Origin of the sequence: Micromonospora sp. NPDC023888, from assembly GCF_040639415.1 — a bacterium.
Taxonomy (GTDB): Bacteria; Actinomycetota; Actinomycetes; order Mycobacteriales; family Micromonosporaceae; genus Micromonospora.
The window spans coordinates 1-55,744 of record NZ_JBEZZW010000047.1; the positions used below are offsets into that span (position 1 = coordinate 1).

52 protein-coding genes and 1 pseudogene (1 of these 53 cut by a window edge) are annotated in these 55,744 nt (G+C 69.7%); 22 read left to right on the forward strand and 31 right to left on the reverse strand.

Annotation, left to right across the window (positions count from 1 at the left end; genetic code table 11):
• The first annotated feature begins 284 nt into the window (after window positions 1-284).
• Window positions 285-644, forward strand: coding sequence for a VOC family protein (locus AB0F61_RS29860; RefSeq protein ID WP_357816434.1), 360 nt, complete (start codon window positions 285-287; stop codon window positions 642-644).
• Window positions 645-895: 251 nt separating this feature from the next.
• Here AB0F61_RS29860 and AB0F61_RS29865 read toward each other — a convergent pair whose 3' ends face one another.
• A complete protein-coding gene (locus tag AB0F61_RS29865; RefSeq protein ID WP_357816436.1) occupies window positions 896-1,336 on the reverse strand; it encodes a hypothetical protein in 441 nt (146 codons plus the stop codon).
• Window positions 1,337-1,879: 543 nt separating this feature from the next.
• Between AB0F61_RS29865 and AB0F61_RS29870 the strand changes: the two genes are divergently transcribed.
• Window positions 1,880-2,212, forward strand: a complete 333-nt coding sequence (locus AB0F61_RS29870; RefSeq protein ID WP_357816439.1) for a hypothetical protein — start codon at window positions 1,880-1,882, stop codon at window positions 2,210-2,212.
• Between the two features lie 1,136 nt (window positions 2,213-3,348).
• On the opposite strand, the gene AB0F61_RS29875 is transcribed toward AB0F61_RS29870, so the two are convergent.
• The gene (locus AB0F61_RS29875) at window positions 3,349-3,810 is read right to left on the reverse strand and encodes a nitroreductase/quinone reductase family protein (RefSeq protein ID WP_357816442.1); all 462 of its coding nucleotides are present in this window, start codon (window positions 3,808-3,810) and stop codon (window positions 3,349-3,351) included.
• The gene (locus tag AB0F61_RS29880; RefSeq protein WP_357816445.1) at window positions 3,807-4,586 is read right to left on the reverse strand and encodes an SDR family oxidoreductase; all 780 of its coding nucleotides are present in this window, start codon (window positions 4,584-4,586) and stop codon (window positions 3,807-3,809) included. Before AB0F61_RS29880 ends, AB0F61_RS29875 begins: the two co-directional genes overlap by 4 nt.
• Before the next feature lie 128 nt (window positions 4,587-4,714).
• On the opposite strand from AB0F61_RS29880, the gene AB0F61_RS29885 reads away from it, so the two are divergent.
• On the forward strand, window positions 4,715-5,353 hold the full coding sequence (locus AB0F61_RS29885) for a TetR/AcrR family transcriptional regulator (protein WP_357816448.1): 639 nt from the start codon (window positions 4,715-4,717) through the stop codon (window positions 5,351-5,353).
• 1,366 nt (window positions 5,354-6,719) lie between these two features.
• On the forward strand, window positions 6,720-7,169 hold the full coding sequence (locus AB0F61_RS29890) for a hypothetical protein (RefSeq protein WP_357816451.1): 450 nt from the start codon (window positions 6,720-6,722) through the stop codon (window positions 7,167-7,169).
• 85 nt (window positions 7,170-7,254) lie between these two features.
• On the opposite strand, the gene AB0F61_RS29895 is transcribed toward AB0F61_RS29890, so the two are convergent.
• Window positions 7,255-8,613: a helix-turn-helix domain-containing protein gene (locus AB0F61_RS29895; protein ID WP_357816454.1), complete on the reverse strand. Its 1,359-nt coding sequence runs from the start codon at window positions 8,611-8,613 to the stop codon at window positions 7,255-7,257.
• A gap of 548 nt (window positions 8,614-9,161) precedes the next feature.
• Between AB0F61_RS29895 and AB0F61_RS29900 the strand changes: the two genes are divergently transcribed.
• A complete protein-coding gene (locus AB0F61_RS29900; RefSeq protein ID WP_357816456.1) occupies window positions 9,162-9,698 on the forward strand; it encodes a GNAT family N-acetyltransferase in 537 nt (178 codons plus the stop codon).
• On the opposite strand, the gene AB0F61_RS29905 is transcribed toward AB0F61_RS29900, so the two are convergent.
• From AB0F61_RS29905 to AB0F61_RS29920, 4 genes are all read right to left on the reverse strand, one after another.
• Complete coding sequence (locus tag AB0F61_RS29905) at window positions 9,680-10,129, reverse strand: hypothetical protein (protein ID WP_357816459.1); 450 nt, start codon at window positions 10,127-10,129, stop codon at window positions 9,680-9,682. The two genes, AB0F61_RS29900 and AB0F61_RS29905, sit on opposite strands and share 19 nt — an antisense overlap.
• A gap of 218 nt (window positions 10,130-10,347) precedes the next feature.
• A complete protein-coding gene (locus AB0F61_RS29910) occupies window positions 10,348-11,304 on the reverse strand; it encodes a hypothetical protein (protein WP_357816462.1) in 957 nt (318 codons plus the stop codon).
• 394 nt (window positions 11,305-11,698) lie between these two features.
• Entirely contained in the window at window positions 11,699-11,941 is a 243-nt protein-coding gene (locus AB0F61_RS29915) for a hypothetical protein (protein ID WP_357816465.1), read from the reverse strand.
• Between the two features lie 293 nt (window positions 11,942-12,234).
• Complete coding sequence (locus tag AB0F61_RS29920; protein ID WP_357816468.1) at window positions 12,235-13,359, reverse strand: epoxide hydrolase family protein; 1,125 nt, start codon at window positions 13,357-13,359, stop codon at window positions 12,235-12,237.
• Between the two features lie 113 nt (window positions 13,360-13,472).
• Between AB0F61_RS29920 and AB0F61_RS29925 the strand changes: the two are divergent.
• Window positions 13,473-13,637 (forward strand): annotated as a pseudogene (locus tag AB0F61_RS29925) (IS701 family transposase); the annotation flags it as partial.
• Entirely contained in the window at window positions 13,588-14,001 is a 414-nt protein-coding gene (locus AB0F61_RS29930; RefSeq protein WP_357816469.1) for a hypothetical protein, read from the forward strand. The pseudogene AB0F61_RS29925 and the gene AB0F61_RS29930, both read left to right, overlap by 50 nt.
• On the opposite strand, the gene AB0F61_RS29935 is transcribed toward AB0F61_RS29930, so the two are convergent.
• The 3 genes from AB0F61_RS29935 to AB0F61_RS29945 form a co-directional block, all read right to left on the reverse strand.
• On the reverse strand, window positions 13,950-14,333 hold the full coding sequence (locus AB0F61_RS29935) for a hypothetical protein (RefSeq protein WP_357816471.1): 384 nt from the start codon (window positions 14,331-14,333) through the stop codon (window positions 13,950-13,952). The genes AB0F61_RS29930 and AB0F61_RS29935 overlap by 52 nt on opposite strands.
• 3 nt (window positions 14,334-14,336) lie before the next feature.
• Window positions 14,337-14,606, reverse strand: a complete 270-nt coding sequence (locus AB0F61_RS29940; RefSeq protein ID WP_357816474.1) for a hypothetical protein — start codon at window positions 14,604-14,606, stop codon at window positions 14,337-14,339.
• A gap of 183 nt (window positions 14,607-14,789) precedes the next feature.
• Window positions 14,790-15,695 carry a LysR family transcriptional regulator gene (locus tag AB0F61_RS29945; RefSeq protein WP_357816477.1) on the reverse strand — a complete coding sequence of 302 codons (906 nt, stop codon included), beginning with the start codon at window positions 15,693-15,695 and terminating at the stop codon, window positions 14,790-14,792.
• A 79-nt stretch (window positions 15,696-15,774) separates the two neighbouring features.
• Between AB0F61_RS29945 and AB0F61_RS29950 the strand changes: the two genes are divergently transcribed.
• Window positions 15,775-16,731 carry an EamA family transporter gene (locus tag AB0F61_RS29950; RefSeq protein ID WP_357816479.1) on the forward strand — a complete coding sequence of 319 codons (957 nt, stop codon included), beginning with the start codon at window positions 15,775-15,777 and terminating at the stop codon, window positions 16,729-16,731.
• A complete protein-coding gene (locus AB0F61_RS29955; protein WP_357816482.1) occupies window positions 16,728-17,357 on the forward strand; it encodes an NAD(P)H-binding protein in 630 nt (209 codons plus the stop codon). The genes AB0F61_RS29950 and AB0F61_RS29955 overlap by 4 nt, the downstream gene beginning before the upstream one ends.
• 81 nt (window positions 17,358-17,438) lie before the next feature.
• On the opposite strand, the gene AB0F61_RS29960 is transcribed toward AB0F61_RS29955, so the two are convergent.
• The 3 genes from AB0F61_RS29960 to AB0F61_RS29970 form a co-directional block, all read right to left on the reverse strand.
• Window positions 17,439-19,253, reverse strand: a complete 1,815-nt coding sequence (locus AB0F61_RS29960; RefSeq protein ID WP_357816485.1) for a glycoside hydrolase family 15 protein — start codon at window positions 19,251-19,253, stop codon at window positions 17,439-17,441.
• Window positions 19,254-19,323: 70 nt separating this feature from the next.
• Window positions 19,324-19,800 carry a hypothetical protein gene (locus tag AB0F61_RS29965; RefSeq protein ID WP_357816487.1) on the reverse strand — a complete coding sequence of 159 codons (477 nt, stop codon included), beginning with the start codon at window positions 19,798-19,800 and terminating at the stop codon, window positions 19,324-19,326.
• 331 nt (window positions 19,801-20,131) lie between these two features.
• Window positions 20,132-21,031: an alpha/beta hydrolase gene (locus AB0F61_RS29970; protein ID WP_357816490.1), complete on the reverse strand. Its 900-nt coding sequence runs from the start codon at window positions 21,029-21,031 to the stop codon at window positions 20,132-20,134.
• A 35-nt stretch (window positions 21,032-21,066) separates the two neighbouring features.
• Between AB0F61_RS29970 and AB0F61_RS29975 the strand changes: the two genes are divergently transcribed.
• On the forward strand, window positions 21,067-21,564 hold the full coding sequence (locus AB0F61_RS29975; protein ID WP_357816492.1) for a MarR family transcriptional regulator: 498 nt from the start codon (window positions 21,067-21,069) through the stop codon (window positions 21,562-21,564).
• A gap of 118 nt (window positions 21,565-21,682) precedes the next feature.
• Here the strand turns inward: AB0F61_RS29975 and AB0F61_RS29980 are convergent, their stop codons facing one another.
• Genes AB0F61_RS29980 through AB0F61_RS29995 form a run of 4 tightly spaced genes read right to left on the reverse strand, consistent with a single transcriptional unit; the run spans window position 21,683 to window position 28,959 of the window.
• Complete coding sequence (locus AB0F61_RS29980) at window positions 21,683-24,220, reverse strand: DUF6493 family protein (RefSeq protein WP_357816494.1); 2,538 nt, start codon at window positions 24,218-24,220, stop codon at window positions 21,683-21,685.
• Window positions 24,217-25,551, reverse strand: coding sequence for an SWIM zinc finger family protein (locus tag AB0F61_RS29985; RefSeq protein ID WP_357816497.1), 1,335 nt, complete (start codon window positions 25,549-25,551; stop codon window positions 24,217-24,219). Before AB0F61_RS29985 ends, AB0F61_RS29980 begins: the two co-directional genes overlap by 4 nt.
• 43 nt (window positions 25,552-25,594) lie before the next feature.
• Window positions 25,595-28,459, reverse strand: a complete 2,865-nt coding sequence (locus AB0F61_RS29990) for a M48 family metalloprotease (protein ID WP_357816500.1) — start codon at window positions 28,457-28,459, stop codon at window positions 25,595-25,597.
• Window positions 28,456-28,959, reverse strand: coding sequence for a hypothetical protein (locus tag AB0F61_RS29995; RefSeq protein WP_357816502.1), 504 nt, complete (start codon window positions 28,957-28,959; stop codon window positions 28,456-28,458). Before AB0F61_RS29995 ends, AB0F61_RS29990 begins: the two co-directional genes overlap by 4 nt.
• Window positions 28,960-29,372: 413 nt before the next feature.
• Here AB0F61_RS29995 and AB0F61_RS30000 point away from each other — a divergent pair, with 413 nt between their 5' ends.
• The gene (locus AB0F61_RS30000; RefSeq protein WP_357816504.1) at window positions 29,373-30,083 is read left to right on the forward strand and encodes an OBAP family protein; all 711 of its coding nucleotides are present in this window, start codon (window positions 29,373-29,375) and stop codon (window positions 30,081-30,083) included.
• 146 nt (window positions 30,084-30,229) lie between these two features.
• Window positions 30,230-30,526, forward strand: coding sequence for a low temperature requirement protein A (locus AB0F61_RS30005; RefSeq protein ID WP_357816507.1), 297 nt, complete (start codon window positions 30,230-30,232; stop codon window positions 30,524-30,526).
• Window positions 30,527-30,695: 169 nt separating this feature from the next.
• Here AB0F61_RS30005 and iolB read toward each other — a convergent pair whose 3' ends face one another.
• The 7 genes from iolB to AB0F61_RS30040 all read right to left on the reverse strand — a co-directional run bounded on the left by iolB (window position 30,696) and on the right by AB0F61_RS30040 (window position 38,740).
• Window positions 30,696-31,520, reverse strand: coding sequence for a 5-deoxy-glucuronate isomerase (iolB, locus tag AB0F61_RS30010; protein ID WP_357816576.1), 825 nt, complete (start codon window positions 31,518-31,520; stop codon window positions 30,696-30,698).
• A gap of 43 nt (window positions 31,521-31,563) precedes the next feature.
• Entirely contained in the window at window positions 31,564-32,748 is a 1,185-nt protein-coding gene (locus AB0F61_RS30015) for a glycoside hydrolase family 88 protein (protein ID WP_357816509.1), read from the reverse strand.
• Between the two features lie 81 nt (window positions 32,749-32,829).
• Complete coding sequence (locus tag AB0F61_RS30020) at window positions 32,830-33,507, reverse strand: hypothetical protein (RefSeq protein ID WP_357816512.1); 678 nt, start codon at window positions 33,505-33,507, stop codon at window positions 32,830-32,832.
• A gap of 5 nt (window positions 33,508-33,512) precedes the next feature.
• On the reverse strand, window positions 33,513-34,409 hold the full coding sequence (locus AB0F61_RS30025; protein WP_357816515.1) for a carbohydrate ABC transporter permease: 897 nt from the start codon (window positions 34,407-34,409) through the stop codon (window positions 33,513-33,515).
• Complete coding sequence (locus AB0F61_RS30030; protein ID WP_357816517.1) at window positions 34,409-35,272, reverse strand: sugar ABC transporter permease; 864 nt, start codon at window positions 35,270-35,272, stop codon at window positions 34,409-34,411. The genes AB0F61_RS30025 and AB0F61_RS30030 overlap by 1 nt, the downstream gene beginning before the upstream one ends.
• A 116-nt stretch (window positions 35,273-35,388) precedes the next feature.
• Entirely contained in the window at window positions 35,389-36,693 is a 1,305-nt protein-coding gene (locus tag AB0F61_RS30035) for an extracellular solute-binding protein (protein ID WP_357816520.1), read from the reverse strand.
• 43 nt (window positions 36,694-36,736) lie between these two features.
• Complete coding sequence (locus AB0F61_RS30040; RefSeq protein ID WP_357816523.1) at window positions 36,737-38,740, reverse strand: DUF2264 domain-containing protein; 2,004 nt, start codon at window positions 38,738-38,740, stop codon at window positions 36,737-36,739.
• 329 nt (window positions 38,741-39,069) lie between these two features.
• On the opposite strand from AB0F61_RS30040, the gene AB0F61_RS30045 reads away from it, so the two are divergent.
• From AB0F61_RS30045 to AB0F61_RS30055, 3 genes are all read left to right on the forward strand, one after another.
• The gene (locus AB0F61_RS30045; RefSeq protein ID WP_357816526.1) at window positions 39,070-40,209 is read left to right on the forward strand and encodes a substrate-binding domain-containing protein; all 1,140 of its coding nucleotides are present in this window, start codon (window positions 39,070-39,072) and stop codon (window positions 40,207-40,209) included.
• Window positions 40,210-40,301: 92 nt separating this feature from the next.
• Window positions 40,302-41,591 carry a serine/threonine-protein kinase gene (locus AB0F61_RS30050; RefSeq protein ID WP_357816529.1) on the forward strand — a complete coding sequence of 430 codons (1,290 nt, stop codon included), beginning with the start codon at window positions 40,302-40,304 and terminating at the stop codon, window positions 41,589-41,591.
• A gap of 83 nt (window positions 41,592-41,674) precedes the next feature.
• Window positions 41,675-43,444, forward strand: a complete 1,770-nt coding sequence (locus AB0F61_RS30055; protein ID WP_357816532.1) for an extracellular solute-binding protein — start codon at window positions 41,675-41,677, stop codon at window positions 43,442-43,444.
• A 114-nt stretch (window positions 43,445-43,558) separates the two neighbouring features.
• On the opposite strand, the gene AB0F61_RS30060 is transcribed toward AB0F61_RS30055, so the two are convergent.
• Entirely contained in the window at window positions 43,559-44,644 is a 1,086-nt protein-coding gene (locus AB0F61_RS30060) for a hypothetical protein (RefSeq protein WP_357816534.1), read from the reverse strand.
• A gap of 491 nt (window positions 44,645-45,135) precedes the next feature.
• On the opposite strand from AB0F61_RS30060, the gene AB0F61_RS30065 reads away from it, so the two are divergent.
• Window positions 45,136-45,714: a hypothetical protein gene (locus AB0F61_RS30065; protein WP_357816537.1), complete on the forward strand. Its 579-nt coding sequence runs from the start codon at window positions 45,136-45,138 to the stop codon at window positions 45,712-45,714.
• Window positions 45,715-46,062: 348 nt separating this feature from the next.
• Entirely contained in the window at window positions 46,063-46,677 is a 615-nt protein-coding gene (locus AB0F61_RS30070) for a lytic polysaccharide monooxygenase (RefSeq protein WP_357816539.1), read from the forward strand.
• 88 nt (window positions 46,678-46,765) lie between these two features.
• On the opposite strand, the gene AB0F61_RS30075 is transcribed toward AB0F61_RS30070, so the two are convergent.
• The 3 genes from AB0F61_RS30075 to AB0F61_RS30085 form a co-directional block, all read right to left on the reverse strand.
• The gene (locus AB0F61_RS30075; RefSeq protein ID WP_357816542.1) at window positions 46,766-46,900 is read right to left on the reverse strand and encodes a hypothetical protein; all 135 of its coding nucleotides are present in this window, start codon (window positions 46,898-46,900) and stop codon (window positions 46,766-46,768) included.
• 144 nt (window positions 46,901-47,044) lie between these two features.
• Window positions 47,045-47,350, reverse strand: a complete 306-nt coding sequence (locus AB0F61_RS30080) for a hypothetical protein (RefSeq protein ID WP_357816544.1) — start codon at window positions 47,348-47,350, stop codon at window positions 47,045-47,047.
• A gap of 235 nt (window positions 47,351-47,585) precedes the next feature.
• Window positions 47,586-48,830 carry a PQQ-dependent sugar dehydrogenase gene (locus AB0F61_RS30085; protein ID WP_357816547.1) on the reverse strand — a complete coding sequence of 415 codons (1,245 nt, stop codon included), beginning with the start codon at window positions 48,828-48,830 and terminating at the stop codon, window positions 47,586-47,588.
• 349 nt (window positions 48,831-49,179) lie between these two features.
• Here AB0F61_RS30085 and AB0F61_RS30090 point away from each other — a divergent pair, with 349 nt between their 5' ends.
• From AB0F61_RS30090 to AB0F61_RS30100, 3 genes are all read left to right on the forward strand, one after another.
• Window positions 49,180-49,449: a hypothetical protein gene (locus AB0F61_RS30090; protein WP_357816550.1), complete on the forward strand. Its 270-nt coding sequence runs from the start codon at window positions 49,180-49,182 to the stop codon at window positions 49,447-49,449.
• A 111-nt stretch (window positions 49,450-49,560) separates the two neighbouring features.
• Window positions 49,561-50,049, forward strand: coding sequence for a hypothetical protein (locus AB0F61_RS30095; protein ID WP_357816553.1), 489 nt, complete (start codon window positions 49,561-49,563; stop codon window positions 50,047-50,049).
• Window positions 50,050-50,053: 4 nt separating this feature from the next.
• Window positions 50,054-52,126 (forward strand): hypothetical protein, encoded by a 2,073-nt coding sequence (locus AB0F61_RS30100; protein ID WP_357816557.1) that lies wholly within the window; start codon window positions 50,054-50,056, stop codon window positions 52,124-52,126.
• A 29-nt stretch (window positions 52,127-52,155) separates the two neighbouring features.
• On the opposite strand, the gene AB0F61_RS30105 is transcribed toward AB0F61_RS30100, so the two are convergent.
• Window positions 52,156-52,911: an SUMF1/EgtB/PvdO family nonheme iron enzyme gene (locus tag AB0F61_RS30105; protein ID WP_357816560.1), complete on the reverse strand. Its 756-nt coding sequence runs from the start codon at window positions 52,909-52,911 to the stop codon at window positions 52,156-52,158.
• 104 nt (window positions 52,912-53,015) lie between these two features.
• Window positions 53,016-53,570 carry a hypothetical protein gene (locus AB0F61_RS30110; protein WP_357816563.1) on the reverse strand — a complete coding sequence of 185 codons (555 nt, stop codon included), beginning with the start codon at window positions 53,568-53,570 and terminating at the stop codon, window positions 53,016-53,018.
• A 256-nt stretch (window positions 53,571-53,826) separates the two neighbouring features.
• On the opposite strand from AB0F61_RS30110, the gene AB0F61_RS30115 reads away from it, so the two are divergent.
• Window positions 53,827-54,579, forward strand: coding sequence for an MBL fold metallo-hydrolase (locus tag AB0F61_RS30115; protein ID WP_357816566.1), 753 nt, complete (start codon window positions 53,827-53,829; stop codon window positions 54,577-54,579).
• Window positions 54,580-54,847: 268 nt separating this feature from the next.
• On the forward strand, window positions 54,848-55,744 hold the 5' portion of the coding sequence (locus tag AB0F61_RS30120) for a cyclase family protein (protein WP_357816569.1). It continues 42 nt past the right edge of the window; 897 of the gene's 939 nt are visible here — the first part of the coding sequence; it begins with the start codon at window positions 54,848-54,850; its stop codon lies off the right edge, out of view.

Below are 55,744 nucleotides of genomic sequence, written 5' to 3' on the forward strand. Positions count from 1 at the left end.
GCCGCCACCTCGGTTGCCTGGACCAGTGAGCCGACGGGGACCGACGTGCGCAACGCGCCTAGCAAGTACCGCCATCCCTGGTCGCTGATCGCGTCCGAGGCCGCCCGCCGACTCGGTGTCTGTCCCATGTAGGCATCCTCACATGCGCCCGTCCTGAGTCCCGCAACGCTGACAGCTTCCTAAAACACGGCCCGGAGGTCGTCGGTTCGGCGCCACGATTCGTGGGGTACCTGCCAGAGTGGTTCATGCCCTTGAGCGCGTACCACCTCAGAACCTCGGTCGCCGTGTCCGACATTCAGAAGGCCGTGGCCTTTTACGAAGGCGCGCTGGGCCTGCGGGCGTTGCGGTCCGGCCCCAGCGCCACCATCGCCGACGGCAGCCGCGTCTATGGCTCCGGAGGCGGACCGGCGTTGAACGTGTACCAGTCGGTCACTGCCGGGAAGACCCCGGCGACGCTGGCGACGTGGTACGTCGACGACATCGACCAGATTGTCGAGGAGCTCTCCTCGTCCGGCGTCGAGTTCGTTCGCTACGAGCAGCTCGAGCACGACGCCAAGGGGATCACCGCGCGGGCCGGAGGTGGACGTATCGCCTGGTTCCAGGACCCGGACGGCAACACCTTCGCTCTCGAAGCCGACGTGTGACCTCCTGGCTCGCGATCTGGTCCGTCACCACAGGCCGTCATTTCCGCTCAGGATCGCGGTGACCGGCGGATGCCGCCTCGCGGTGCTGATCGTGCGCCGCCGGATCGCCGTGACCACGGTCGCCGGGGCCCGCAGCCGGTGGGCGCCTGCCCGCTTTGAGCGCTGAGTAGCGCCGTGAGTCAGCGTCCCGGTGGGTGTTGCCGCACTCACGGGGACAGGCACGCCCGATCGTGAAGTGTCGGCCCGGCGGCTCAGGCCGGGCTGAACTGGATGAGGACCGACGCGGTCGGCAGCTCGTCCGGAGCGGGTGGCGCCTCGGTGCGCCAGGCCAGCCGTACGCGCCATCGGCGGCCCGGCGGTAGGCGGTAGGCGGCGGTGATGCCGCCGGCCGTGCCGCTGGAGAACCCGAGGATGCCCGACTCGAAGACCACCTCGAGGACGTCGCTGCGGTCCCAGCCGGCCGGATCGAAGTCGGCCGGCCCGTCCCAGGTTTCCAGCCGGGTGTCGCTACCCAGCACCACGGCGTCGTCGATGTTCTCGACCACCACGTAGCCTGGCGTCGAGCTGACCCATTGATCGAGCTCGTGCGGCGGGGGCGGTACGTTGCGCCGGTCGTTGCTGTCGTCGATCATCGCGAACAGTCGATAGTCGACATCGACGTACAGCTCGGTGTGTTCGACCAGCGCCGCCATGCTGACCCCTTCCCCGCTCCGTCGACTGCGAGGGTAGCGATTTCCCGCCGACCGTGAGTGTCCGCTTACTTAGTCACCCCTGCATCGACATATGGCGTTGGCTGAACTACTCCTGCCGCCACCTATCCAAAGGGGGAGTTGCGCTGACGTGACGATGGTTCCTGCCTGTCACAATCCTGATGTCGATGCTCGTGGGCCTGATCCCGAATTCTCCGGCCCGCGCCGAGCCGAGCCCGGACCAGACGACCCGCAAGCTCGTTCCGTACGTCATCTCCGACCCGGATGGGTTGGCGACCGCCGCGCCTGGCCGGGGGAGACCGACACCGAGGCTTGGTTGACGTTCTCGGCAGGCACAGCCGGTGCAGCACTCGCTTGCGCGGCCGGTGCATCATTGAGAGACGCCGATGAGCCCGCCCAGAGGCTGTTAACTCGACGTCAACTATGCCGTAGGAGTGTCGTATGGACCCGGAAAGGCGATCCCCTGAGCCGCCCCCGAACGAAGCAGCTTCAAGGGTGTGGAGTCACCTTTTGCATGAGGACAACATGTTCATGCAGCGCGGCAACTTCTTCATCGTGGCGCAATCGATGTTGATTGTCGCTTACTCGGCGCTGGTGGTGCAGATGCCCATTGCGTCGCCCTCTGGGCACGCAGTGGCCGCCTTCGGGGTACTGCTTGCGATCGTCTGGCTCTATGTTGGACACCGCCACCGCCGCTATCTTCAGCACGTGGACCGGCGGGCACGGCACTACCTGAGCGAATATGCCGCTACTCAAGGTGACCGCCCAAGGGGTCCGTTGTCTACCACGGCACTTCTCGCATACATGCTTCCGTCCTTGACTGTCCTTGTGTGGGTTACGTTATTGAGTATGGGCTAGTGCGACTGCGCGGGTTCGTCGCCAGCGGCCTGGCGTCGGAGGCGTTGGCTCGACTGTTTGGCTGGACGGTTGAGCCACCCCGGAAACTGCGGGTGTCTTGATACCTGTCTGTAGTCGCTAGTGCGCTTCGGTGCCCCGGTCTCGGTCTACCAGATGTTGGCCTCGCTCTGCTCGCTGGAGGCATGCCGAAGCGGAGCTCCAAGGCGCTTGGGCGACGCCAGGGTCACGGGCTCGGGATTGGGGGAGCATGGTGGGAGCAGCCGGGTGTCCTGAACGGCGTTGAACTGCATCCAATAGCGCAAAACGACGCTCAACCGCACCTGCCCCCACCTGCGGCTTCTCGTTTCTGCAGGTCATAGGGGGCGTGGCGTCCTGTTTCACCGCGGAGTGCTCCGCGGTTCTGCGCAGCGGTCGACAGTGCTCTATGTCTCCTGGCAGGGGAGTGTGCGTAGGTCAAGGCGGTGAGGAGCCGTTGGTTGGCCGGGCCTTGCATTTGGGAGCAGATTGGGTGCAGGTTGGCGAAGTGGTCTCCGCGGCCGAAGTGCTCACCGATGCCGGGCGGAGACGAGGGGCTTTGACCTGCGGTGATGGAGGTCGAGCGGTGCGGCGTGACCTCCCAGTGGATGCCGAAGTAGTCAGGCGTGTTGCTCGCAGCATGGCTTGTGTCCCCGGGTGACAGGTCGTGGCCGTCGCGGCGACAGGTCTGCACATGGTCGACGCCGATCGTACCGCCGGCGTCGGACCCCATCGTCGGTCCCGTTAGCTGAGACGCCGATCCGATGCGGGAGCCGGTGACCAGCGCATTCTCTGTGGTGACCTCTTCGAGAAGATCGAAGAGGTCAACCTTCGCTCCTCCCCACCTGGCGGTGCCGGCTGTTGGCGTGGAGCCCTCAGAGGCCCATTGAAGAGAGTCGGTCCCATCGACGTACCGCTCTGGGCCGTCTGTGCTGCTGTCGGTATGCATCCTGGGAGCTGAGACTCAAATCCCACAGCAACCTTCCGACCAGGGCTTCTTGCTGGGAGACCTCTTCGGCGAGCCCGAAGGCGTCAGCGTTGGTGCTCCCGCGGAGGCGGTAGGGCGGCGTCCACTCATAGCCGATGACAGTGCGGCGCCGCCTCACAGCATGCGAGGCGGCTCAGTCGAAGTCGATTCGCATCAGCCTGCTGGCGGCCCAGTCCTCCAATCGGGTCGGCCTGATGGTGCCAGGGTCGTGGGGCTGGTTGAGGTCGTCGACGATGGCTGCGATGACTGCGGCCCGTTCCGTGGGATCGGTGACCGTTGTCGCGTGCGCCGGCAGGTCTGCGCTGATGCCGTTCTTGAGGTGGAAGGTGAAAGCGGGGTTCGCTCGTAGGTTCGCGTACCAACCGGTCGCGCCTCCGCCCGCTCCGCTGCAAAGATAGGTTGCGCCGTTGGCGCGATAGAAGAAGATTTCAATGCGGTGGGATCGTCCGGTACGACGCCCGGTGGTGGTGATGTCCACGATTCGTTCGCGGGTTCCGGCCGCAGGTGTGATTTCGATGGAGCGCCTGATCTCGTGCGGCAGGTGCGCAAGTGGATCAGACGCGCTGCGCTCACCATGCTGGTCTGCGGGGTTCATGCGACTTCCTTCTGTAAAGCGGGGCCGAGGAGCAGTCCGCCGTCGATGACATACTCGGCGCCGGTGACGAAGGCCGCGTGCGGCGAAATGAGGAACAACAGCAGCGCAGTGATGTCGGCGGGCTGCCCGAGTCGCGGGACGGCGAACGGCTCGGGCGAGTAGAAGTCGGCGATCGGGGCGGCGCTGCCGGCCGCCGGCTCGGTGATGAACGGGGTGGCGACAACGCCGGGGTGGATGGCATTGACGCGGATGTTGTCGCGGCCCAACTCAAGGGCAGCGGTCTGAGTGAGCCCTCGGACCGCCCACTTGCTGGCGACATAGGGCGCGTAGAAGGCAGTACCGCCGATGCCCATGGTGGAGGCGATGTTGACGATTGCTCCTCCCCCTGCGCGCCGCAGCGCCGGTGCGGCCGCCTTGATGCCGAGGAAGGTGCCGGTGAGATTGATGTCGAGGATGCGAGCCCACGTAGCCCGCTGGGTGGACTCGATGAGGGCCGGCGGGTTCTGCACCCCGGCGTTGTTGACCAGGACAGTGAGCGCACCGAAGGCCTTCTCGGTCTCCGCGATGGCGGCGGCCCATGACTCTTCCTGGGAGACGTCGAGGTGGACGAAACGCGCCCCGCCTCCCAGCTCGGCGGCGAGGCCGGCGCCGCGCTCGGCATTGATGGCGCCGATGACGACGTTGGCGCCTTCGGCGTGCAAGGCGCGAACGTGGCTGGCTCCCTGCCCACCGGTGCCGCCGGTCACGAGAACGGTCTGATTGGCGAAGCGGGGCATCTGATCCTCCGAGTACGAGCGAGAGACGACAACCCGTAGAACCGGGTGGTGAGTCGTGCGACTCACCACGCCGAAGCTACGCCGCCGGGAGTGGTGAGTCAACCCACTCACCTCGCTATCATGGGCGCATGACCCCAGCGCCGTCGGCTTATCACCAGCGCGTGGCGCAGGAGAAGCGCGCGCTCATCGTGCAAGCCGCTACTAAGCTTTTCCTCGAGTTGGGCTACGACCGGGCATCACTAGCGCGTGTTGCCGAGAGCGCCGGGGTGTCGAAAGCGACGCTGTTCAAGCAGTTCCCGACTAAGGCGGCACTGTTCGATGCCATCGTCATCGACTCGTGGGCCGAGAACGACGTCGCAGACGTGCCGCCCGCCGGTGACCTGACGGCCGGCCTGACGGTGCTCGGCCGGCGCTACGCGACGCTGTTGAGCCAGCCGGAGATGACGGACCTGTTCCGCATCGTCATCGCCGAACTGCCACGCTTTCCCGAACTGGCCAAGGCGCATTTCTCACGCGGCAAACTGCCATACTTCGAGTCCGTCCGGATCTACCTCTTGACCGAGCGCGACGCGGGGGCCGCGGACATCGCTGATCCGGAGATGGCCGCTACGCAGTTCCTCGGGATGATCTCCAACCACCTGTTCTGGCCGAGTCTGGTGCTCCCGGATTGGACGGTGACCCCTGCCCGCACGACCGCGGTTGTGGACGAAGCCGTCCGCACCATGGTTGCGCGGTATGGCACCGAGGTTGACCGCCCGGGCCCGTGAGTTCGTTACCGCATCTGCCGCCGACCGTGCGCGCTGCGCCTCGGCGCCCCGGTCGCGTTGACTAAAAGTCGGCCTCGCGCTGCTCGATGAAGACGTGCCGAAGCGGAGCCCCAAGGCGCCTGGGCGACGCCAGGGCCACCGGCCCGGGATCGGGGGAGCAGGGTGGGAGCAACAGGGTGTCCTGAACGGCGTTGAACTGCGTCCAACGGCATCGAACGGGGCCCAACTGCACCCACCCCTATCTGCGGCTTTACGTTTCCCCAGGTCAGAGTGGGTGCGGCGTCCTGTTTCCCCCGGAGTGCTCCGCGGTTCTGCACAGCGGTCGACAAGGCTCCATGTCGCCTGGTAGGGGACTGTGCGCAGGTCACTGTGGTAACGAGCCGGTGGTTGCCCCGGCCTTGCAACTGGGAGCAGATTGGGTGCAGGTTGGCGAAGTGGTCTCCGCGACCGAAGTGTTCACCGATGCCGGACCGAGACGAAGGGCCTTGACCTGCGGTGATGGAGGTCGAGCGGTGCGGCGTGACCTCCCAGTAGAGGTCGAAGTGGTCAGGCGTTGCTGCTCCCGGGATGGCTGGCGCCGGTCGACATCTCGGTTCGCCTGAGGGCACGTCTGTAGGCTTGCGGCAGATCGATGTGGAGCATTGCGGGTGAGCTTGCTGGAGTCCGCCGCGATTCCGTCATTCGAGACACCGATCCCACGGGTACGTCCTGCGCAGGCCCTTCAGGCTGGAGACCTCTTCGGCGAGCCCGAAGGCGCCATCAACGCTTTGACTCGGGCTCCAGCTGCGCAAGATCCGGCCACCGAGCCGCACGCTTTCGTGCAGGTCCAGGCGCCTTCGTCGGCGGGTCGGCGGATATGGCCAGACCAGCCCAATCCGATCGGTATGCGGCTGTCTAGCGGTGTAGTGTCGTTGCTCGATGAAGCGAAGAGCGGGTCGCCCGGACAGCGAGGTCCGTTCCTTGCTGGTCAGTGTGTTCTTCGGGCTCGGGATCAACATGCTGACCGCTGAAACGGCGAGTTGGTGGGGTCCGCTGCAGCCGCTAACGCGGTACCCGTACGTGTGGGTTCCGATGTCTCTAGTGGCGTGGGTGGGCTGGCTGCTGTGGCGCGGCCACCTGCAGCGGGCGACCTGGACGAGCAGGGAGAACCCGTACCCCGTGGCCCGCTTTACCGGGAGTTGCGCCTGACCACCGCCTTCCCCGGCGCGACCCGTCTGGCCCGGCGCGGCGACGCGGTACGCGGTTGTTCGGCGTTGTGCGAGATTGATTGATTGGCGCCACCATCAGCGGCGATCAACTTCGCTGTTCCGTAGAAGTGGACGGCGGGACGACTCTCAACCAACCCCGTCCCTGAGGAGTGGAAGTCATGATGCTGCGCAAGGCGTTCGGAGCGCTGCTGGCGATGCTGACCTTCGGCACGGTGCTGGTCGTCACGGCGGCCCCGTCGCAGGCGGCGGTGGCCTGCTCGGGCACGGTCACCTACAGCTACGCGTACCCGCCGAGCAAGCCCGTTGCCGAGCTGGTCATCTACTACAACAGCACCAACGGCGGCACGAACAGCGCCTGCATGTACCACCGCGGCGCGGCGTACGGCTCCTCGGCGCGGACCTCCGTGCAGATCGCCCGGTGCGCGGAGACCTCCGGCACCGGCTCGTGCACCGCCACCGCGGTCTCCACCAAGGACAACGCCGACTACCTGTACTACGCCGGGCCGCGCGGTGTGACCGGCACGGCGAACAACTGCGTCGACGCGTACGGCGAGATGGACTGGGCCGGCACCACCTACTGGATCCACTCCGGTCGCCAGGGCTGTTGAGTTCGGTGCGCCTGACCGGTGGCCCGGTGGGATCCGTCCCGCCGGGCCACCGGTGGTGGCCGTCCGCCGTCCGCGTACGCCCCCATCAGGGGTAGAGGCAGGCGGTACGGCGGGCCGCGAGCCGCTGGTCGGCGGCGAGCGGCAGGGCCTCGGCGGTGCTGGAGCCGTCGGGGCGGGCCGCCCGCACGTCGAGTACGTCGGTCGGCGCGCCACCGCCGAGACAGGCGACCGCGGCCACCGGGATCTCGGCAGTGGGTCCGGGTTGCACGGACAGGCGGTCGATCTTCCAGACGAGGTCGAACGGCGGGGCGGCCGTGCCGGTCATTCCGATCTGGTGCCAGCGGCGCTCCGCCGGCAGCGCGGGGTCGTCCGCGTAGTAGGCGGCAAAGCCGACGATCTCCACGTGCGTGCCGGTCGCGCTCAGCCGCCACCCACCCGGGCCGGTCATATCGGGGGCGATCGCGAGGGCGATCGCGGCCGGCCCGGGTCGGTCGCCCTGGCAGCGGGACGGTTCCAGGCCCGTGGGCGGGTTGCCGTGCACCACCCCGGAGGCGATCAGCCCACCGTCGGCGAGGGTGAACCAGCGGATGTCGGGGGTCTGGGAGGTCGAGTCGGTGATCCGCTCACCCAGGCAGTAGCCGGTGAGCCCGACCACGCAGCCGGGCGGAATGGTGTAGAGGATGCCCTGGTCGCGGCGGGGCTCGCTCCGGACGTGCACGCCACCGCCGTACGTGACGGCGGTGAAGGCGGCGTCCGTGGTGGTCGCCGGGCAGGCTGTGGTTGTCGTCGTGCCACCGGCCGACGTCGCCCCCTTGGCCGCCCACCTCGGCTGGGTCATCGGCACCACGGCGGCCGTACCGGCGAGACCGGCGACCGCCACCGCCGCCAGCGCCAGTCGCCGTCGGAGTTTCCGGTGCCGCGGGGGGCTCGCGGGCCGGTCGTGGGTCGGTCCGGCTGCGCCGCTGGTGCCGGTTGGCTCACCCGTAGCCGGGGCGGGTGGATCCCCCGCAGTCACAGTGGACGGTGACTCTGCAAGGGGCGTGGCGATCGGTTCGGCCGGCGTCGGGTCGGGTGTTTCTGCCCTCGCCGGGTCGGCTGGTGCGCTGGCCGAACTGGCGGGCCGCAGTTCCTCGTTCAGTTCGAACCAACGCTGCCTCCACTGGGCGGTGTCCCCGCCGCAGGCCCCGACGTACGCGAGCAGCACGTCGAGGCTGGGTTGCCGGATTCCGCTGGCAGCGGCGGAGAGGGTCGAGGCGCTGTAGCCGGCGACTTCGGCCAATCGCCGGTAGGTGGGGTTTCCCGCTTCGACACGTAACTTTCGTAGCTCATGGGCGAAGGACGACAACGGCCCAGCCGTTGGATCTACGGGCCGCTCGTGCCGAGCCATGCCGCTCCCTTGTCCCGGTAGCGCCCTGGAGCGGGGGTGCCGCAGCACAGGGCTCATGTTCCTTGGTAAGTCCTCCAAAGTGGGGGAATCATATTGAATTCCTCGACCGGCGGACGACGGCTACCAGTGTCCGGGGGTGGCGTGGGACCGGCAGTGCGCGCTCAGCCGTTGAACGTCGCCGGGTGCGGCCCGACACGCAGGTCCCGCTCCAGCGAGCTGATCGCATCGACCTCCGCGGCGTTCAGTTGTGGTCGGTCTTGCCGAACCCGAACACCAATCGCGCCGGCGTTGCTGCTCCCGGGATGGCTGGCGCCGGCCGGCGTCTCGGTTCGCCTAAGGCGACGTCTGCTGGCCTGTTGCAAATCGATGTGGAGCGTTGCGGGTGAGCCTGATGGAGTCCGCTGCGCTTCCGTCATTCGAGACACCGGTCCCACGGGCAACGTCCTGAGCAGGCCCTTCGGGCTGGAGACCTCTTCGGTGGGCCCGAAGGCGTCAGCATTGGCGCCCCTGCGCCCCTTCAGACTAGTTCGGCTGACCGGCAGCTTCGCGGCTGGATAATCCATCGCCCCGATAGCGCCCGAATGCTACGAAGGGACGTGCCTGACATGAACAGTTCCCTTGATGCCACGTCCCTGGAAACTCCGCGGCTGCTGTTGCGCCGCTGGCAAAGCAACGATCTGGACGGCTTCGCTGCGGTAAACGCACAGCCTGAGGTGATGCGCTACATCCATGACGGTGGCACCTTGGACCGGGCCGCGACCGCGGAGCGCCTGGCCACCTATCAGCGGCACTGGGATGAGCACGGCTTCGGCCTGTACGCGGTGGAGATCAAGGAGACCGGCGAGCTGGCCGGTTTCACCGGGCTGGCGGTGCCAACCTTCCTGCCCGAGATCATGCCGGCGGTGGAGATCGGCTGGCGGCTCGGCCGCGCGCACTGGGGGCGGGGCTTGGCCACCGAGGCGGCCCGGTCCGTGGTGGCCCACGCTCGTGCCGAGTTCGGACTGCGGCGGCTGGTCAGCATCCACGTTGTCGGCAACGAGGCGTCGGCGCGAGTGATGGTCAAGCTGGGCATGACGCTCGAACGCGAGACCGTGCAGCCGGACACCGGCCGCCAGGTCCGGGTCTACGCGATGGATCTGTAAGCGGTCCACCCATCGACCGTCCCGACAGCTCCCGCCCGGCATCCGGATTTGCCGCCACCCGTGCCTTGCATCCTCCGAGCCATCACCCCTCGTGGGTACGCCCAGGCGGCCTCGGTCCAGATCCCGCATCGGACACCGACGCCTTTATCTCCCCGCTGCGAACCAGTTCTCGGATCGCTCATGGCCGACACGCCCGGTTCCGGCACGATCAGCTGGTCGACGGCCCAGAAGTAACTGCCGTTCGCGACTTCGCCGGTCTTCTTGTAACTCGCAAGCAGGCGGCGGACCTCGTCGACGGCGAAGATCGTCAGTGCCCAACTGGAGCCGTCAGGCAGATCGACGAATGCATCCGCGTTGGCTAGAGACTCCTCGGTGTCCGTGTGGCGATTGAGAAGGATCCGTGCCACGAAGGTCGGTTCCGTGATGGTCACGTACGGACCCCGGGCCGGGGAGCAGATTGGGAGCAACAGGGTGCCCTGAGCGGCGTTGAACTGCGCCCAACGACGTTGAACGTCGCAAAGGCTGCGCCCGTTGGTTCCGATGAGCCAGCGGGCGCAGCCTTGCTGATTGAGCAGGGAAGCGACACATCGCTATTCCGATGCGCGGCCTCACCCATTCGATGTGGCTAAATAGTTTATTCGCTCGGTGATCAGCCCGTGCAGTTGGGTACCGCCGGTGCGCTGCCCACGCAATTGTTCGGCGTGTTGGCGCTGATCGGGGAGTTCGTGGTGGTCATGGTGCCGCCCTGGCGATACACGCCACCGGCGGTCAGGAGCTCGTGGTTGGCCGTGACCGCGGTCTGGGTCAGCGTGGTCGCGGTGGAATTGAGCGCGGCGATTCCGCCACCGCCCAGCGTTGCGCTGTTTCCGGTGATGAGCATCAAGCTACCGGAGACACCAGTGGTAGTCAGGGTGCCTCTGCGACCGTTGTAGATTCCGCCACCACTCAGCAGCGCGCTGTTGTTGACGACCGGGCTTCGGGTGAACGTCGCGGCCGGCGCCGTGCCGGTGCTGGTGTCGACGTTGGACAGGCCGCCACCGTTGAGTGTGGCCGTGTTGCCGCGCAGGCTGCTCTTGGTCAGAGTGACGGCACCGCGGTTCAGGATGCCGCCGCCGCTACCGACGACACTTCCATTGGAGAACGTGATTTCGGTGGTGAGGGTCAGCTTGCCAGTGACGCTGACCTCCGCGATCCGGAAGGGCAGCAGCGAAGAGCGCGTGATCGTCGCCGGGCCGATCATCTCGATGGGCGTGGTGATGACCGGCAGCGCGTTGCTGAGCCCTCCGTACGGGAGGGTCATCTGGTAGGTGCAGCCCGAGGCGAGGACAAGGGTGTCGCTGGTCGCGGTGGAGTTGGCCTGGGTGACCGCCGCGACGAGAGCGCCTGGGCTGCACGCCACGGGAATGCTGATGGCCGACGCCGCAGGAGCGAAAATGACCACGCCTCCGGCCACGACAGTGACGCCGATCAGGGACTGGATGCTGGTACGGATGCGTCGGATGACGCCTACTTCCCTGAAACACAGTAGAGAGGATTCCGCGCGGCATGGCGTGCCGCAAGTGGAGTAAAACACCTGGCGCATACCACGCTGCGGAATTTTGCGCATCTCAACGAACGGCGCTCGGTGTCTCAATCCCGGTGGACGTTCCGTGCCGATTCGTTGACTGAGATGACCAGTACGACTCTACTGTCGATTGAACTATAACGTCAAGTTATCATTTCGGGGCTACTTGGAAAATTATTCGAGTTGGCTCTCCAGGGTCTGGCCAGCGAGAATGGTGTTTTCGGCCGTTGGGTATGGACTGGTTTCCGACTCTCTATCGATGGCAGAACTTGAAATGAATTTCTGACCCCTCCCGGTCGTCACGACCGAGTGCGCCGCTTGCTTTGAGCGGTGTAGCCGGCGTCAGGGTGCCGATTCAGAGCCGTGGGCGTAAGGTGAACGGAAAGAATTTCGTGGACCGGAGTTGCCCCGGTTGCTGCACGCTGCCCATCAGCAGCTACAAGGACCTATCGTCGGAACGCTCGGGAGTCATGCTCCACACCCCGAGCCGGTCGATGTCATCATCGCCGAGACTCTCCGGCTGCGGGAAGCGATCGAGCAGTGCGTCATAGAACCGCCCCACCGCGGGATGCGCGGCGAACACTTCCTGTGCGCCGTCGCCCCAGCGCTCCAGCTTTGCTCGCGCCTCGGCCGCAGTGACCGGTTGGTCCTCGTGCCAGACGTACAGGTCAAAACTCACCGCAACCCCAAGTGCCTCAGCCAGACCGGCGACGACGGCCTAGGTCCCGCGAACGTGCGCGAGAACCCGTGCACGGTCTGCCGCGGACCGTGATCGCAACGGACAGCGTGGGCAGCAGTACCGACACCTCCTTGAGTTCGACGAGATGTCGCAATCCGGTGTTGGTGAGGCTTCAGCGGTGCGGCGATGGCATCCATCGGGTGAGTTATACCGACGAGTTCCTCCTCGGCGGAGGCCCTCACCATCTGGTCAGCGTTGGACATCAGTTGATGTCAGAGCGCTGCGCGAACGGGTCACACTGGCGCGCGCAGCGGGCGGAAGAACGCTCGCAGCTCCTCGGCGAGCAGCCGCGGCTCCTCGATGGCCGGGAAATGTCCGCCGCGCGGCAGCTCGGTCCAGCGTTCGACCTGGTAGAAGCGCTCGGCCAGCTCACGCGGCGGCTTAGGCAGCGGTACGAACTCGTTGGGGAAGAGCGCGAAGCCGGCCGGCACCGGGATTCGCTCGGTCACCGGCGTGGGTTGCCGGCGGTGCTCGTAGTACATCCGGATCGACGGCGTAATGGTGCCCGTGACCCAGTAGAGCGTGAGCGTCGCGAGGAGGTGCGCACGGCCGATCCGTGCGTCGACGTCGCCGTGACTGTCCGACCAGTCGCGGTACTTCTCGACGATCCAGCCGGCCAGCCCGGCGGGGGAGTCGGTCAATCCGTACCCCAAGGTCTGGGGTTTCGTCGCGTGTTGATGTGCATAAGCGCCCTCGGCGGTTTGCCACTCGTCCATCCATGCGAGGTACCGCTGCTCCGCGTCGCTCCACGGCTGCTGCGGCCGCGGCATCGCCGTGGCGCTCAGGAGGATGCCGGTGACACTCCTCGGATGCAGCTTGGCGAGCTGCGTGGTGACGCCCGCGCCGAGGTCGCTGCCGTGGGCGGCGAACGTGCGGTAGCCGAGCCCCTCGGTCATCAGCCGATGCCAGCGGTCCGCGACGACGGCGTTGACCACGCCCGGGGATGTCGGCCAGTCGGAGAACCCGAACCCCGGCAGCGACGGCACCACCACGTCGAAGGCGTCGGCCGGGTCGTCGGGCTCGGTGAGCAGCGGGATGAGGTCGCGGTATTCCAGGAAACTGCCGGGCCAGCCGTGGGTGAGCACGATAGGTAGCGGGTCTGGCCCCCGGCCGCGGGCGTGGACGAAATGCGTACCCTCGAACCGGTAGTGCGGCAGCTCGTTGAGCGTCTTCTCGAAGGCCGGCCAATCGAAATCCTGCCACTGGCTCAGCAGCTCGCGCAGGTAACCCGGCTCGGTGCCGGACTCCCATCCCGGCTCCAGCGGTGCCTGCGGCCAGCGCGTGCGGCCGATGCGCTCACGCAGGTCAACAAGCACTTCGGGCTCGACGGAGATGCGATACGGCTCGATCGTCGACACCCGCGAACGATAGCCGATGCACGGCAGGCGACCGCCTTCGTTCGCTCGGGCACCCCTTGGTCGACGTCGCTCAAGCCTGGACCGAGGACCCTGACCGACGGGCTGAGGCCGGGGTGCCGGACAGCGTCGTCTTCGCGACGAAACCGCAGCTGGCACGCTGCCTCATCGAAACAGCCGTGGTCGGCGGGTTGCCCTGCCGGTGGGGCGCCGGCGACGAGGCATACGGCGGTGACCCGCAGCTGGCCGCGGCCTTGCGAGGCCAATCTGGGTTACGTCCTCGCGGTCGCCTGCTCGTACCGCGTGCCGACCGACCTCGGTATCCAACGGGCCGACCGAATCGCCGCCGAGCTACCGAAACGGGCGTGGCAGCGGATCTCCGCCGGCGACGAGGTGAAAGGACACCGCTACTACGACTGGGCGTTCATCACCCTGCCGCAGGCCACCGACCGGCACGACGGTCATCACTGGCTGCTGATCCGCCGCAACCGCACCACCGCCGAGCTGGCGTTCTACCGCTGCTGGTCACCCGAACTCGTCCCGCTACACCACCTGGTCGGCGTCGCCGGCAAGCGGTGGACGGCGGTGAACGGTCAGCAGGAGTGCGTCTGCCAACTCACCTTCGTGGCGAACATGGGCACATAGAGGTCCCCGCCCGAACCGGGGCGGGCGCACAGCACGCCAGACAGCTGCGACCCGAGGTAGTTGTAGGACCAGGTGATCTCGGCGTTCCGGGATGTGTAGTTGTAGAAGTTGAAGGCCGGGACGTTGCCGGACCACTCGCCGCTGGTCACCAGAGACGGAGTCGCCGTCGGGCCCTCCGGCGGGTGATCCCAGTTGGGCCAGATGCAGAACGTGCCCTGTGGGCAGTTGCCGGCTGACCAGTTCGACGGTTGAAAGGTTGCCGCCGAGGCGGCGGGGGCGGTGGCCAGCACGCCCGCGACGGACGCGGCGACGGCGATGGATTTCAACAGCATCGTTCACCCACTTTGATAGACGTCAATGGATTGTTTTACGCTACCCTGGGAAAGTTGAACGGGCAAGCAGTTGAGGGTGCGCGTCATGGTGGGTGAGAAGCGCGCGAGACTGACGGCTTGACGGAGGACAGGTACGGACACGTCGAGACCGATGCCGCTGCCGTGCGACTCATGCTCGGCGCCGGCGAGGATCCCGAGACGGTAACCAACGTCGATGCGTTCATCCACCTTGCGAACGGCATCGTGGTGGAGTACGAACTGGTCGGCACTCACACAGCGACCGGAACAACCGCCTCGACGAGCGGGACCGGTCGGTAGCCTGAGCGCTGCTGCGCCCGGGATGCCTGTGGTCGGCCATGATGCTTTCCGGTCCCCAATCGGGCGACGTCCGCTCATGCCGTAAACAGTGCGCGACCATCCGCCAGTCACTCCGCGAGGCCGCAGGCAGTGCTCGGCTCACCGGCCGGGTCGCTGCCGCTCCGGGGACGACCCGGCCGGAATCTTCAGAACAGCGAGGAAGGCGTTTACCGCGGGGGTCCGGCCCAGGCGGCTCCAGACGAGATGCTCGACCCGGGCCGGCGCATCGGCGACCGCAATGGCGGTCACGCCGGTGAGCCGCGGCACGTAGGTGGAGGCGAGCATGGCGACGCCGAGACCCGCAGCGACGAGGTCAGCCATCAGGTCGGCGGCGGTCACCTCGAACGCGACGTCGCGGGTCAGGCCGGCGGCGGAGAATGCCTGATCGGTCTGGGCGCGTCCGGCGCTTCCCACCGGAAAGTCCACGAAGACCTCGGCAGCGAGCCGGTCGAGGTCGACTGCCGTTTCCCGCGCGAGCGGATGATCCGGGGCGACCAGGGCGACGAGCCTGTCCCGGGCGAGTTCGTGCGCGTCGACGCCCTTCGGGTGGACCTTTTCCGGCAGCCCCAGGAACGCCACGTCCATGACGCCCTCCTTGACCTGCTCCACGAGTTCGTCGCTCCCGCCGACGCGCAGGCCGACGCGCACGTACGGGTACCGCTCCCGGAACACGCGAAGCGTGGCCGGAATGTCGACGGCCGCAACCGTGGGGATCAGACCCACCGTCAGTCGTCCCCGTACCTCTCCGACCGCCGCCGCGACCTCCGCGGCCGCGCGTTCGGCGGCGTCCAGACACTGGCGGGCGGCGGGGAGGAACGCCGCACCCGCCGGGGTCAGCCGCACCCGGCGGCTGGTCCGCTCGAAGAGCCTCGCGCCGAGTTCCCGTTCCAGGCGCGCAATCTGGTGGCTCAACGCGGACTGGACGACCAGGCACCGTTCGGCGGCCCGGGTGAAACTGCTCGTCTCGGCGACCGCGAGGACGTAGCGCAGTTGGTGAAGCTCCATCGATCCATCTTCTCTGTAGATCGATCGGATGACAAACATGCGTTGGACTCATCGATGGGTAGGCGACGAGACTTCCGATATGACAAGTTCCAGAGCGGAGACACTCCTCCGCGCGACCGGCGGCGGCACGTTCCGCAGCGGCCTGCCACGCACTGCCCTGACCGCGCTCGCCCCGCTGGCGTGGGGCACCACCTACGTCGTCACCACCGAGCTTCTTCCGCCGGGTCACCCGCTGTTCGCAGGACTCCTGCGCGCGTTGCCCGCCGGTCTGGTGGCGCTGGCGGTCTCCCGTACCCTGCCGAGAGGGGCGTGGTGGGGAAAAGCGGCAGCGCTCGGCGTACTGAACATCGGGCTCTTCTTCCCGCTGCTCTTCGTCGCGGCCGAGCGGCTGCCGGGAGGTGTCGCGGCAACCCTGGGCGCGGTGCAGCCGCTCGTCGTCGCTGTCATGGCCGCGTCGCTCCTGCGGGAGAGACTCACCGTCTGGCGCGCCGTCTGGGGCGTGACCGGTGTGGTGGGCGTGGGCCTGATGGTGATCGGGCCGGATGCCGCGCTCGACGTGGTGGGGATCGGGGCCGGCCTCGCCGGCGCGGTCACGATGGCGCTCGGGGTGACCCTCACCAAGCGCTGGGGACGTCCCGCCGGGGTGACCCCCATGGCCTTCGCCGGGTGGCAGCTCAGCGCGGGCGGTCTCTTCCTGGTGCCCATCACCTTCCTCGTCGAGGGCCCCCCACCGGTGATCGACCCGCGCGCTGCTCTCGGCTACCTCTGGCTGGGCCTGGTCGGCGGGCTGGCCGCGTACGTCCTGTGGTTCCGCGGCGTCGTCGCGCTGCCCGTGACCTCCGTCGCGATTCTCGGTCTGCTCTCGCCGCTTGTCGCCGCGCTGCTCGGCGCCATCCTGCTCGATCAGACGCTCGGCCCCATCGAGCTTCTCGGGCTCGGGCTCTCGCTGGCCGCCATCGCCGCGGGACAACTTCCCGCGCCAACCCGCCCACGTCGCACGGGCGCGCCGCTCGTACCGGAAGGGGTAACTCGATGAAGATCGCCGTAGTCGGAGCCGCGGGAATGGTCGGTTCGCGCGTCGTCGTGGAGGCCGCGGACAGGGGACACGAGCCGATCGCCATCTTTCGGAGGCGGAGACCGGCCGCACTGCCCCACGGCGTGACCGCCGCCGTGGGCGACGCGGACGATCCCGGGCGGCTCAGCCGACTCTTCGACGGCATCGATGCGGTCGTGGCGGCGACCCGTCCCGCCCCCGGGTACGAACACACCGTCTCCGCGACGACCACGGCGCTGCTCGACGCGGCCGACGCGGCCCGGACGCGCATCGTCGTCGTCGGCGGCGCCGCCCCGCTGCGGATCCCCGGTCACCCGGACCGGCTCGTCCTCGACAGCCCGGAGTACGTGCCGGAGGCCTGGCGCACCATCGCCGCCGCCAGCGTCGCGCAACTCGACGCCTGCCGGGCGCACCGGGCCGACTGGGTCTACCTCAGCCCGCCCGCCATCCTCGAACCCGGAACCCGCACCGGGACGTACCAACGGGGCACCACGACGCTCATCACCGGTGCCGACGGCGCGTCCCGAATCTCCGCGGAGGACTTGGCCGTCGCCGTCCTCGACGAACTGGAGAGCCCGGGCGGGGACAGACACTTCACCGTGGGATGAGATCCCGCACGTGTGGGCCGCGTCCGTGCCGGTGCTCCCACGATCACCGGCACCGGGACGCGTCGGTCGGCGGATGCGGGATCAGACGGGCGGGGCGTCTCGGATGGCGAGTGCGGCCTGGATGAGCGCGGCGTGGGTCAGCGTCTGCGGGTAGTTGCCGAGGTGCGCCCCCGTCGCGGGGTTCAACTCTTCGGCGTAGAGGCCGAGTGGGCTGGCGTAGTCGAGCATGGCCTGGAACAGCTCGACGGCCTCCATGCGGCGCCCGGTGCGTGCGAGGCCCTGAACGAGCCAGAATGAGCAGGGCAGGAACGCGCCCTCGGTGCCGGGAAGGCCGTCCCGTCCCGGCGGATAGCGGTAGAGGAGCGGATCGCCTGCGGAGAGCCTGTCCCGAATGGCGTCGATGGTGCCGCGTACCCGGGGCGACCGGATGTCGTCGATGCCGAGCAACGGCAGGACGAGCAGGGCCGCGTCGAGATCTTGGGAGCCGTAGCTGCGGACGTAGCTGACCGCCGTCGGGTCGAAGCCGCGCGTGCGAACCTCGGCGGCGATGGCGTCACGGGTTTCTTGCCAGCGCCGACGCTGCCGGTCCGGCAGGGGGTGAGTGTCGGCGATGGACAGGGCCCGGTCCAGGGCGAGCCAGCCCATGAGCTTGGAATGGACGTGTTGGGTGGGTTCGCGGATTTCCCAGACACCAGCGTCGGGCTCCTGCCAACAGCGGGCGACGACGTCGGCGAAACCGCGCACCGTGCGCCACGTCTCGGAGTAGAGGCGGTGTCCGGCCTGAGCGAACGCCCAGGCGGCGTCGATCACCCAGCCGTAGCCGTCGAGCTGGTGTTGGCTGGCGGCGCCGTTGCCGACCCGTACCGGAGGGCTGTCGAGATAACCGGGCCAGTTGGCTACTTCCCGCTCCACGGGAACGCGGCGGCCCTGAAGGGTGAGCAGTGCCGGCAGGTGTGGCCGCTGCAACCGGCTGGCGTGCAACAGCCACGCGAGGAACCCGCGGGCCTCGTCGGTCTTGCCGACGCTGAGGAACGCGCTGACGCCGATGCTGGCGTCCCGGGGCCAGACGTAGCGGTAGTCCCAGTTCCGTACCCCGCCGAGAGTCTCGGGCAGTGACGTGGTGGGTGCTGCCACCGGGGCTCGCGACGGGGAGTAGGTCAGCAGCCGCAAGGTGAGCAGGCTTCGTACGACGTGTTCGCGGAAGGGTAGCGACTCGTCGATGTCGGCGACCCACGCCCGCCATCGGTCCTCGTCCTCGTCGAGCAGGTCCCAGGCGGCCGTCGGCTCGACGTGGATCAGCGGTTCGCGGTAGGCCACGGCCAGAACGAGGGTGACGGGACGGTCTGGCCTGACCGTGACCGAGGTGGGCCGACCCGGTTCGATGCTGAGTACGGGCGTGCTGCCCAGCGAGACCGCGAGCGGCCCCCACTCACACACGAGGCCCTGGCGTCGGTGATGGACTCGGGGCCGGCGGTGCCGTGCGCCGAGACGAGGGTCGAACTCCACGACGACGTCGGCCGCCGCGTGTTCGGCCGACAGCCGCCGCACGATCAGTGTCGTGGGTAGCAGACGGCCGCTGACCTCGGCCACCATGGCCTCGGTGAGGCTGAGCCGGCTGCTGCCCACCGCCCAGGTGGTCTCCAGTGTGGCGGTGTGCTGCCGGTAACGTCGTTCGACGACCGTAGCCGGCCGGGCCGGTCCGACCCGGAACGTTCCCGCGTCCGGGCCTCCGACCAGCCTTCCGAACAGGGGCTCGCCGTCGAACCGGGGCACGCAGAGCCAGTCCATCGCGCCGTCACTGGCGACCAGGGCAGCGGTGCGTGTGTCAGACAGCAGGCCGTAGTCACTGATCGGCGCCGAGGACCGGGGGCACGTCGTGTCCGGCCCATTAGTCATGGAGATCGCCTCCCAAGGAGTCGCGCTGGCGAACACGGCGCATCCGGCGGGGACACCAGCGGGGTGCGGGTCACGTGCCGTGGAGGAGCAGCCCGAGAACGACCCCGTAGATGACGTGGACGACAACCGCGACCACGGGGGTCTGGACGCCGTAGTTGAGAGCGAACAGGCCGGGCGGCTCCAACACGGCAGTGCTGGCCGGCCCCGCCCGATGTGAGGCCATCCGCGGGTGGACACCTGGAAGCAGCGGCAGAATCACCGTCAGCGCGATCCCGACGTGCAGCATCCCGAACAGCGCCCCGATCCACCAGGTGGCGCGGTGCAACAGGGTGAACGCGACCGCGTAACCGAGGGCGAAACCCTGACCGGCGCAGAGGTGGAGGAAGAACCCGACGACTCGGGCCCGATCGGGATCCTCGGTGACGAGGGCCCCGAGCACCAGGGGAAGGTCGAGCCGAGTGAGGCCGGCCAGTTGAGCGGTGATCATCGCCGCGGTGAGCGCCGCGGTCGCCACCAACCCGAACAACGCCCATCCGGCCCAGTCCATCTCAGCAGTGGTCGACGTCGTGGGCGTTCGCAGTCGGCACGGCGGTGTGGGCGGCGCAACCGCAGAGGACGCCAGGTCCTGCGACGTCGGCCTCGGTGAGCCGCGCAAATGGGCTGGTATCAACCGCCGACCAGCGGCTCCCAGCCGTCGACACCGGGCACGCCGAGGTGCTCGCGGTCATCGGTCCACCCTCCGACTGGAAAACGTGAGAACCCTACGGTCCCGGACCGGACGCCGGTCTCGCACAACAGGCGACGGCCGTGCCACCCGGTTTTTCACCATAAGCCACCGGACCTGTCGCACTGGCCCGATCACCACCGGGACCCTGCGCTCAGAGGGTTTCCAGTCGCTGCGTGATGAACAGGGCGGCCCGGTCCAGGGCCTGGTCGGCTTCGTCGAGCTGGCCGATGAAGGACTGGAAGACGTGCGGTACGCCCGCGGTGATGTCGAGGATGACGTCGACCTCGGCGTCGCGGGCGCGTTGCGCCAGCCGGACCGAGTCGTCCAGCAGCAGTTCGTTCGTGCCGACCTGTAGCAGGATCGGCGGGAACCCGGTCAGGTCGGCGAACACGGCGGGCGCCGCGAGCTCCTGGTTCGGGTCCTGGCCGTTGAGATAGAGCCCGGCCGTGTGGGCCATGCCCTGCGGGGTGAAGAACGGGTCGACACCCGCTTTGGTGTCCATCGACTCGCCCGTGCGGGTGTGGTCCAGGCCGGGCGAGAACGCGACAAGCGCGCCTGGCAGAGGCAGCCCGGCGTTTCGGGCGGCGAGGGTAGCGGTCACCGTGAGGCCACCACCGGCGGAATCGCCAGCGAACGCGATCGACTCGGCGGCGACGCCGGTGTCGAGCAGGGACTGATACGCGGCGAGGCAGTCCTCGATCGCGGCCGGGAACGGGTTTTCCGGGGCCAGCCGGTAGTCGAGGGAGAAGGCCCGCACTCCTGTCCGGGTGACCAGACCCGCGGTCAGACCCATCGCGGTCTGCGGAGATCCGAGCGCGAACGAGCCGCCGTGGAAGTACAGGATCGTGCCCGGGTGGGTCTCGCCCTCCGGTTCGACAAGCACCGCCGGTCGGCCGCCCAGGGTCAGGTCCGAGGTGCGCACCGGAGGAACCGGGAACTGCGCCATGAGCGCGGCGAAGTTTTTCCGCATCGTCTCGACCGGCTCCGGCGTGAAGCCCGTCGGCCCGTTACCCAGGCTGGCACCGATTGCCGCGCGCTGTGCCCTGCTCATGTCCGACGCCTCCCGCAGACGATAAAATATATGCCGTGGAAGCTAATATACCTGCCGCGGCATCTTTTTCCGATGCCGGGTCCGTCACACTCGCTCAGGTCTTCAGCGACCTGGTCCGCTGTGAGACCCGGCTCTACAACGCTTTGAACGAGACGCTGCGTCGGAAGCACGGCATTGTGGCGTCGCAGTTCGAGTTTCTTCTCTACCTACGCGACCATCCTGGTTCGCGGGTCGCCGATCTCGCCGAGTTTTTCGCGATCGGGGTCGGGGCGACCAGCAAGGGCGTGGGCCGGATCGAGGACCAGGCCTGGGTCCGGCGAGTGCCGAACCCCGCCGACGGCCGGTCGCTGCTGCTGGAGTTGACCCCGCAGGGCGCGGAACTCGTTGACGACGCCGAAGGTACCTTTCAGGAACACCTGGCCACGCACCTCGGCCGGTCGATCACCCCGGCCCAGATCGCGGAACTCGGTCACACGCTGGCACGGCTGCGCGCCATCCTGGAGCACGGCGGTGTCGGCACACCTGTCGGCTGACCTTTTCGTGCGACCTCCTCCGTCAAAGCCGCGAGCGCCGCTATTTCCCAGGTCAGGTAGGCGGCGAGGATGTGGTTGGAGTGCAGGCTGACGCGGGGGCGAGCAACCGGAGATGGCCTCACCTGCCGAGCGCGTCGGCCAGGCGCCGCGCCTCGGTGACCAGCCGGCTCGACCCGCCACGCGCGGCGACCTCGGCCAGCCCGGGCACGTCGGTGCGGGCGCCGGTCGCGCCCGCCGTCTCCGCCGCCAGGGTCAACAGGTCCGGGGTGCCACGCGGGGTCTTCGGCGCCGCGAGCAGCGCGGGCAACGCGGCGGCGAGCAGGTGCCAGATGCTGAGCGGGGCACCGGCGGCGGTCGCGTCGCGCAGTGGCTGCAGGGTGCGGGTCAGCGTGAGGTCACCGACGGCGGCGAGGGTGCCGAGGTGGGCTCCGACCGTGGGAGCGTCCAGGTCGCCGGAGGCGGCCAGCATCAGCAGGGCGTCGACGGCGGCGACCCGGTCGGACTCGTGCCGGGCACCCAGGCCGTACGCGAGGGCAAGGTCGACGGCGGGACCGCCGTCGCCGCCGCACTCGGCGAGCAGCGGCAGGATCGCCGCACCGCCGGACAGGTCCTGGTCGGCGCCGCTGGCGACGTCGGGCAGCGCGTACGCCGCGACCAGTCCCCGGTAACCGGGCAGCGCGGCCGGCCAGAGCAGGGCCGCGCCGCCGACGTAGCTGTCGACGGATCCGGCCGGCACGGTGAGCAGGCCGAACGGGTCGTCGACGCCCTCCGGCGGGCTGACCAGCACGTGCGTCCGTTGCTGGGGCTGATGCTCGTACCCGTAGTAGTAGCTTTGTCGGCGCTCCCGGCGGGGCAGCGTGACCACCCGCTGGTCCGGGGTTGGCAGGCCGCCGGCGCGCAGCCATCCGGCGAGCCGGTTACCGGCGGGCGTGCCGAGCGCCGCCGCCCTGGCCGCGAGGGGCTCGTCGACACGCGCGGGAAGCCGCAGCAGGGCCTGCGTCAGGTCCACCTCCCACGCATCGCGCTCACCGAGCAGGGTCAGGCGGTCGTACAGCACCTCCGGGTCGAGGGCACCGTTTGCCGTGGTCGGTGCCGCGAGCAGACCGGGGTGCCGGGGCGCGCCGACGCGGTCACCGATCTCGGCCAGCCGGGCGCGCAGCAGCCGGTGCGGCGGGGGTACCCGTGGATCGAGGGACGGCCCGCCCGGCGTGCGGCGCCGCATCGCCGCCAGCATCGCGTTCCACCGTCCCCGCCGGACGCGTCCCTCGACCGGGTCGGCCGCCGCGTGCAGCACCCCGCCGAGGAGACCGCAGAGGCAGTACGGATCCCACGGGTGCTCCTCCGCGTCGGCGCGGTGTCGCCGCAGCACCGGAATCACTGCGTCTTTCAGCCGGGCCCGGTCACCACCGGCGAGCCGGACCACCGCGTCGAGAACCCGTTCCAGACCGGACGCCGTCGTGGGGCCACCGAGCAGGGAGGCGGCCTCCTCCGCCAACTCGTCCGGGTCGGTGATGGCCGGGGGCGCCGGCAGCGGGCCGGCCGGTGGCGGCAGGTCGTCGCCCACCGCGCCGACCACGACCCGCGCGGCGATCACGTGACCGTGCCGGGCGGCCAGGGTGCCGGCCCGGTCGCGGACGTCCGCCGCCTGGTGGTCGACCGCTGTCGCGATGACCTCGGCGATCTCCGCGGCCCGCTCGGGGTGCCGGCGGGCGAGCTGGTCCAGCCAGCCGAGCTGCGCGCGGACCAGCGCCTTGTCGGGCCGGACGAGGACGGCCCGGGACGCGTCGAGCAGCCCTTCGACCTCCACGCTGTCGAGAGCCCGCAGCGTCTTCTGCGCCATCGACGCCACGGACCCGGGGGCGTCGGCGAGCAGGCGCAGGTAGTCTCCGCGACGCCGGTCGACCTCGTCGGCGGTGGGCTCCAGCAGGGCGTGCAGGGTGACGAACGCGCGCAACGCGGCCGGCCGGTCGCCGCGCAACAGCCGGCTCACGCACCCGTTGAGCAGCATCCTCCGGTCCAGGCGGCCCTCGCCGGCCAGTCGCGTCAGCGCGCGCGGCAGGGCGAACGTCTCGTCGGTCATGAACTCGTCGAAGGACATCCGCGTCCCGGCGCCATCGACCTGAAACAGGCGCGGCACCAGGGCGTCGAGGAAAACGTCCGCCCGGAGCCGGTCCACCAGCGGGATCGGTCGCTGCTCCTCCGGCGGCCACGCCATCAGGGCGAGCCACCCCTGGACGAACTGGTCACCGGTGGGTGCCTCCGCCTTCTCGGCGGTGAGCAGCTCGGCGACGAAGCCCCAGCCGTCCGTCGGGTCATCGCGGCGCAGCCGGTCCGCCAGCCGGTATGCCAGCTCGCCCAGCCAGGGCACCCCGCGGGTCCGCGCGACCTGGACCACCAGCGCGGCGTCGGCGCCCCGCAGCGACACGTTCCGCCGGCCGAGCAGCTCGGCCGCCGCGGCGGCGGTGGGCAGGCACCCGACGGCGGCCACCGCCAGAGCCGCCGCCTGGTTGTTCCACCACCAGTTGTCGCGCCGCCGGCGCACGTGGACCACCAAACCGTCGGCGAACGACCGCCGACCCTGGTCGTCGAGGCCGGTGACCGCGTCGACGGCCGCGCCGATGTCGCCCCGGACCAGGAACTCGAACGGATCGGTCATGCCCCGACCTCCACCGAAGCGCCCACCATCGTCGTGGCGAGCGCGTGCTTGCAGGGCCCGCGCTGACCGCGGTGCCGCGCCCACCAGGGGCAGGAGCAGGTGTACGAGCCGTCCGTCAGGCGGCGGACCCGGTAGACCTCGTCGCCGTGGCGTACGGTCGCCGCCTCGCCGTCCAGGCTGACCGTGCCCGCCTCGACAAGCGCCCGCGCCCCGACCAGCCGGGGATTGTCCCGCTCGGCCCGGCCGGCGTCGTACGGCAGCACCCGGTGAAAGTAGCCCGCCTCGGCCACGTCGAAGCCGACCCGGCCGGCGGTGCCGAGCTGGGCCAGCGCGGCCCGGACCCGGTCCGCCGAGATCCCCGCCGCGGCGGCCAGCGCGTGGACGTCGATCGTCGGATCCCAGGACAGCAGCGCGGCGACAAGCGCGGCGTCGTCGGCGACGTCGTCCGTGGCGAGCGCGGTCAGCGCGCCGCCCTCGCCCGAGAAACCCCGGTAGGCCTCCGGCGACAGGGTCAGCGACAGCCGCAGCGCGCCGGTGTCGAGTTCCCACACGCTCGGCAGCGGCGGCGACCCGACCGCCGCCGGCGGCCCGTACACCCGCAGGGTCTTCGCGTACCGGAGCAACCCACGCAGCGTGGCGAGCCGTCCGGCGCCGGCCAGGCACACCGCGCCGGGCACCGGGCGCGAGGTCAGCCGCAGCGAGCGCCCGGCCGGCACCACCCAGAGCACCGACCTGTCGTTGCCCGCCGGCAGCCGCCGCAGGAAGGTGGCCGCCTCCGCCGCCGGGATCTCCGCCCGCGGTTGCATGGCCGCGGCGATCAGGTGGACCTCGGCGAACCCCCGCAGCCAACGCCCGGGCAGCGGCACCTTCTTCTCCACCACTGGACCGTCGAGAGTGGACACCACCAGGTCGTCCGGCCCCACCGACAGGTGCAGCGGGTCGATGCCGCCCACCCGGGCCAACGCCTCCCGCAGCGGCGCGTTCACGTCGACGTTCGTGGTGCCATGCTCGACGACGTCGCCGTCGAACCCGGCCGGCACGACGTCCAGCCGCGCGTACACCCCGCAGCAGCCGGAGAACGACTCGAAGCGCATCCGGTCCCGGCTGCCGGTGACCACCGGGTCGAGGCTCGCCGGGCTGACCGGCTGGTGATAACGGGTCCGGGCAACTTCGGCGACCGCCAACAGCCCGGCGGCCGCCGCCTGCGGAGTCGTCAGGAAACCCGAGAAGAACCGCGGGTTGGTCGCGGGCCCGCCGCTGGTCTGCAGTGCCAGGTCACCCCGGTGCAGCGTGGACGGCTGGAGGTAGCGGTACGTCTGGAGGGCGCTCACGGGTGCAGAACCTACGACCAACCCCCGACAGGACGAGGCCCGACTAGCGGCTGAGGGCAGTCACCGTCGACGAGACCGCGGCTTCGAACACGGCCTCGTCCAGCGGCTCCGCGATGGCGGTCAGTTGCACCACCACCAGGTTGTGACCGAGCCGGACCAGGCCGTACAGGGTCGTACCGGTGATCCTGCTCGAACCCCTGCCGGACACGAGGTCGTACCGCACCCGCCAGGACTCCTCTCCCACCTGAGGGCCCGGCTGGGCGCTCACGGTGAACCGCACCGGGGAGCCACCGGGGACGGGGGCGGTGAACCGGGGGCACGCGGCGCGGGCGGCCTCGGCCTCGTCGAGAAGAGTGTCCGGAACGGGGTGGGCGTACGAGGTGACGATCACGATGACCGTGGACTGCCTGATGCTGGTCGACGACTTCCTGGTGGCGAAGCTGCGACTCTCGTCGACCCGTTCGTCCGACTCGACCCGGCGCAGATAGTCGTCCCTGGCCAACTCCCGGCAGGCCGCCGGCTCGACGACCGCGCCGGAGTCCTGGGTGTCCTCCTGCTGCTGCGGCTTCCAGAACGCGGGCAGGGCCGACCGGACCGCGTTGGCGGCGGCGCCCGCCTCCGCGACGGTGAGCAACCGGCCAGGATCAGCACCGGTCCGGGTGCCAGTCGAGGCGTTGGCGCTCGGCCCGACGGTGGTCGGTGACGGCACCTGCACGACCGCCGGCGCGGTGGTCGGCGGCGCCCCGGTCGGCAGCAGCACCGGCCCGCCGGGCAGACCGATGATCGCCGCGCCCCCGACCAGGAGCGCCGCGGTGACCGGACCCACCGCCGGCCACAGCCATGCTCGACCGCCGGGCCGGCGGGTTGGCCGTCCGAGCGGACCGGTTCGTTGTCCGAGCCGTCCGGCGAGAGCGGAGAGCCCGAGCAGGACGGGCATCGTGAGCGCCGCGAGGTAGAGCCACCAGATCACCGGCGCACCGACATACAGCCGGAGCAGGATCGCATCCGCGGTACGGCCGGCAAGCCACTGGTGCACGAACTGGGAGGTGCCGGTCAGCGCCGCGACACCCGCACCGGCGACAAGGGCTCTCCCCACACCGGGGTCACCGCGTCCGACGGCGAGCACCACGAGTGCCGCCCACCCGGCCAGGGCACAGATCCACCCTCGTTGCTGAAGGAGGGAGAGCGCGGCGTCCAGCGTGGCCGGTGGGTTCCGGAGCGCCAGTGCCGATGCGAGGCCCGCACCGACCAACCCGGTCACCGCCACGACGGACAGGACGGCGCGGGTGGCGAGCCGACGCCAGCCGATCAGGGCCACGACCGCCGTCGGCAGGGTCAGGCCCAGCCACGGCCACGGCGCGGCGGGCAGCGCGTACACCAGCCAGGCGCGTACGGGCGCCGACCGTTCCAGGCCGCTGGCGAGGAACTGCAACGGCCAGCAGATCGCCGTGACGGTCGCGGCGGCCGCCAGATAGGTGAACCCCCTCCGGAAGGAGGTGAACCGGTCCGGGCCCCGGCGGGTCGCCAGCCCCGCCAGCACGGTGCAGGCGGTGACGGCGACCACGCCGGCCAGCGCGGCCATGATCGCGAACCGCAGACTGATGCCCAGGCTGGCAGTGCCGGTGGGGAACGACGCACCGCCAACGGTAATCCCGGTGGGAAAGAGGAAGCCGCCCACGGCAAGACCGGCAGCGGCCGCGACGACGGGGGGCCAACGCCGTGACGGCGCGCCGGTGAGTGCCCGGCGGTACAGCGCGGGGGTCAGCCCGAACCCGAGCAGCACACCGATCAGGCCGGCCGGCAGCACGGAGAGATCCCGGTCGGGGGCCAACGCGTTCACCGCCTGTGCCGCCGCCCCCGCGACGATCGCCGTCACCGCCCCGGTCACCGCAGCCTGCATCGGGCCGTCGACCGACACCGGCTGCCCGCCACGCAGCGCGGCGGCCCGCCGTCGCGGCGTCGGGTGCCGGGCGAACAGGTGGCGGAGCCGCCCGGGGTGGTGCGGCCGGGTTGCGGCAGCGGCCTCCAGGAGCCGAACCAGTGCGGTGGCGTCACCGATCCGGTTGACCTGCTGATCCGCCTCGTGTTCGCGCAGTCGCAACACCTGCGCGCGCAGCAGGGCGCTCAGCAGCATCAGCACCAGGGCCCGGCCGACAGCGACGGTCGGGATCTCGGTCAGCCCTTCCCTGCGGATCTCGGAAACACTCGCCACCAGCACCGCCGGTACGACCAGCCACAGCAGACCGCGCACCGCGGAGACCCACCGGACGTCCCGACCCCGCACATGCGCCAACTCGTGCTCGACGACCGGGTCGAACCGCGCCGGGTCGCGGTGACCCACGGCCACCGCGGCCGGCAGCACCACAAGTGGCCGGCCGCCGGGCCGGACGGTGGTGAACGCCTGCCGCACCGACGGTCCCGCCACGACCAGTTCGGGCCGGTGCCGACCGTGCAGCCCGTGCCGATCGCAGAGTTCGGCAAACCGCTGCTCGGCGCCGGCGATGCTGCCCGGGAGTCGGTGGCGGCGCAGCCGCCACCGGTCGACCACCGGGGTCAGTGCCATGATCAGGGCAAGTCCGGCCATCAGCAGGACCCCACCGGCGAGCATCACCAACCCGCGTACCCGGGACGGGTCGGACATGCAGGTCAGAAACTGCATCGTCCGGGTGGCGTCGAATTCGGCGGGACTGCTCGGGTCGACGTCATAGGCCCTGGAGCACCCGACCATCGCCTGCGCGTACGGCTGCGCCAGTGGACGGTGACCGGAGAAGAACACGGTGCCCAGCGCGACACCAACGCCACCCACCAATCCGACGACCTGCAGATAGAGCCAGAGCAGCGGAGTGGGCGGTCCGGCCGGTCTCCGGATCGCCGGAACGGTCGGCGGCTGCCCGTCGGTGTGGGTCACTCCGGCGCGGAGACGCTGTGGTGCAGGGCACCCACCGCCGCGTCGGCCAGCAGCGCGGCCCGCTCCTCGGTGAGCCCGAGGGCGACACCGTGGCGCCGGCACGCCTCGCGTAGAGCGGTGGCCTGCGCATCGGTCAGGGTCAACCGGTCCCCGTCGACGAGTACGTCGTCGCCCGACTCGATCGATTCCGGTGCCGGTGCCGTCGACCGACGTCGCCGGCTGCGCCACCAACCGGCGCCAGCCGCCGTCACGCCGGTCACGAGAACGTCGCTCAGACCCGACGCGACGGCCTGCAGGGCGATCTCGCTGACCAGGACCGCGTCGATGCCGAACCCGATCGTTGCGCCGGGTGCCGGTCGGCCCCGCGGCGACAACCCGTCCCGCCGCCACGCTTCGGCGACCGAGGCGAAGCACACAAGCTCCTCGGGAGCGAGCCGAGCCACCCCAGCACGGGCGGCGGCCTCGATGAGGCCCGACAACTGCGGGTACGTGTCGACCATGCCACCCTCCAGAGAGTAGGCATCAGGATACGCAATGTCCGCAAGCCGAATCGGTCGTGAAAGTGACTGATGATCAGACACCCGAGGTTCGCGAGAAGGGCTTCGGGGGCGCAGCTCGGCTGAGGCGCTGGGCCAGCAGTCGACCCGAGGCAACCGCGCACAAGGTGCCTGGCGCCGGAGCAGTCGTCCGGGTCGGTTTCGCGGGTTTCGTCGGGCGGGACCGGGTACGACACCGGGGTGGCCGAAGCGACGATGGGACAGCTGATGAGGGGAAATCCGGTGCTCCGACGTGCCCGAGCCGAAGGTTGAGGATCCGAACCCGAACGCGGAGCTACTTCCCGAAACGCGAAAGCTGATCTTCAGTCCACCTAGCCTGGCCTGAAGACGACATGATCCTGGCGAAGGAGTGATCGATGGAACGGCGTCCAAGCCCGGTACGACCGCCGGGAGAGTCGACGAGCCTGTGGCACCAGGGGCTGTCACTCGGCTCCAAGGCCCTCCAGGACACGACGCCCCTGAAGGGCTTCGACGCGTACGTCGTCGGGTTCCACCCGGCGAAGGACGACCCGTCGATGCAGATGGAGGCGCATCACTACTGTCGTCAGGTCAACGACGACTTCCTGCAGTGCGTGCTGTTCGACGGCAACACGGCCGAGGCCAACCTGATCGGCATCGAGTACATCGTGTCCGAGCGGCTGTACGGCACGCTGCCCGAGGCCGAACGCGGGTACTGGCACCCGCACAACTTCGAGGTGCTCGGCGGCTCGCTGATCGCCCCGGGGCTGCCGGAGTCCGCCGAGCGGGCGCTGATGGCAATGTTGATCAACAGCTACGGCAAGACCTGGCACACCTGGCACACCGGCCGCCTCGACGAGGGCCCGGGGGACAGGCTGCCGTTGGGCGAGCCGATGCTGATGTGGTCGTTCAACCGCGACGGCCAGTGTGACCCAGCGCTGGAGCAGCACCGCGACGAGGCGATGGGCGTCGACCGCGCCAAGAAGCGCGCCTCGCGGTCGGAGCTGGTCGAGCGCGCGCATCCCCAGGACGGGGTGGCGCTGCTCGACGACGCGTTCCCGGACAGCACCCCGATCCCCGGTGCGGTGGACCGGAGCACCGGGCGATAGTCCACAGCTCGCATCCGCAACGCCCGGCAGGCCGCCTGGGCACCGGTTGCGGCCCTTTACGCCCCCTGACCACGGGAGGGCGAGGGGCGATGGTGGCGCGGAGCCGCCTGCGCCACCGCTCCACGGGGAGGTCCAAGCGATGGCGAGTGATCGTGCTCAGTGTGCTCGTCACGGGAGTCGGTTACGAGCTGGTGATCGACCATCCGTTCGGGCAGCCGCGGCCCAGTTGGCTTCTGTTCGTGGTTGGCGGTCCGATGCTCTTCCTGGTCGCCCGGATGCGGCTGGAGTACGAGATCTTCGGCCGGGTTTCCCCTTCCCGCCTGATCGGATTCGTGGCCCTGGTCGCGCTCCTCGACGCGCTGCGAGGCCGGGGACAGCCGCTGGAGGTGCCCGTTTCGCCGATCGGGCAGGAGGCGGCAGACGTTCGCGACTCCGAGGCGTGACCGTACGGCCGTGGTGGACCCGGCGGTGGCACGGGTTTCCTGGCCGGCCGGCGCTGACCTCGCCCAGCTGTCAGCGCCGGCCTGGTCGCGATGGCCTGTCGATCCCACTGATGCCGCCGGTGACCATCGCGACGCGGCCGTCGAGGCGAAAAGGTGTCCGGGACCGTCGCTACAGGCCCAGGCTGCGCAGGGTCGGTACGGTCTGGCCCACCCAGGCGAGGTGGGCGTCTTCGCGGGCGCCCTGGGTGCGTTGGGTGCCGGCCAGGAACCACAGGAAATAGGTGGTGTAGCCGGGTGCGCTGACCACTGTGTGGTAGCCCTCGGGCATCATCTGCATCACGTGGTCACGGATGGTGACGTTCTCCTCGTACCCATCGTCGGTGTAGACCCGGCTGATGCCGAAACCGTTCGCCGGGCTGACGCGGTAGTAGTACATCTCCTCGTGTGCGGCCTCGGCGGGCAGGTCGTCGACCTTGTGCCGGTGTGGCGGGTAGGTGCTCCAGTTGCCCGAGGGCGTGTAGGTCTCGCCGACGATGAGCCGGCGGGCGGGCAGCTCCGGCTGGGCGATCTCGGTGAGGATCTGGTGGTAGTTGCGGCCGAAGTTGGCCGCTCCCCAACGGCCGGTCGCGACCTGCTCCGGCGCGATGACGTAGGGGTCGGTGGCCAGGTCGCTGGGTGCGCTGGGGAGGGCGATCTCCACGGCGGTGACAGCCTCGATGGTGATCGAGGAGCCGGCCGGGAGGTAGACCGAGTGCGGCTTGCCGGAGAAGACGTCGGCGCGCTGGCCGACCTGCGGGAAGTGGTGGCCGGCGACGGTGAAGTTGGCAGTGCCGCCGAGGATGACGGCGAGGATCTCCCGGTCACCGGACTCGCCGGTCCAGGACTCGCCGGCCGACAGCCGCAGCAGGGTGAAGTCCAGCAGCCGGCAGGGATTGACGGGCAGCGTGTTCCGGCCGTCGGCGGCGGGAATGGTGCAGTGGTAGCGGTAGTCCATGGTCACCTTTCGGGATGTGGGGCGGAGCGGGTCGGTCGCGGGGTCACCAGGGGCTGGTCCAACCGGGAATGGTGGCGCGGGTGAGGGCTTCCAGGTAGAAGTAGTCGCCCCACAGGGTTCCCTCGTCGACGCCGATGTCCTTGGGCTTGTCGTAGACGCCGTGCAGGAGCAGCGCGTTCGAGCCCGGCTGGCCGCCGGTGGAGTAGTGGTCGATGAGCGAGCGCAGGATCGCGGCGGCGGCTTTGCGGTACCGGTCGGCGCTGGCCGTGTCGGTGAGGCCGTCCGCCAGTTCGACGAGGCCGCAGGCGGCGATGGCCGCGGCGGAGCTGTCCCGCTCCTGTCCGCTGCCGTCGCCGAACTCCAGGTCCCAGTACGCCACGTGGTCGTCGGGCAGGCAGGCGAGGAAGTGGTCGGCGCAGGTCCGCGCGGCGGCGAGCAGTGCGGGGTCGCCGATGTGCCGGTGGTTGAGGCTGAAGCCGTAGATGCCCCAGGCCTGCCCGCGGGCCCAGCAGGAGTGGTCGGCGTGGCCCTGTTCGGTTTCCCCGCGCAGCGGCGCACCGCTGTCCGGGTCCCAGTAGAAGGTGTGGAAGGTGGTGCCGTCCGGACGCAGGATGTGCTGGCGAAGTTGAGCGGTGTGCCGGCGGGCCGCGGCGGCGTAGCGGTCGTCGCCGGTGGTCTGGCTGGCCCAGAAGAGCAGCGGCGTGTTCATGAGGCTGTCGATGATTGTGCGGCCGCGCTGGCGGGGGTCGTTCAGGTCGCCCCAGGCCTGGATGATTCCGGCGGGTTCGAGCACGCGCGTCATCAGGTGGTCGGCGGCGGCGAGAGCCGCGCCCCGGGCCCGGGAGTCGCCGGTACGACGAGCCGGGGTGACGCAGGAGAGGGTGTAGAGGAACCCGAGGTCGTGGGTGTCCAGGTCGATGCCGTGGGTCATCCGGTCCGCGAAGCTGTCCACGTGCGACAGTGCGGCCCGCAGGTGGTGGTCGGCACCGGTCAGGTCGTGGGCCAGCCAGAGCTGGCCGGGCCAGAAGCTGGTGGTCCAGCCGACGTTTGCGCCCTCGGGTTGGCCGGCGCTCGGTGGCCGCAGCGGGTAGCGGTTGGCGTCTGTGGTGTCCGCGGGGTACCGGTCGCCGAAGGTGGCGATGTTCGCGTCGACGGTGCGTATCGCGGCGGCCACCGCGGCCGCCGTGGCCTCTGCGTCGGAGCTGGGACGGACGTCGGTCGCCGTCATGGATGCTGTTCTCCCTCGTGGGTCCGGTCCGGTGCCGGGCAGTGTCAACGGCGTCTCGGCTCGATGGCCGGAACGTGGTGGTCAGGTGCGCTGGGGTGCGGTCGTTGGCGGATCGAGGGCGGCGCGCACTGTGAAGCGGCTGTTGGCCCAGACGACGTAGAGCAGCGGCGCGGCGGCGAGGCCGAGCGCGATCGCGGGGCGGGCCGCCAGGATCTGGGCGAGCAGCGCGAGCACGAGCAGAGACGCGGCGGTGAGGTACCACCGGCGCACCGCCAGATACACGCAGGTACGGGCCACCTCGCGCAGCGGTGCGGTGGGTCGGTGGGTGATGGTCACCAGCCCGAGCAGCGCGGTCGCGACGGTGAGGACGATCAGGGTCGCCAGCACCGGCAGGGCGAGTGCTCCGACCCGGTGGCCCCACGCGGCGCGGGCATCGACGGCGAGCACCACCAGGGCGGTCACGGCCGCCGCCGTCCAGAGCATCGCCGGTCGGGCAGTGGCTCGCCAGGCGCGGCCGTAGGTGCGCAGCACGCCGCCGGAGTCGCCGGCCGAGTAGGCCGACATGACCGCGAAGACCGCACAGAGCCCGGGCGCGCAGAGCGGGGCGGTGAGCGCGTACAGGGGCCAGGAGCGCGCCGCGTCGGTGGTGAACGCGAGCGTCACCAGGGGCAGGCAACCAAGCACCAGCAGCAGGTTGGTGACGAGCGCGACGTAGAACCCGTCGAAGACGGCGGTGATGGTGTGGTGGCGCGAACGCATGGGCCTCAGCCCTTCAGTCCGGTCGAGGCGACGCCCTCGATGAAGTAGCGCTGGCCGAGCAGGAAGATGACAGCGACGGGCAGCACGGACAGCACCGAGCCCGTCATGATCAGCGCGTACTCGGCGTTGTACTGGGAGATGAAGGTGTTCAGCCCCAACTGGATGGTGCGCAGCTCAGGACTACGCAGGTAGATCAGTGGGCCGAGGTAGTCGTTCCAGGTGGTCGTGAACATCAGCAGGGCCAGGCTGGCTAGCGCCGGCCGGGACAGCGGCAGGATGATCCGTCGGTAGATGCCGAACTCGCTGAGCCCGTCGACCCGCGCCGCTTCGCTCAGCTCCTCGGGGATCGTCTCGTAGAACTGCTTCATCAGGAACACGCCGACCGCGCCGAACGCCTGGATCGCGACGATCGACCACAGGGTGTTCGACAAATGCGCCTTCGACATGAGGATGAACTGCGGGATCATGTACGACTGCCAGGGCACCGCGATCGTCCCGACGTACGCCAGGAAGAGCAGGTTGCGGCCGGGGAAGCGGACGCGGGCGAAGCCGTAGGCCGCGAAGCTGCCGGTGAGCACCTGCAGGAAGGTGACGATCACCGACAGCAGCAGGGTGTTCCGCAGCCACGTCGTCATGTCCGAGCGCTGCCAGATGTCGACGTAGTTTCGCCACACCACGGGATCGGGGAGCCAGGTGATCGGGATGGTGAAGACGTCGTTGTTGCTCTTCAACGACGCCACCACCATCCAGAAGAACGGCAGCAGCAGCCCTGCCGCCGCGAGCACGAGAGCGGCGTACCCGAGGAGCCGCCCGCCTCGAGACCTGACACGTCGGGCGGAGGTTCCGTGGTTGCCGGGCGCGGCGATGGCCGGGACGGGCGTGGAGAGGTCGGTCGCGGTCATCAGCTGTTCCTCCGCTTGTTGACCATGAACTGGATGACCGTGATGCCGAAGCAGATGGCGAACAGGACGATGGAGACCGCCGAGGCGTAGCCGAACTGGTTCTCCTCGAAGCCCTTCTGGTAGATGTACTGCGAGAGCACCAGTGTCGACTGGCCCGGTCCGCCGCCGGTCATCACGAGGATGAGGTCGAAGACCTTGAAGCTTTCGATGGTGAGCAGCACCGTGACGAAGAAGGTGGTGTGCCGTAACCCGGGGAGGGTCACGTGCACGAACCGCTGCCACGGTGAGGCGCCGTCGGTCTCGGCCGCCTCGTAGAGCTGGGCCGGGATGGTCTGTAGACCGGCCAGGAACAGCAGCATGTAGTAGCCCATGTACCGCCAGGTGCCGACGATGATGACCGCCGGCATCGACCAGGTCGCGGACGCGGTCCAGCCCGGCGGATTGTCCACCCCGACGGCGCCGAGGAGAGCGTTGATCGGGCCGTACTCCGGGCTGAACAGTTGGTTCCAGACCACCGCGATCGCCACGATCGAGGTGATGTAGGGGAAGAAGGCGACGGTACGGAAGAACCGTACGCCGCGCAGTTTGCGGTTGAGCAGCAGCGCCAGCCCGAGTGCTGCCGCGAGGGTCAGCGGGATGTGGAAGACGGCGTAGTAGACGGTGTTGCGCAACGCGGTCCAGAAGCTCGCGTCGTCCCACATCCGCCGGAAGTTGGCGGTGCCGGTCCACTCGGCCACCCCGAAGACGTTCCAGTTGGTGAACGCCACGTAGAACAGCACCACGACGGGTAGGAGGGTGAGCACGGCGAAGCCGAGGAAGTTGGGCAGGATGAACGACCAGCCGGCGACCGTGTTGCGCGACACCAGCCGCCGGTTCCTGGGTCTCGTGCGCGGCAATGTTGCCATAGGGAGTCTCCGGAAGCGTTCGGCGTGGTGGCGGGACCGGCGTGCGGCTCAGGCGCGCCGGGCCCGCCATCAGCTCACTGGTTGAGGACCTCGTTCTTGGCGCGGGTCTGCGCCTTGCTCAGCTCCGCGTCGACGCCCTTGCTGTCGGAGAGGATCGCCGAGTGCGTCTCGTTGAGGAGGTTTTGCAGGCCGGCGGTGTGCTTCGACACCGGGTTCTCCGGCTTGATGGTGTGCTTGGCGTAGGCGAACTTCGACAGGTCGTCCTGCGGCACGCCGTCCAGCCCGAACAGGCTCGCGGTGACCGCGTCGGTGACCTGGGCCGGGGTGATGCCGATCCCGGCCAGCGCCTTGCCGGCCTCCGGGCCGGCCGCGTACTTGAGGAAGTCCTTGGCCGCGGCGGTCTTGGACTTGCTGATCTTCGGGTTGATTCCCAAGCCGGTCGGGTCACCGAAGGTGACAGGTGTGGCGGAGGTGCCGGTGGTGGACTTGTCGAACTGCGGCGCCGGTGCCATCCCCCACTGGAACTTGTCGGCGTCACCGCTCGTTCGCTGGTTGAGCAGCGTGGCCACGTACCAGGTGCCCATCAGCAGCATCGCCGACTGCTGCTTGCCGAACTGCGCCTGGTAGGTGAGCTTGTTGGTCTTCGCGGTGCCGAAGGTCGGCTGCGCGCCGGCCGCCTGCAGGTCCAGTGACCGCTCGTAGTACGGCTTCAGGTAGCCGAAGTCCCCGGAGAGCAGGTCCGCGTTGGGGGTCTGGGCGAGCGCGAATCCCTGCACTGTCGACTGGAAGGTGTGCTGGTAGGCGCCTGTCGCGTTCGAGCCGGCCCCCTTCAGCCCGGTGTGCAGTCGCTTCGCCGCGTCGGTGTAGTCGTCCCAGGTCCAGCTGCCGTCCGGCGGCGTCACCTTCGCCTTCGCGAACAGGTCCTTGTTGTAGTAGAGCACCCACGAGTCCTGCCGGTACGGCACCGCGTACGCCTTGCCGTCCACCTGGTACGACGCGAGCGCCGGGACCGAGCCGAGACCGGAGGCGACGTCGGAGACGTCGAGGAGCTGACCACCGCTCTGGTACGTGTAGAAGTTCTTGAGGTTCTTCATGACGTAGACGTCCGGGGCGGTGCCGGCGGCCAGGTCCGTGATCATCTGGGTGTCGTAGTCGTTGCCCGGGGCGTACTCCTTGAGCTCCACCGTCACGTTCGGGTGGGTCGCCTTGAAGCCGTCGGCGAGCGTCTTGAACTCGGGCGTGGACGCCAGGCTCCAGCCAGCCAGGGTGATCGTCACCGGGGCGTTGGGGTCGACCGGCTCGTCTCCGCCCCCGCAGCCGGCGAGAACAAGCGTCAGGGCCGTCGCAGCGCTGATGACGGCCGGTATCGCACGCTTCATCCCTTTCTCCTTCAGGTCAAGGGGCCCGGACGGGCCCGCACTGCTACCAGGCCGCTTGGGTGGGCCCGGCATGCTCCATGTCCAGACGGGTCGATGTGCTGATCCCGTCGGGCCAGTCGACCGCCAGGTGCAGGCCGTCGGCGTCCTCGTCGGCCACGACCCGACATGCCTGCCCGGCCGTGGCTGCCGGCACTGTGGACAACTCGATGAGGGCGGTGACCCATGCGCCCGGCCGGACGGGGTGGTCCAGCCAGGGCACGACCAACCCACCGGCCAGGGGCCCGCCGTCCGGAACGACGGTGGTGCCGGCCGTTCCGCCGCCGTGAAGGCTTTCGAGCCTGCTGGTCAGGCCGGCCCCGGTCACTGCCGCCACCCCGTCGCCGCAGGTCGCCGTCGCGTCCCCGGCGATGGCCCAGCCGCCGACGCGTAGCCGCAGCGCAGCCGCCTCGACACCGTCGGCGAGGCCGTCGACGCGGGTCAGACGCAGCTCCCAGGGGCCGCGGACCAGCGAGTACACAGTGAGGTGCCCGGCCGGTCGGGACTGGCCCAGGCGGCCGCCGCCGTGATCGCGCTGACCCGGATCCGGGTCGACCCAGTGGGCGAGGGCACGTGATCCGGCCACCCCTACGCCGTCGGTGTCGACGTGCACGGTCAGCACGCGCATGCCGGCGCGGTGGGTGACCCGACCCGCGTCGTCGACGAGAGTGACGGACTGGTCGAGCGGGCTGGCCCAGCCGCTGTCGTCGAGGACGGGGCTGGTGGCGGTGGAGTAGCCCAGCCGGGCGTAGAGCGGGGAATCTGAGACGGTGGCACCCTCGACGGCGTGGTCGGTGCCGTGGTTGACGACGCGGACGATGCCGTCGGCACGGGTGCCGGAGACCAGCCAGCCGGGCGCGTGTATCGCCCGCAGCGTGTCCCGCTCCTGCACCGGCAGCGGCTCCTCGGGGGCCGTCCAGACCGGATGGTCGGCGGGTAGCGCGATGCCGAGCAGGCCCTTGCTGGCCCAGTACGGGGAACCCGGCCCGGAGTACGACTGCGCCAGTCGCGGCCACGGCCCGTGCCAGCCGACGGTGAGCAGGCCGCGTTCGTCCACGGCGCCGTTGGCGACGAAGTGGCGCACGATGCGGGTGGCCGCGCCGCGCAACTGGCCGAGGCTGACCGAGGGCACGCCGGCGATGGCGCCGACCCAGAACGGTGCCGCCGCGGCGAAGCGGTAGATCAGGCTTCGCCCCTGGATCAACGGGGATCCGTCGGCTCCCACGAGCGCGACCGCGTCCCTGAGGTAGCGGTCGAGGCCGGCCAGGTCCCGTTCGCGGCGCTGCTCGGCCAGGTCCGCGGCGCCGGCCATGCGGGCCCACAGCGTCGGGTAGAGGTGCAGGGCCCAGCCCACGTAGTGGTCGTAGGCGCGGTTTGGCCCGTCGGACATCCAGCCGTCCCCGCGGGCGAAGCCGTCGTGCGTGCTCAGGTCCTCGGCCATCTCGTCGAGCGAGTGCGGCCCGCCCACCGAACGCAGGAACGTCTGGACGACCAGCCGGAACCACACCCAGTTGATCCGTGGGTACGTGTCGTCGCCGACCGCCGGGCGCAGATAGTCGACCACCCGCTCCCGCACCGCGGACGGCAACCGGTCCCAGATCCACGGGCGGGTCAGGTCCAGGACCAGCGCGATGGAGGCGGCCTCCACCTTCGCCTGGGGGTGCTCGTCCAGGCGTACCCAGCGGTCGCGGGAGCTCGGGTCGGTGCCGGCGGCGATGCCTGCCGTGTACCGGTCCACGAGTTCGTCCACGCCCACTCCCCGGGCACCCGCGATGCGGAAACCGGCGAGCAGGAAGGTGCGGGCGAAACCCTCCAGGCCGTCGACGGCCCGCCCGTAACCGCCCTCCGGCCCGGGGAAGGTGACGAGGGCGTGCGTAGGCGACGCGAACGGCCGGGCGGCGGCGAGCATCCGGTCGGCGAGGGCCAACCAGTCATCCCGGTGCCAGGTCGCGGCGGGGGTGGCATCCGAGTCCGTCCCCGGTGCCGGCCAGCCGGTCTTCCCGAACGTCATCCGAGGTCCTGTCGCATCGAGCCGTCTCCGTGGAATGTGGCGAGCGGGGGTGTGGCCTATGAATGTGACGCGCAGACATCCGTAGGGTTTCCGAAGTAAAACGCTCACAACCGAGCAAGTCAATGCTGTTCTCAAACCGATGTGGACACATCCGATCAAGAGAGCGCACGATGCTGCCCTGACGCGCCAAGTGCTCTGATACGATCACAAACGTTCATAGCCGCTCTATCGGTCCGAGGGGTCATGACCGTCGCAGACCACTTCGCAGGCGCGCTGGCTGCGGCGTGGCGCGAGCTCTCGCCGCACGATGCGTTCCCCGGAGGTCCCCCATGACCAAGGACAGTCCTGTCGTCGCCACGGCGGAGGGCTCCCGAGGGCCGCTTCAGGTCGCCCGCCGCCAGCAACTGTTGGCAGCCCTGCAACGGGACGGCTCGATGCGCGTCTCAGACCTGTCCCAGGTGCTGGGCGCCGCGCCGGTCACCATCCGGCGCGACATCGCGGAGCTGGCCGCCGAGGGGTTGGTTCGCCGCGTCCACGGTGGGGTCGCCCTGATCCTGCCGGACGACGCCCCGGCGGCGGACGAGGCGCCGGTCGCCGGCCTGGACCCGTTGGGTGGGCGCGCCCTCGGCATGCTCGTGCCCTCGTTGGACTACTACTGGCCGGACGTGGCTCGCGGCGTCGAGGCAGCCGCCCGCGAGCTCGACATGCGCGTGGTCCTGCGCGGCTCCTCCTACGACACCGACGACGACCAGCCGCAACTGGCGCGCCTGGTGGAGCGGATGGGCGTCGACGGGCTCATCATCGCGCCGAGCATGGACGCACCGAGTGCCGAGCGCACCATCGAGTGGCTCGACCAGGTCGGCGTCCCGGTCGTCCTGCTGGAACGCACCGCCACGGTGGGCAGCCACCACGCGGTCATGGAGTCGGTGGTCACCGACCACGCACTCGGTGCGGCCATGGCGGTACGCCACCTCACCTCACTCGGACATCGCAAGGTCGGCCTGGTGCTCGACGCCAACAGCCCCACCAGCCAGCACGTGCGGCGCGGCTGGCTCGACGCCACGACCGAGTGTGGCCTCGACCCGGAGGCGACGGTGGTGGCCGTGGTGCCCGACGCACGGTCGCCGGAGCGGGACGCCGTCCTCAACGACGTCCTCGACAGGTGCCAGGCGACCGGGACGACGGCGTTGCTGGTGCACGCCGACGCCGAGGCCATCGCGCTGGTGCAGCACTGCGAGGAGCGGCACCTCTCCGTTCCCGGCGACCTCTCCATCGTCGCGTACGACGACGAGGTCGCCGGGCTCTTCAGCCCGCCGCTGACCGCGGTCCGACCGCCGCGACGCTCGATCGGACGGGCCGCCGTGCGTCTCGTCGCGGACCGGCTCGTCGACCCCGACCGCCCCACCCACCGGATCGTCATCAGCCCGTCACTGCGGATCCGGGAGTCGACCGCGAGGCCACCCGCGTAGCTCGTCTTCGGTCCTCGGCCATCGGCGCGGACATGGCACGATGGCCGTGTCCTGCGCCGCCGGTGGCCGGGCGCGACACGTGTGGAGTCGGAATGTCAGAGCTGGCCGGCGCGCCGGTGCCAGGGTTGGCGAAACTGTGGACGCACGACCCGGTCACCGCCGGCCCGTACCGGCTGGTCGGCCGGCTGGGCGCGGGTGGGCAGGGGGTCGTCTATCTCGGTGAGGACGACGCCGGTGACCGGGTCGCGGTCAAGATGGTGAACGTCGATCTGAGTGATCCACGGGCGCGGTCGCAGTTCGTGAAGGAGATCGCCGCCGCGCGCCGGGTCGCCCCGTTCTGCACCGCGCAGGTGCTCTTCGCCGAGGTCGACGGCGAGCGGCCCTACGTGGTCAGCGAGTTCATCGAGGGCCTGACCCTGCACCGGCACGTTCGCGAGCGCGGTCCGGTGACCGGTAACGCCCTGCACCGGCTCGCGGTCGGCACCGTGACCGCGCTTGCCGCGATCCACAGTGCCGGCGTGGTGCACTGCGACCTGAAGCCGGACAACGTGGTGCTGGGCGAGGACGGTCCTCGGGTGATCGACTTCGGCATCGCCCGCGCGTTGGGCGTCACCGAGACGGCGACCAGCCGGATCATCGGGACCACCGCGTACATGGCGCCCGAGCGCTTCCGCAACGACGCGGTCGGCCCGCCCTGCGACGTCTTCGCCTGGGCGGCCACGATCGCCTTCGCCGCCGGTGGTCGGCCGCCGTTCGGCAATGATTCGCTCTTCGCCGTGATGCACCGGGTGCTGCATGATCCGCCCGAGCTGCCCGCGTTGCCTCCCGTACTGGACGAGCTGATCCGGGAGTGCCTGGCCAAGGACCCGGCGGACCGACCGCCTGCGGAGCGCGTGCTGGTGCGGCTGCTCCGGCAGGACGGCAGGGTCAGCGATCCACTACCCCGGGACGATCTGCTCGAGGTGGGCAACAAGACCGCGGGCGCGCCGACGCCGAACCACCCGCTGCCCCCGGTCACGCCGACGGCACCGCAGCCGCGCCCGACGCAGCCGCAGATACCGACCCAGGCCCAGCCGACCCAGCCTGCGCACCTCCCGGTGGCGACCCGGCCCGCACACCTGCCGGTGACGGAGCCCGGCGTTGGTTCTGGTGACGGCGGCGCTGGACCCGGCGGCGCGTTGCGGCGGCTGCGTAGTGAGGCCCCCGACGCCTGGGGCATCTCGACCGCGCTCTTCCTCGGTTCGGTCGGCGCCGCCGCCGGTTACGTCGCGTCGAGCGCGGTCGGCCCGGCCGCCGCGGTTGGGGCGGTCGCCTTCGTCGTGGTCTACCTGGTTCGGCTGCTGGTCGCGACGGCGGTCGGGGGACGCTCCGACAACGACTGAGCGGTGCGCGGGGTCGGGGCAACCGGGTGGCGTCGGATCGATAGGTTGACTGCCACCAGCCGCCCGCCGAGGAGGACGTCCAGATGGCCCCATCCGCTACGCGTACGCGGCAGTGGTTGCCGTACACCGCCGCCGTCACCGCCGGGCTGGTGGTCATCGCCGGGGCGTTCGTGTTCGTCCGGCAGCACGAAGCGGGAAACGACTGCGCGACCACCCTCCAGGTCAACTCCTCCACGGAGAAGGCGGCTCTGCTGGTCGACCTGGCTGAGCGGTACAACCGCAGCGACCGGTCGATCGACGGCGGCGGCTGCGCCCAGGTGCACGTGAGCGGGTTGAACTCGGGCAAGGCCACCGAGGCGCTGGCCAGCGGCTGGACCCACACCGGCCTGCCGCAGCCACAGGTCTGGCTGCCGACGTCGAGCCTGTGGACCGGTCAGCTCCGCCTGCTCGACCAGGCCGCCGGGCGGGAGCTGCAGACCCCGGACCGCTACCCGTCGATCGCCAACAGCCCGTTGGTGATCGCTATGCCGCAGCCCAAGGCCGAGCTGGTGCGTCAGCGCGGGCCGCTGGGCTGGGGGGAGATCCTGGGCCTCTCCGGGCGGGACGGGTGGGCGGGCTTCGGCAAGCCGGAGTGGGGCCGCTTCACCTTCGGCAAGGACAACCCGAACCTGTCCACCTCCGGGCTGGCGGCGACAATCGCCACCTACTACGCGGCGGTGCAACGGTCGAGCGACCTGACCCGGGCCGACCTGGCCGACCCCGCGGTCACCCAGTTCGTACGCCGGATCGAGGCCAACGTGTCGCACTACAGCGACGACTCGGTGGACCTGCTGCGCAGCCTCGCCGAGGCGGACCTCGCCGGCGGGGCGGGCAGCACGGACGACATGAGTGCCATCGTCCTCCAAGAGGAGTTGGTGGACCTCTACAACACGGGCGCGCTGAGTCCTCGGCAGGACGGGCAGGAGCGGGGTCGCCGGCCGAACGTGCCGCTGGTCGCCGTCCACCCGAAGGAGGGCACGTTCAGCCTGGACCACCCGTTCGTGGTGCTGCCCTCCGCCGATGATCGGCAGCGCGCGGCAGCGGCCGACTTCCGGGAATTCTTGACCGAGGGTGACCAGCAGGAGAGCTTCGCCCGTCTCGGCTTCCGGAACCACGAGGGTCGCGCCTCGGCGGAGCTGCTCGCCAGCGTCGGCGCCGAGCCCACCGGCGGGCTGAACTACTTCAAGCCGCCGGACCCGGAGGTGGTGAGCGCGATGCTGGACGGCTGGCGGACGCTCCGCAAGAAGGCCAACATCCTGATCGCACTGGACACCTCGGGGTCCATGCTGGCGAAGGTCGGCACCCGCACCCGTTTCCAGGTGGCCTCCGCGGCGGCGGACAAGGGCCTCGCGCTGCTCAACACCGAAGACCGGGTGGGGCTCTGGTCGTTCTCCTCCGAGACGCCGCCGAAGCGCCCCTACCGGGAGGAGGTCCCGCTCGGCGAGTTCGACCTGAAGCGGATCAACAGCAAGATCGCCGGCCTTCAGGTCGCCGGCGGCACCGCCCTCTACGCGACGATCCGGGCCGCGCACCGGGAGCTGCTCGACCGGTACGACCCGCAGCGGATCAACGCGATCGTCGTGCTGACCGACGGCAAGAACGAGTACAACCCGGACAACGACCTGGCCCGGTTGCTCGCCGAGGTCGCGCTGGACCCGCAGCGTCCGGTGAAGGTGTTCTGCATCGCCTTCGACCGGGAGTCGGACTTCGCCACCCTGGACCGGATCGCCAAGGCATCGTCGGGCAAGGCCTTCGACGCCACCGATCCCGCCACGATCGACGAGGCATTCGTGAAGCTGGTCAGCAGCTTCTGACGCCCTCCCGGGTCAGGACGATACGCGGATGCCACCGCAAGGCCGGGTGGCTCCGACCGCCGCCACCGCGCCCGGCGGCGACCTGGGGAAGGCCGCCGCCGGTCCTGCCCGGCGTCAGAGTCGGGAGGTGAAGGTGGCCAGGAAACGGTGTGGGGTGACCACGCCGGCGTTGTCGAAGCAGATCACGTCGAGGTCGGCGTTCGTGGTGTACGGCCAGGGTTGGGTGAGGTGGCAGTAGTTGCTGCCGGCGCCCTGCGCCACGACCTGGGCGTGGGTCTCCTTGAGGCCGATCTGCGGGAAGGTGGCCAGGTAGCGGCCGGCGGGTGCCAGGGCCGCCACGGTGTTCGCGCCGACACCGAGTACCGAGTTGTCGTTTGTCGGTCCGCCGACGGCGGTACCGAGGTAACCGAAGTACGACGGTGGGGCCAGGGAGCCGATCACCGGCCGCCGACGGTGGTAGGAGAGGGCGAAGTCGGTGTTGGTGAACGCGCCGGTCTGGTCGTAGCAGAAGACGTACACCTGCACGTCAGTGCCGACCGCGTTCCACGAGTAGACCTTGCACCGGCGGGGGCCGGCGTTCGGTTGCACGGCAGTGACCTGCACGTTGCCGGCGAGCACCCCGGCCAGCCCCACCCCGGGCAGCCGTACCAGGTACTGCCCGACGCCCAGCGGCCCGACCGTGTTCACCACGCCCGTGGAGCTGTACGACTGCACCACCACGCCGCCGCCCCACTGCACGTAGGCGTGGGAGGTGCCGGCCGGTAGCACGCCAGAGCTGGTCGTCCACAGCACGGTGAACGGGGTGTCCTCGCGCGTGCCGCCCGGCTTGTGGCACTGCACGTCGACGATCTCGTCGGCGCCGGACTGGAACCAGCGAACCACCTCGCAGTAGTGCCCGGTCCGGTTCACCGGGGTCACGTGCGGCACGCCCCGCGAGCTGGCACCCACCTGTGGGAAGCGCACCTGGAACCGGCCGGGCGCGAGCTTGATGCCGTCGGCCCAGGCGGCCGGGAACGCGGTCTTCCAGCTACCCCACTGTCGGCTGGTGTCCAGCACGGTCCAGACCGCGACGGTGGGGTCCTTGACGTACGCGAAGCCCCAGCGGTCGGCGGTGGCCGCCGCGGCCGGTGCCGGCGGCGCGAGCGCGCTGGCGGCCAGGACGGCGGCCAGTGCCGCGGTGACGAACGATCGGATGCGCATGTGTTCCTCCATTCGACGGGAACATGTCGGGGAGGAGTGTGCGCGTAGTGACTCCATGGTCACAGTCGGCTACCCCGTGCTGCGATGTCGGTTGTCCGCTACTCGTGACCGAGTTGATGGGCGGGGGTGCCTACCGCCGGTGCCGAGGCGGTGGCAGGCCGAATCCACGCTGACGCTCGTCGATGTTGCCAGAGTGCGTCCAGACGTGTTGGAATGGCTCATATCGCCGCAGCACGGGGGCAACCGTGCTGAGAACGGCGAGCACGGGAGCATCGCAGTGCCGGCAGCGCGCCGCCTCGGCAGGCGTTCGCACGCCGCATCGCCGGGCCATCTCCATGACGACGGGCATCCTGCCGGGCAGGCATCCTCGCCCGCCGTACGTGTCCCCAGGTAGGTGTCTGCGATGGCCGACGCGGTCGACGTTCGACCCGCCGGGGGCGTCCGATTCGGTCTGCCAGCGCTGAGAACCGGCGACGAGGTGAGAAGCAGTCATGATTTCCCGAGAGAGTCTCGCGGGTTGGTACCGAAACCGCCTGGTGTGGGTGGCGGTGATCCTGCTGGCGGTGTCGGCCGGCGCGGTCGTACTTGTCAACCGGGGCGACCCGGAGACGGAGCCGGCGGATCTGCAGACGCAGATCATGGCCCGGATGCGGACCACGCTCGAAAAGGCGGACCCGGGGCAGCACAACCACGCCGGACACAATGCCCAGCAGGCGGCCACCGGGGAGAAGCCGGCGGTGATCTGCGGGGTTCGCGTCTACGGCTACGAGCCGACCGAGGTCACCGCGCTCGCCGACGTGCGGACGGTCTACGGCTTCCACCTCTGCGGGGTCGCCGAGCAGGGGCGCCCCTGGGACGTGGCGGTCAAGCTGGCCGGCCCGGTGATCATGGACATGTCCACCGAGCCTCCCGGCATCCAGGTGGTCGAGGCGACCGCCGAGGTCATGTTCACCGACCGGCTGCGGCAGATGTTCCCGCCCAAGTACGCGGAGTTGGCGCTCAAGGAGGCGCTGGCCGAGTCGGAGATGGCCGACCAGCGGCGCCGGTACGACGCGGCGGCCGGGCTCTGACCATGCCGGGCGGTCGTCCCGCCGTCGGATCCGGATCTGCGAAACCACCTGCCGGACCTGTCCCTCGGCGGGCACTCGGGCAGGTGTAGTCCGTCGTTGATCCCGGCGTCGATCGGTGACCCATGCCGCACCGTCGGGTGGGTGGCCCCATCCTGGCCTCGTCCAGCTCGATCCACATCGGCTGTAAATAGATCAGTATTGATATTTACGCTCATAGATGTAACAGTTGGTTTGGGAGCGTTCCCATTCTGATCCTTAGTACCGAAGAGCGGAGGATGAACAGTGCGTTCACAAACGTCCGATCAATCCGGCGGACGATCTCGGTCAACCGTCCGTCAAACCCTCCGAGTGCTCGTCACGCTGTTCGCCATGGTGGTCGGTACGTTGCCCTTTACCGGCGCGGCCCAGGCCCACGGCACCGTCATCAACCCGGCGACTCGCGCCTACCAGTGCTGGAAGACCTGGGGCAACCAGCACACGAACCCGGCAATGCAACAGCAGGACCCGATGTGCTACCGGGCGTTCCAGGCCAACCCCGACACCATGTGGAACTGGATGAGCCAGCTGCGCGACGGCCTCGCCGGTCAGTACCAGGCCCGCACCCCGGATGGGCAACTGTGCAGCAACGCCCTCGCCAGGAACGACGCGGTGAACCAGCCCGGAGCATGGAAGACGACCACCGTCAGCCGCAACCTCACGGTCCAGATGTACGACCAGGCCAGCCATGGTGCTGACTACTTCCAGGTCTACGTCACCAAGCAGGGGTTCAACCCGGCCACCCAACGGCTCGGGTGGGGCAACCTCGACCTGATCACGACGACCGGGCGGTACGCGCCAGCGCAGAACATCTCGTTCAACGTCTCGCTCCCTGCACGCAGCGGGAACCACATCCTGTTCGTGCTCTGGCGGGCGTCGCACCTGGACCAGACCTACATGTGGTGCAGCGACATCAACATCACCTGATCGGTAAGAACGACAACCCCGGCACTGCTCCGGCCCAGGACGCCAACGCCCTGGGCCGGAGTGGTGCCGGCCGTCGTGCCGCCGGGCGTCACTCGCGAACACCAATCGCGTCGACCGGCCGCGACCGCATGGCGACCCGGGTCGAGGTCATGATGGCGACCGCTCCGAGCAGCGCGGCGACCGCGACGATTCCCAGGTAGACAAGCGGTGGAACGGACGGCATCAGCGTCCTGGTCAGCGCGAGGCTCGTGCCGACCACCGACGGCGTCGCGGCCAGGCTTCCGATGAGAACAGCCGCGACGACGACGGTCCTCGTCTCGCTGCGCCGCGTCAGCCGCGAATACCCTCTCCCATGCTCGACGCGGCGTTACCGCTCGGAATGGAGCCGGCTGGCGATACGGTCCACCGCCTGCTTCGCCTCGACCAGGCTCGTGCCAGTCTGCCTGCGGTAGGCGCGGACAGCATGAATCGTCTGGCCGTTCTCCAGGTGCCTGACGACGTCAGGTTCCACGGGCTCGGCGATGCCGAGGTGATCCATGATCAGATCGAGCTTCCGCTGGACGGCCGCCAGGTGGGTCGCCGAACGGCGCTTTTCCTGGAACCAGGCCCCGACCGCAACCCCAACCGACCCGATCGTCGCGATGACGAGAAACGCTGCTTCCCACGGATCCATCAGCACATCACATCACCGGTACGCAACCGAGAGCACCACCCACGCACCAGGAGGCAGAGGGCGTCGGTGGTGGTCACGGTGATTGCAGCGGCGTGCGCGGGCCGCAAGCGGCGTTTCTCGGCGACCGCGACCTACCGGTGCCGGGCGGGGTCGCTGCGCCACGTGCCGTGCTGGTGGGCGAGAACGATCTCGCCCACCAGCGGCCGAAGGGCGGCAAGCCGACCCTGTGCCTTCCTCAGCGGTTCGCCACCGGGCCGCCGGAGGCTGGCGCGACCCGCTCGAACCGCACCCGGCTCAGCCATCCCGGAAGGTCACTGAGCACGTACACCTCGCCGTGCACGTCCGTGCCGAACGCGGTCGGCTGGGTGGGGAAGTTGCCGATCGTGGCGGACTCGTAGCCGCCTGTGGACTTCGGACGCACGGCGAACGCGAGGGTCGAGCAGTAGTCGCTCGCGATGTAGGTGCCCCACGCCTCCGGGGTGGCGGATCCTCGGTACACCACGCCGCCAGTCACCGAGCAGTTCTCCGTCAGATAATGTTCGTACTCGAAGACCGGGTCGGTGTAGCGCACGTTCGACCGGCACTGCTCGCGGTCGAAGACCGGGGTGCCCTCTCGGCAGGACCAGCCGAGGTTCGCTCCCCGTTGCGACGGGCGGATGTGGTTGATCTCCTCGACCAGGCCCTGGCCGACGTCACCGATCCACAGCGAGCCGTCGACCGGGTCGATGGAGAACCGCCACGGGTTGCGCAGTCCGTAGACCCAGATCTCCGGCCGCGCGCCCGCCACCCGGACGAACGGGTTGTCGAAGGGCACGCAGTAGGGCTTTCCTCCGCAGGTGCGGTTGACGTCGATCCGCAGGATCTTGCCGAGCAGGGTGCCGAGGTTCTGACCGGACTTGAACGGGTCGTTCGCGTTGCCGCCGTCGCCGAGGGACCAGTAGAGGTAGCCGTCGCGGCCGAACGCCACCTGTCCGCCGTTGTGGTTGCCGAATTCGGCGTGCTCCTGGGTGAGCAGCACCTGCACCCGGTCAGGGGCGCCGATGGGCACACGGGCCAGGGTCAGCGCGCCGGCCGGCAGGCTGGTGTAGGCCACGTAGAGCATGCCGGTCCGCGCGAAGTTCGGCGCGGGCGTGATGCCGAGGAGGCCGCGCTCGTTGTCGGACGTGTCGATCCGGGCGGTCAGGTCGAGCACCGGCTCGGCTGCCAGGCCGGTGTCAGGGTGGTAGGCGCGGACGGTGCCGTTCTTCTCGGCGATCAGCATCCGGCCGTCGGGCAACCCGGTGATCGCGATCGGACGCTGGAGACCGAAGGCCACCTGTTCGGATACCACTGTCAGTCCGGTGAGTGGCACCGCGCGGGTGGTTGGTGTGTTGGCTGCGGCGGTGCCGGACACCGGCGCCGGTGGCAGCAGGATCGCGGACAGGGCCAGAATGAGCAGCCCGGCCAGCATGGTGGCCGGGCGACGACGCCGTGGCGACATGGTCAGCTCCTCAAGCAGGTGGGGTGGTGGTGGCAATCTGGGAGCGTTTCCACAATACATTTAGTGGTGTCAATATCAAATGCCGGGCGCCGGTGGTCGCCGGCAGGATGCTCACCAATGACCTCCTGGTCAGGCTGCCGGCCTCGGTGTCGAGGTCCAACCGCAGGCCCGGTGGGACCTCCCACGCGATGGTCCACGCCGCAGCTCGCCCGCATGTCGTCGCAGGTGTCGCGCGGATGCGTGGCCGTCGTCCCACGGTGTCAGCTCCTGTGGTCGTGTCGTCGTCTGCCGCCACCCGAGGCATCGTCGATTGGTCGACTCTGCCGTCGCTCACCCGGACAATGGGGGGATGAAGCGAGACGTACGTCCGATGCGGTTGACCGGAACCCGCGCCAACGGCGCGGTGGCGACGGGCGCGGCGGCGACCGGCGCGCGGGCTGCGGGAGCGGCGTCGCTCGGCGCCCTCGCCGTGGGGGCGCTGGCCGTCGGGGCCGTGGCCGTCGGGGCGCTGGCCATCGGGCGGCTGGCGATCCGCCGGGCGGTCGTGCGGGAGCTGCGCGTCGGCCGGTTGGAGATCGACGAGCTGGTGGTGCACAGCCGACCCGCCGCCGAGGGATGACCCGCTCCTGAGACGGCGAGACCACGCCGCGGGTCACCCCGGTGCTTGCTCGCGTTCCGTACCGTGTCTGCCAGCGGGGCGTTACCACCCAGCGGCAGTGAGGACCAGTTCATGTCCACGAAGCGGTGGCGAATAGGCGGCGGGAACAAGCGCGTCGTCCCGATGCGCGACATGAACGAGCTGCGCCGTTACGTGCACGACCACCGGACGACCGATCTGATCCTGGACATAGAGCCGTGGCTTGTGCACTGGTCGGAGCCGGCTGACGTGCTGGGTGCCCGGATCGACAGGTGGCGGTTTTCGTCGTCTCCGCAGTGCACGGTTCGGCTGTGTTCCAACTCGACTCGCTTCAGGCTGTCGGACGGCCCCGTGCGCCTGATCAGTGCGGCCGGTAAGCCCCGCACCGCTCGGCATCACCTCGGCCGGCTGGGCGAGCGCCCGCTGGTGGCCGGTGATCTGCTGCTCCTCGACGGCCTGCTGGCCTGGCGGCTGCCTGCCGATTTCGCCTGGCTGACGTGGCGCGGCGCGAGCCCGCCATGGCCACGCGCGCTGCGGGCCGCGGACCGGGTGGCGTCGCCGCTGTTGCTCGGGGGGAGGTGACCGGATGTCGACAGCCGATCGCACAGTGGATGCCCTGATGCTGGACTACAGCGAGGCTCGCGACGATGAACGAAGTTTCACCGCCGTGCAGGGCTCGGTGGTTGCCCTCGCCCTGACGGGCGTGGCCCTGCTCGGAGCGCTCGCGAACGAGGTCGCCTCCGGCGAGCACGTACCGCCCCCGCTTGTCGCCGGCGCGCCACTGATCATCTTGTGCATTCTGGCGTACGGCCAGGTGACGGGTGCTCAGGCTGTGCTGCGCAGTTTCTACCTGCGCTCGCTGGAACGGGAGATCCGCAGCCGCCTGGAACTGCGGGACCTGGCCGACTATCCGACGCTGCGACCGCTCACCTACTCCGAACTGGCGGTCTCGTACAGCACCCTGGCCCGAGGTCGGGGGTTCGGCAGGTTCATGGCGCTATTGATCTTCGTGTCCCTGTGGTTGGTGTTCGGTGGCCTGACCCTGTCCCTTGCCTTCTGGCTCAGCCCGCCCTGGCAGATCGCCATGGCGGCTGTCTACGGCGGCGGGGCGCTGACGATCTTCACCGACACGGTTCGTACGAACGTCTACGGGCGCTCCTTCTTCCACCGGCACGTCACGCTCGCCAGCCGCAGACGAAGCGGGTCGATGCTGCCCGGCAAAGCGCTGGCGCCGGCCACCAGCACGAACCTCGTCAGATACCTGGCCTTGCCCCGGCCGGACGATCTGGTCAAGGGGCTGTTCGTGGTGGCAGGCGTCGCCGTCGCACTGACCGCCGGTCGGGACGGGCTGCCGGCCCCGGCCACCGGTGCGCTTGTGCTCTTCGTGATCGCCGTCGAGTGGCTCATCTACCAGTCCCGGTACCAGTGGAACGACATACGCGGCATCGCCGAGGATGCGCAGGCGCCGAGCAGTGCCGAGCGACGCCGACTGCCGGGGGGTGCGGCAAGCATCCCGGCATCGCTGCTGGCGATGCTTCTGCGCATGGTCACCGTGGGCTGGATCGTTGCGCTCGACTGGCCGGGCGAGTCGCGGGTGTCCCGCGCGGATCTCGTACTCGTGATCGCAGTGTTCTTGATCTACGGCGTGGGTTTCGGATACGAGACGATCCGGCACGCCGCCCGGCTTGCCAACGACTCGACGTGGCCGAACCTGTTGTTGACACTCGGGGTCGTCGGTGTCGGATACCCGGTTCGATTCGTGCTGGGATGGTGGGCGGCGGGTGGGCCGACGTGGAACGTGTCGCTCGGCTGGATGCTCGTCGCCTGCTGGGGCCTCGGCGTGCTCTTCGTGTCGCTCACCTGGATCCTGGAGTTCGCCGACCACATCCACTCCTCCGTCGACCGAGACTGGTCCGCCTATCGCGTCAGCCCGACGATTCAGAGCAAGCCACACCTGCTTCGGCTCGCGAAACTGTGCGGTATCAGGTTCGAGATCTCGAACCTGTTGGGCTCCGAGCCGGTCGACGGAGGCGACCTACGCATCATCGCCCGCACCAGGTTCCGGCCCTGGTGCCCATGGGTGATCGGCGGGGCGGTCTGGTACGTCGCCGTATCGCTGTCTCTGCCCAGTCTCTTCGACGCTCCGGAACTACGGCTGTGGCCGTGGGGTCTCGCCGCCGCCGTGCTGCTCGCGCTGCCCGTCAGCAAGAGGGGTGGCCTACTGCCCAAACTGGCCGCGGGCCTGATCTTCGCCGCCGGGGTGGTGTGGTCGCTGTGGGCAGTTCCACCGTCGAGCGCCCTCGTGCACAGGCCGGCGGCCCTCGTCACCCTGTTCGCCGCCGCTCTCCTGCCGTCGGCGCTGTATCTCAACTTTTACCTCTCCACGTACCAGAGCACCCGTGCGGTGGCGGAACGATCAATCCGCACGGTGGTTGGCGTGTTGCAATGGGTGGCGTTGTGGTTTGTCGGCGTACCCCGCCGTGCCCCGGCCCCTTCGACGGACGTCCGAACAGGCGGCGAGCCGCCGACTCCCAGGACTCGGATGGACGACGAGGACGCCGTCAGGGCCACCGTTGACACGGCGGCCCCCGCCGGCGAGCAACCGACCGGCGAGCCGGTTCGCCTGACGCGGCAGGCCGAGAGCCAGGCGCCGGACTGACCCGGCCACCCTCTCGCACCGGGCCGCCCTCAGCGAGGTGGCACCGGCCCAACCGGGCGAACCGCCGTGAAGTCGGCGTGTTCGTAACGGGTGGCGGAGAGCAGTAGCAGCCACTCGTCACAGCCCTGCCACGGGTAGAGGTCGCTGGCGCCGCCGCGTACGGTGCGGGGCCCGTCACCGGTGCGTGGCCGCGCGTCCGCCGGCGCGTCGTCGAATCCGGGGATCCACACGTCGGCACAGATCTCGTTCGCCGACCCCATTGCCGCCAACCCGAACGCGTTCTCCGCGGCGGCCGTCCGCGCCTCGTCGTCGAAGTCGTCGAGAAGCTGGTCCTCGTCCGGTTTTCCGTCGCCGCGGAAGGTCAGCGTGGTGGTGCCGGCGCGGGCCGCGTATTCCCACTGCGCCTCGCTCGGCAATTGGAACGGCAACAGCTTGAGCAGGTCGTGCAGGTCGCCGCCGAGCCGGGCGGTCCCGGTGGCCGCCTCGGCGTAGTCGTCCTCGTAGTCGGGCAGCCAGTGCTGGACCTGCGCCACGGTCAGCGGGTGCCGGGCGAGCAGGAACGACTCGACCCGCACCTCGCGTACCGGTTGTGCGTCCTTAGCGTTGGCGAGGAACGGCTCGATGGTGTCCTCGACACCGCCGTCGCGTTCGATGGCGCGTACCGCTTCCAGCTCCGCCTCGGACAGTCCCATCCGGAACGTACCGCCCGGAACCTCCCGGAACACGACCCCCGACGGTATGTGCCGCCATGCCGGACGTCCGGCTATGTCTTCCTCGGTCCACATGGCGGCGAACGCTAGCAGCCGAGCCGACCGGCCGTCCCTCCCGATGAGGGCTTGACGCCTGTCCATCGTGCACGGATGGGCCGTCGCGGCGGTTACCGCCGTGTTCAGCTCAGCGTGAACGTCACGTCGTCGACGTCGAAGGCCGTGGCGCCGTTGCCGGCCGTCTCGCTGGCGAGGAAGCTGACCGTCGCGGTGCGCTCGGTCGTCGCCGTCCCGGTCGACATGGCGTACTGCCGCCACTGCGACCCGCCGTCGAACGCCAGCGAGAACCTCGTCTTCGGGGGTATTCCAGTGACCGCCAGCCCAACGTTCAGGTAGTCGCCGCGGCTGGTCTCCGTGGTGGTGGTCCGGACCCAGAAGCGGACCGTCAGGTCGCAGTCGGCCGGCACCGTGGCGGTGGTACGCAGCAGGTCGCCCCGCGACACGTCAAGTCCGGCGAAGGTGGCGTACGCGCGACCAGTGTGCGCGGGTCGGGTCGCGTCGCCGAGCACGACGATGCGGGGGCCGGCGGTCCAGCCGGTGGTGCCGAGCTCGAAGCCGGGGTTCGGGTGGATCTGCCCGGCGCAGGGCGCATCCGCCGCCGGCCGGACGGGGGACGCACCGCCCGTGACCAGGAGCAGCAGGGCGGCGGCCGAGGCGGTGGTGACGAGGGCCTTCATCAGTTCTCCCCGAGTCAAGACATCTGAACATGTCGATATCTACTGACCCTGCGTGATCGACGCCGCCGCGTCAAGCACTTCCCGGCGTCGGCCCTGCACACGCCTGGACACATGGTGAGCGGGCCGACCTGGTCGATGTCCGGCTGCGCTACGGCGAGGCTCACCGCCTGCGGACCGCGCCCGGTGGAGGTGGCGGGCGTCCGGCGTTCGGCGCGTGCGTAGCCGGGAGATCTCAGCGGTCGGGCATGCTGGGCGGATGCGACAGGTCACCGTACTTGGCAGTTCCGGTGCCTTTCCCGAGCCGGGCCGTGCCTGTAGCGGTTTCGCAGTGGACTGGGACGGCTATCGCCTGGTTCTTGACCTGGGCTACGCCACGCTGCCGCGGCTGCTCGGGCACTGGCCGGATGGCGTGGTCGACGCTGTCGTCATCACCCATGAGCATCCCGATCACTGCATTGACCTGCACGGGCTGTTCCGGATGCGGTTCTACGGTGACGTCGGGGGACCACGGCTGCCGTTGTACTGCCCTCCCGGCGTGATCGACCGGATCAGCGGCCTGGAGCCGGACGTCGACCTGCAGGCGGTTTTCGACGTGCACCCGCTGCCCGGCAACTACCGGGTCGGACCGTTCGACCTGACCGGGCTGTCGCTCCCGCACCACGTGCCGAACGCGGGCATCCGACTGGAGGCTGACGGGACAGCCGTGGCCTACTCCGGGGACACCGGCCCGACCCCGGTGCTTGCCGATCTCGGTCGCGACGCCGACCTGTTCATCGTCGAGGCCACCGACCGGGACGGCGAGACCAGTTCGCCCACACGCAATCTGATGACCTCCACCGAGGCGGGTCACTGGGCACGCCGGGCGGGCGCCCGCCGACTGATGCTCACCCACTTCTGGCCGGGCAATGACCGGGCAGCCGCCGTGGCGGCCGCACGACTGGAGTTCGACGGTGCTGTGCTGGCGGCCGAAGAAGATCTCACCGTCCTGCTCGGGCCAGCGGACCGCTGACGACGACCCGAGTGGCGGCTGCCCACCCCGGGGCCTGAGTGACACCCATCGAGTGATCGCCGTCCGCGGAGCGGAAGGAGTGCCACCACGCCGCCGGTGCCACCGCCGCACGGGTGCGCGGTACCCGGCTTGCTGTCGGCCCGCTGATGTACTGTCATGCCAGTTCAGCGGCCGTGGCAGGGCAACGGCAGGGTGGGTTGCCCCTGCCTGCGGCACCTCGGCCCGCGTGACCGGAGGAGTCGATGCCCAGATGACGGCAGGGCGATCAGTGCCCACCCAAAACGACGTGCTCGGATACTTCGACACGCTGTCGAACTGGGGACGGTGGGGCGACGACGACGAGCGCGGGACGCTCAACCACATCACCGACGACGTCCGACTGGCGGCGGCGCGGGCGGTGCGCCACGGCAGGAGCGTGTCGTGCGCGTGGGAGGTTGCCGTTCCCGAGGACATGGAACGGGCGACGACGACGTGCCCGTGCGCCGCCGACATGCCGGGTGCCGAGAACATCCCGGTGCCCGCCTTCCACGCCGACCGGCGTTGGGGTTTCTCCTCTGAGCGGCTCGGCATCACGTTCCACGGCAACACCCTCACCCACGTCGATTCGCCGTGCCACATCTTCTGGGACGGCGTGATGTACAACGGGCGGTCGCACACGCTCGTTGACGCCGCGAAGGGATCGGGGTGGGCGGCCGTCACGGCGGCGGCGAACGGGATCGTCACCCGTGGTGTCCTGCTGGACGTCGCGGCGGTTCGCGACGTGCCGTGGTTGGAGCCGGGGGAGGGGGTGTTTCCCGAGGATCTGGAGGAGGCCGAGCGCCGCCAGGGTGTGCGGGTGCGACCCGGCGACGCGGTGCTCCTGCGGACCGGCTTTGGCCGCTTCCGGCACGAGACTGGTGCGGGCGTTGGTCTCACCCAGGCTGGCTGGCATGCGTCCTGCCTGCCGTGGCTGCACGAACGGCAGGTCGCGCTGATCGGCGCCGACACCCCTCAGGACGTTCAGCCGTCGGGGTACGGAGACGTGTTGATGCCGGTGCACGCCGTGAGCCTCGTCGCGATGGGCCTGTGGCTGCTCGACAACTGCGACCTGGAGGCGTGCGCGGCAACGGCTGCCGAACTCGGCCAGTGGGACTTCCACCTCGCGGTCGCGCCGGTGCGCTTCGCC

What these genes read in the sequence shown, in the direction of transcription:
- AB0F61_RS30000 (WP_357816504.1), top strand. Translation starts at nt 29,373, where the DNA reads ATGGAACGGCGTCCAAGCCCGGTACGACCGCCGGGAGAGTCGACGAGC.
- iolB (WP_357816576.1), bottom strand. Translation starts at nt 31,520, where the DNA reads ATGGACTACCGCTACCACTGCACCATTCCCGCCGCCGACGGCCGGAAC.
- AB0F61_RS29960 (WP_357816485.1), bottom strand. Translation starts at nt 19,253, where the DNA reads ATGACTAATGGGCCGGACACGACGTGCCCCCGGTCCTCGGCGCCGATC.
- AB0F61_RS30035 (WP_357816520.1), bottom strand. Translation starts at nt 36,693, where the DNA reads ATGAAGCGTGCGATACCGGCCGTCATCAGCGCTGCGACGGCCCTGACG.
- AB0F61_RS29900 (WP_357816456.1), top strand. Translation starts at nt 9,162, where the DNA reads ATGAACAGTTCCCTTGATGCCACGTCCCTGGAAACTCCGCGGCTGCTG.
- AB0F61_RS30065 (WP_357816537.1), top strand. Translation starts at nt 45,136, where the DNA reads ATGATTTCCCGAGAGAGTCTCGCGGGTTGGTACCGAAACCGCCTGGTG.
- AB0F61_RS29950 (WP_357816479.1), top strand. Translation starts at nt 15,775, where the DNA reads ATGACAAGTTCCAGAGCGGAGACACTCCTCCGCGCGACCGGCGGCGGC.
- AB0F61_RS30060 (WP_357816534.1), bottom strand. Translation starts at nt 44,644, where the DNA reads ATGCGCATCCGATCGTTCGTCACCGCGGCACTGGCCGCCGTCCTGGCC.
- AB0F61_RS30110 (WP_357816563.1), bottom strand. Translation starts at nt 53,570, where the DNA reads ATGAAGGCCCTCGTCACCACCGCCTCGGCCGCCGCCCTGCTGCTCCTG.
- AB0F61_RS29980 (WP_357816494.1), bottom strand. Translation starts at nt 24,220, where the DNA reads ATGACCGATCCGTTCGAGTTCCTGGTCCGGGGCGACATCGGCGCGGCC.
- AB0F61_RS30025 (WP_357816515.1), bottom strand. Translation starts at nt 34,409, where the DNA reads ATGACCGCGACCGACCTCTCCACGCCCGTCCCGGCCATCGCCGCGCCC.
- AB0F61_RS29995 (WP_357816502.1), bottom strand. Translation starts at nt 28,959, where the DNA reads ATGGTCGACACGTACCCGCAGTTGTCGGGCCTCATCGAGGCCGCCGCC.
- AB0F61_RS29865 (WP_357816436.1), bottom strand. Translation starts at nt 1,336, where the DNA reads ATGGCGGCGCTGGTCGAACACACCGAGCTGTACGTCGATGTCGACTAT.
- AB0F61_RS30075 (WP_357816542.1), bottom strand. Translation starts at nt 46,900, where the DNA reads ATGCCGTCCGTTCCACCGCTTGTCTACCTGGGAATCGTCGCGGTCGCC.
- AB0F61_RS30085 (WP_357816547.1), bottom strand. Translation starts at nt 48,830, where the DNA reads ATGTCGCCACGGCGTCGTCGCCCGGCCACCATGCTGGCCGGGCTGCTC.
- AB0F61_RS30090 (WP_357816550.1), top strand. Translation starts at nt 49,180, where the DNA reads ATGAAGCGAGACGTACGTCCGATGCGGTTGACCGGAACCCGCGCCAAC.
- AB0F61_RS29880 (WP_357816445.1), bottom strand. Translation starts at nt 4,586, where the DNA reads ATGCCCCGCTTCGCCAATCAGACCGTTCTCGTGACCGGCGGCACCGGT.
- AB0F61_RS30055 (WP_357816532.1), top strand. Translation starts at nt 41,675, where the DNA reads ATGGCCCCATCCGCTACGCGTACGCGGCAGTGGTTGCCGTACACCGCC.
- AB0F61_RS29955 (WP_357816482.1), top strand. Translation starts at nt 16,728, where the DNA reads ATGAAGATCGCCGTAGTCGGAGCCGCGGGAATGGTCGGTTCGCGCGTC.
- AB0F61_RS29890 (WP_357816451.1), top strand. Translation starts at nt 6,720, where the DNA reads ATGATGCTGCGCAAGGCGTTCGGAGCGCTGCTGGCGATGCTGACCTTC.
- AB0F61_RS30115 (WP_357816566.1), top strand. Translation starts at nt 53,827, where the DNA reads ATGCGACAGGTCACCGTACTTGGCAGTTCCGGTGCCTTTCCCGAGCCG.
- AB0F61_RS29945 (WP_357816477.1), bottom strand. Translation starts at nt 15,695, where the DNA reads ATGGAGCTTCACCAACTGCGCTACGTCCTCGCGGTCGCCGAGACGAGC.
- AB0F61_RS30095 (WP_357816553.1), top strand. Translation starts at nt 49,561, where the DNA reads ATGTCCACGAAGCGGTGGCGAATAGGCGGCGGGAACAAGCGCGTCGTC.
- AB0F61_RS30045 (WP_357816526.1), top strand. Translation starts at nt 39,070, where the DNA reads ATGACCAAGGACAGTCCTGTCGTCGCCACGGCGGAGGGCTCCCGAGGG.
- AB0F61_RS29910 (WP_357816462.1), bottom strand. Translation starts at nt 11,304, where the DNA reads ATGCGCAAAATTCCGCAGCGTGGTATGCGCCAGGTGTTTTACTCCACT.
- AB0F61_RS30050 (WP_357816529.1), top strand. Translation starts at nt 40,302, where the DNA reads ATGTCAGAGCTGGCCGGCGCGCCGGTGCCAGGGTTGGCGAAACTGTGG.
- AB0F61_RS29965 (WP_357816487.1), bottom strand. Translation starts at nt 19,800, where the DNA reads ATGGACTGGGCCGGATGGGCGTTGTTCGGGTTGGTGGCGACCGCGGCG.
- AB0F61_RS29870 (WP_357816439.1), top strand. Translation starts at nt 1,880, where the DNA reads ATGTTCATGCAGCGCGGCAACTTCTTCATCGTGGCGCAATCGATGTTG.
- AB0F61_RS30015 (WP_357816509.1), bottom strand. Translation starts at nt 32,748, where the DNA reads ATGACGGCGACCGACGTCCGTCCCAGCTCCGACGCAGAGGCCACGGCG.
- AB0F61_RS29885 (WP_357816448.1), top strand. Translation starts at nt 4,715, where the DNA reads ATGACCCCAGCGCCGTCGGCTTATCACCAGCGCGTGGCGCAGGAGAAG.
- AB0F61_RS30080 (WP_357816544.1), bottom strand. Translation starts at nt 47,350, where the DNA reads ATGGATCCGTGGGAAGCAGCGTTTCTCGTCATCGCGACGATCGGGTCG.
- AB0F61_RS29970 (WP_357816490.1), bottom strand. Translation starts at nt 21,031, where the DNA reads ATGAGCAGGGCACAGCGCGCGGCAATCGGTGCCAGCCTGGGTAACGGG.
- AB0F61_RS29935 (WP_357816471.1), bottom strand. Translation starts at nt 14,333, where the DNA reads ATGCTGTTGAAATCCATCGCCGTCGCCGCGTCCGTCGCGGGCGTGCTG.
- AB0F61_RS30040 (WP_357816523.1), bottom strand. Translation starts at nt 38,740, where the DNA reads ATGACGTTCGGGAAGACCGGCTGGCCGGCACCGGGGACGGACTCGGAT.
- AB0F61_RS30020 (WP_357816512.1), bottom strand. Translation starts at nt 33,507, where the DNA reads ATGCGTTCGCGCCACCACACCATCACCGCCGTCTTCGACGGGTTCTAC.
- AB0F61_RS30100 (WP_357816557.1), top strand. Translation starts at nt 50,054, where the DNA reads ATGTCGACAGCCGATCGCACAGTGGATGCCCTGATGCTGGACTACAGC.
- AB0F61_RS30105 (WP_357816560.1), bottom strand. Translation starts at nt 52,911, where the DNA reads ATGTGGACCGAGGAAGACATAGCCGGACGTCCGGCATGGCGGCACATA.
- AB0F61_RS29875 (WP_357816442.1), bottom strand. Translation starts at nt 3,810, where the DNA reads ATGAACCCCGCAGACCAGCATGGTGAGCGCAGCGCGTCTGATCCACTT.
- AB0F61_RS29895 (WP_357816454.1), bottom strand. Translation starts at nt 8,613, where the DNA reads ATGAGCCCTGTGCTGCGGCACCCCCGCTCCAGGGCGCTACCGGGACAA.